At 59.1% G+C, this 55463-nt stretch carries 58 protein-coding genes and 1 pseudogene (1 of these 59 running past the window's edge); 47 read left to right on the top strand and 12 right to left on the bottom strand.

Annotated elements, in window-relative coordinates; all coding sequences use genetic code 11:
• The 3 genes from OKC41_RS12995 to OKC41_RS12985 form a co-directional block, all read left to right on the top strand.
• Nucleotides 1–1434 carry the 3' portion of an iron ABC transporter permease gene (locus OKC41_RS12995; protein ID WP_201895048.1) on the top strand. 192 nt of this gene lie to the left of the window's left edge, so only the last 1434 of its 1626 coding nucleotides appear in the window; its start codon lies off the left edge, out of view; its stop codon occupies nucleotides 1432–1434.
• Between the two features lie 40 nt (nucleotides 1435–1474).
• A complete protein-coding gene (locus tag OKC41_RS12990; RefSeq protein WP_270672069.1) occupies nucleotides 1475–2509 on the top strand; it encodes an ABC transporter ATP-binding protein in 1035 nt (344 codons plus the stop codon).
• 89 nt (nucleotides 2510–2598) lie between these two features.
• Nucleotides 2599–3504: a Dyp-type peroxidase gene (locus OKC41_RS12985; protein WP_270672068.1), complete on the top strand. Its 906-nt coding sequence runs from the start codon at nucleotides 2599–2601 to the stop codon at nucleotides 3502–3504.
• A 79-nt stretch (nucleotides 3505–3583) separates the two neighbouring features.
• Here the strand turns inward: OKC41_RS12985 and argR are convergent, their stop codons facing one another.
• Complete coding sequence (gene argR / locus OKC41_RS12980) at nucleotides 3584–4054, bottom strand: transcriptional regulator ArgR (protein WP_005308670.1); 471 nt, start codon at nucleotides 4052–4054, stop codon at nucleotides 3584–3586.
• A gap of 200 nt (nucleotides 4055–4254) precedes the next feature.
• On the opposite strand from argR, the gene OKC41_RS12975 reads away from it, so the two are divergent.
• From OKC41_RS12975 to OKC41_RS12950, 6 genes are all read left to right on the top strand, one after another.
• Nucleotides 4255–4995, top strand: coding sequence for an ATP-binding cassette domain-containing protein (locus OKC41_RS12975; RefSeq protein ID WP_041214472.1), 741 nt, complete (start codon nucleotides 4255–4257; stop codon nucleotides 4993–4995).
• 24 nt (nucleotides 4996–5019) lie between these two features.
• Nucleotides 5020–5757, top strand: coding sequence for an arginine ABC transporter substrate-binding protein (locus OKC41_RS12970; protein ID WP_010673073.1), 738 nt, complete (start codon nucleotides 5020–5022; stop codon nucleotides 5755–5757).
• Between the two features lie 3 nt (nucleotides 5758–5760).
• Nucleotides 5761–6411, top strand: coding sequence for an arginine ABC transporter permease ArtQ (gene artQ / locus OKC41_RS12965; RefSeq protein WP_042014905.1), 651 nt, complete (start codon nucleotides 5761–5763; stop codon nucleotides 6409–6411).
• A gap of 2 nt (nucleotides 6412–6413) precedes the next feature.
• Nucleotides 6414–7076: an arginine ABC transporter permease ArtM gene (artM, locus tag OKC41_RS12960; RefSeq protein WP_010673075.1), complete on the top strand. Its 663-nt coding sequence runs from the start codon at nucleotides 6414–6416 to the stop codon at nucleotides 7074–7076.
• A 242-nt stretch (nucleotides 7077–7318) separates the two neighbouring features.
• Nucleotides 7319–8254: a malate dehydrogenase gene (gene mdh, locus OKC41_RS12955; RefSeq protein ID WP_010673076.1), complete on the top strand. Its 936-nt coding sequence runs from the start codon at nucleotides 7319–7321 to the stop codon at nucleotides 8252–8254.
• Nucleotides 8255–8633: 379 nt separating this feature from the next.
• Nucleotides 8634–9224, top strand: a complete 591-nt coding sequence (locus tag OKC41_RS12950; protein ID WP_201895073.1) for a tetratricopeptide repeat protein — start codon at nucleotides 8634–8636, stop codon at nucleotides 9222–9224.
• A gap of 82 nt (nucleotides 9225–9306) precedes the next feature.
• Here the strand turns inward: OKC41_RS12950 and hmpA are convergent, their stop codons facing one another.
• Nucleotides 9307–10500, bottom strand: a complete 1194-nt coding sequence (gene hmpA / locus OKC41_RS12945) for an NO-inducible flavohemoprotein (RefSeq protein WP_201895045.1) — start codon at nucleotides 10498–10500, stop codon at nucleotides 9307–9309.
• Nucleotides 10501–10611: 111 nt separating this feature from the next.
• On the opposite strand from hmpA, the gene OKC41_RS12940 reads away from it, so the two are divergent.
• Nucleotides 10612–11079 (top strand): Rrf2 family transcriptional regulator, encoded by a 468-nt coding sequence (locus tag OKC41_RS12940; protein WP_039039978.1) that lies wholly within the window; start codon nucleotides 10612–10614, stop codon nucleotides 11077–11079.
• Between the two features lie 30 nt (nucleotides 11080–11109).
• Here the strand turns inward: OKC41_RS12940 and OKC41_RS12935 are convergent, their stop codons facing one another.
• Together OKC41_RS12935 and OKC41_RS12930 are read right to left on the bottom strand one after the other, a co-directional pair.
• Nucleotides 11110–12390, bottom strand: a complete 1281-nt coding sequence (locus OKC41_RS12935) for an HlyC/CorC family transporter (protein ID WP_010673081.1) — start codon at nucleotides 12388–12390, stop codon at nucleotides 11110–11112.
• 39 nt (nucleotides 12391–12429) lie between these two features.
• Nucleotides 12430–13221 (bottom strand): inner membrane protein YpjD, encoded by a 792-nt coding sequence (locus OKC41_RS12930; RefSeq protein WP_039040017.1) that lies wholly within the window; start codon nucleotides 13219–13221, stop codon nucleotides 12430–12432.
• A 285-nt stretch (nucleotides 13222–13506) separates the two neighbouring features.
• Between OKC41_RS12930 and ffh the strand changes: the two genes are divergently transcribed.
• From ffh to rplS, 5 genes are all read left to right on the top strand, one after another.
• A complete protein-coding gene (gene ffh / locus OKC41_RS12925) occupies nucleotides 13507–14886 on the top strand; it encodes a signal recognition particle protein (RefSeq protein WP_201895044.1) in 1380 nt (459 codons plus the stop codon).
• Between the two features lie 179 nt (nucleotides 14887–15065).
• Nucleotides 15066–15314, top strand: a complete 249-nt coding sequence (gene rpsP / locus OKC41_RS12920; RefSeq protein WP_010673084.1) for a 30S ribosomal protein S16 — start codon at nucleotides 15066–15068, stop codon at nucleotides 15312–15314.
• Between the two features lie 24 nt (nucleotides 15315–15338).
• On the top strand, nucleotides 15339–15860 hold the full coding sequence (gene rimM, locus OKC41_RS12915) for a ribosome maturation factor RimM (protein WP_039039979.1): 522 nt from the start codon (nucleotides 15339–15341) through the stop codon (nucleotides 15858–15860).
• A gap of 34 nt (nucleotides 15861–15894) precedes the next feature.
• A complete protein-coding gene (gene trmD, locus OKC41_RS12910) occupies nucleotides 15895–16644 on the top strand; it encodes a tRNA (guanosine(37)-N1)-methyltransferase TrmD (RefSeq protein ID WP_010673086.1) in 750 nt (249 codons plus the stop codon).
• 32 nt (nucleotides 16645–16676) lie between these two features.
• Nucleotides 16677–17024, top strand: coding sequence for a 50S ribosomal protein L19 (rplS, locus tag OKC41_RS12905; protein WP_005313505.1), 348 nt, complete (start codon nucleotides 16677–16679; stop codon nucleotides 17022–17024).
• A gap of 103 nt (nucleotides 17025–17127) precedes the next feature.
• Here the strand turns inward: rplS and OKC41_RS12900 are convergent, their stop codons facing one another.
• A complete protein-coding gene (locus OKC41_RS12900) occupies nucleotides 17128–17457 on the bottom strand; it encodes an isoamylase early set domain-containing protein (RefSeq protein ID WP_010673087.1) in 330 nt (109 codons plus the stop codon).
• 83 nt (nucleotides 17458–17540) lie between these two features.
• Complete coding sequence (gene mutH, locus OKC41_RS12895) at nucleotides 17541–18215, bottom strand: DNA mismatch repair endonuclease MutH (protein ID WP_161470798.1); 675 nt, start codon at nucleotides 18213–18215, stop codon at nucleotides 17541–17543.
• Between the two features lie 731 nt (nucleotides 18216–18946).
• On the opposite strand from mutH, the gene rppH reads away from it, so the two are divergent.
• The 8 genes from rppH to OKC41_RS12855 all read left to right on the top strand — a co-directional run bounded on the left by rppH (nucleotide 18947) and on the right by OKC41_RS12855 (nucleotide 26593).
• Complete coding sequence (gene rppH / locus OKC41_RS12890; protein ID WP_041210952.1) at nucleotides 18947–19474, top strand: RNA pyrophosphohydrolase; 528 nt, start codon at nucleotides 18947–18949, stop codon at nucleotides 19472–19474.
• 13 nt (nucleotides 19475–19487) lie between these two features.
• Nucleotides 19488–21767: a phosphoenolpyruvate--protein phosphotransferase gene (gene ptsP, locus OKC41_RS12885; RefSeq protein ID WP_041214477.1), complete on the top strand. Its 2280-nt coding sequence runs from the start codon at nucleotides 19488–19490 to the stop codon at nucleotides 21765–21767.
• 66 nt (nucleotides 21768–21833) lie between these two features.
• Nucleotides 21834–22658, top strand: a complete 825-nt coding sequence (lgt, locus tag OKC41_RS12880; protein ID WP_039039982.1) for a prolipoprotein diacylglyceryl transferase — start codon at nucleotides 21834–21836, stop codon at nucleotides 22656–22658.
• Nucleotides 22658–23452 carry a thymidylate synthase gene (gene thyA, locus OKC41_RS12875; protein WP_201895042.1) on the top strand — a complete coding sequence of 265 codons (795 nt, stop codon included), beginning with the start codon at nucleotides 22658–22660 and terminating at the stop codon, nucleotides 23450–23452. Before lgt ends, thyA begins: the two co-directional genes overlap by 1 nt.
• 279 nt (nucleotides 23453–23731) lie before the next feature.
• A complete protein-coding gene (nhaA, locus tag OKC41_RS12870; protein WP_010673093.1) occupies nucleotides 23732–24922 on the top strand; it encodes a Na+/H+ antiporter NhaA in 1191 nt (396 codons plus the stop codon).
• Complete coding sequence (locus OKC41_RS12865; RefSeq protein ID WP_041201435.1) at nucleotides 24919–25323, top strand: hypothetical protein; 405 nt, start codon at nucleotides 24919–24921, stop codon at nucleotides 25321–25323. Before nhaA ends, OKC41_RS12865 begins: the two co-directional genes overlap by 4 nt.
• Nucleotides 25310–26242, top strand: coding sequence for a transcriptional activator NhaR (gene nhaR, locus OKC41_RS12860; RefSeq protein WP_010673095.1), 933 nt, complete (start codon nucleotides 25310–25312; stop codon nucleotides 26240–26242). Before OKC41_RS12865 ends, nhaR begins: the two co-directional genes overlap by 14 nt.
• A gap of 48 nt (nucleotides 26243–26290) precedes the next feature.
• A complete protein-coding gene (locus tag OKC41_RS12855; protein WP_029313781.1) occupies nucleotides 26291–26593 on the top strand; it encodes a metalloregulator ArsR/SmtB family transcription factor in 303 nt (100 codons plus the stop codon).
• 48 nt (nucleotides 26594–26641) lie between these two features.
• Here the strand turns inward: OKC41_RS12855 and rpsT are convergent, their stop codons facing one another.
• Nucleotides 26642–26905, bottom strand: coding sequence for a 30S ribosomal protein S20 (gene rpsT, locus OKC41_RS12850; protein ID WP_005308808.1), 264 nt, complete (start codon nucleotides 26903–26905; stop codon nucleotides 26642–26644).
• 191 nt (nucleotides 26906–27096) lie between these two features.
• On the opposite strand from rpsT, the gene murJ reads away from it, so the two are divergent.
• From murJ to OKC41_RS12790, 12 genes are all read left to right on the top strand, one after another.
• Nucleotides 27097–28659: a murein biosynthesis integral membrane protein MurJ gene (gene murJ / locus OKC41_RS12845; RefSeq protein ID WP_029313784.1), complete on the top strand. Its 1563-nt coding sequence runs from the start codon at nucleotides 27097–27099 to the stop codon at nucleotides 28657–28659.
• A 210-nt stretch (nucleotides 28660–28869) separates the two neighbouring features.
• Nucleotides 28870–29844 (top strand): bifunctional riboflavin kinase/FAD synthetase, encoded by a 975-nt coding sequence (gene ribF, locus OKC41_RS12840; protein ID WP_201895072.1) that lies wholly within the window; start codon nucleotides 28870–28872, stop codon nucleotides 29842–29844.
• A complete protein-coding gene (gene ileS / locus OKC41_RS12835) occupies nucleotides 29844–32705 on the top strand; it encodes an isoleucine--tRNA ligase (RefSeq protein ID WP_270672067.1) in 2862 nt (953 codons plus the stop codon). Before ribF ends, ileS begins: the two co-directional genes overlap by 1 nt.
• Complete coding sequence (gene lspA, locus OKC41_RS12830; RefSeq protein WP_010673100.1) at nucleotides 32705–33208, top strand: signal peptidase II; 504 nt, start codon at nucleotides 32705–32707, stop codon at nucleotides 33206–33208. Before ileS ends, lspA begins: the two co-directional genes overlap by 1 nt.
• Nucleotides 33205–33657, top strand: a complete 453-nt coding sequence (fkpB, locus tag OKC41_RS12825) for an FKBP-type peptidyl-prolyl cis-trans isomerase (RefSeq protein ID WP_010673101.1) — start codon at nucleotides 33205–33207, stop codon at nucleotides 33655–33657. Before lspA ends, fkpB begins: the two co-directional genes overlap by 4 nt.
• Entirely contained in the window at nucleotides 33657–34592 is a 936-nt protein-coding gene (gene ispH, locus OKC41_RS12820) for a 4-hydroxy-3-methylbut-2-enyl diphosphate reductase (RefSeq protein ID WP_039039990.1), read from the top strand. The genes fkpB and ispH overlap by 1 nt, the downstream gene beginning before the upstream one ends.
• 110 nt (nucleotides 34593–34702) lie before the next feature.
• The gene (gene tppA / locus OKC41_RS12815; RefSeq protein WP_039039991.1) at nucleotides 34703–35110 is read left to right on the top strand and encodes a type IVa pilus pseudopilin TppA; all 408 of its coding nucleotides are present in this window, start codon (nucleotides 34703–34705) and stop codon (nucleotides 35108–35110) included.
• A gap of 3 nt (nucleotides 35111–35113) precedes the next feature.
• A complete protein-coding gene (gene pilV, locus OKC41_RS12810; protein WP_134997696.1) occupies nucleotides 35114–35677 on the top strand; it encodes a type IV pilus modification protein PilV in 564 nt (187 codons plus the stop codon).
• Complete coding sequence (locus OKC41_RS12805; RefSeq protein ID WP_134997697.1) at nucleotides 35674–36672, top strand: PilW family protein; 999 nt, start codon at nucleotides 35674–35676, stop codon at nucleotides 36670–36672. Before pilV ends, OKC41_RS12805 begins: the two co-directional genes overlap by 4 nt.
• A complete protein-coding gene (tppD, locus tag OKC41_RS12800; RefSeq protein WP_134997698.1) occupies nucleotides 36669–37112 on the top strand; it encodes a type IVa pilus pseudopilin TppD in 444 nt (147 codons plus the stop codon). Before OKC41_RS12805 ends, tppD begins: the two co-directional genes overlap by 4 nt.
• Nucleotides 37113–37123: 11 nt before the next feature.
• Nucleotides 37124–40720 (top strand): pilus assembly protein, encoded by a 3597-nt coding sequence (locus tag OKC41_RS12795; protein WP_232092845.1) that lies wholly within the window; start codon nucleotides 37124–37126, stop codon nucleotides 40718–40720.
• Nucleotides 40717–41001 carry a TapY2 family type IVa secretion system protein gene (locus tag OKC41_RS12790; RefSeq protein ID WP_039039995.1) on the top strand — a complete coding sequence of 95 codons (285 nt, stop codon included), beginning with the start codon at nucleotides 40717–40719 and terminating at the stop codon, nucleotides 40999–41001. The genes OKC41_RS12795 and OKC41_RS12790 overlap by 4 nt, the downstream gene beginning before the upstream one ends.
• A gap of 13 nt (nucleotides 41002–41014) precedes the next feature.
• On the opposite strand, the gene OKC41_RS12785 is transcribed toward OKC41_RS12790, so the two are convergent.
• Nucleotides 41015–41518, bottom strand: coding sequence for a GspH/FimT family pseudopilin (locus OKC41_RS12785; protein ID WP_010673109.1), 504 nt, complete (start codon nucleotides 41516–41518; stop codon nucleotides 41015–41017).
• A 137-nt stretch (nucleotides 41519–41655) separates the two neighbouring features.
• On the opposite strand from OKC41_RS12785, the gene OKC41_RS12780 reads away from it, so the two are divergent.
• The 4 genes from OKC41_RS12780 to luxS are packed head-to-tail and all read left to right on the top strand — an operon-like array spanning nucleotide 41656 to nucleotide 44803.
• On the top strand, nucleotides 41656–43278 hold the full coding sequence (locus OKC41_RS12780) for an NAD+ synthase (RefSeq protein ID WP_223952868.1): 1623 nt from the start codon (nucleotides 41656–41658) through the stop codon (nucleotides 43276–43278).
• A 9-nt stretch (nucleotides 43279–43287) separates the two neighbouring features.
• Nucleotides 43288–43626 (top strand): nitrogen regulatory protein P-II, encoded by a 339-nt coding sequence (gene glnB / locus OKC41_RS12775; RefSeq protein WP_005308848.1) that lies wholly within the window; start codon nucleotides 43288–43290, stop codon nucleotides 43624–43626.
• A 46-nt stretch (nucleotides 43627–43672) separates the two neighbouring features.
• Entirely contained in the window at nucleotides 43673–44275 is a 603-nt protein-coding gene (locus tag OKC41_RS12770; protein WP_042014883.1) for a transglycosylase SLT domain-containing protein, read from the top strand.
• Nucleotides 44276–44293: 18 nt separating this feature from the next.
• The gene (gene luxS / locus OKC41_RS12765; protein WP_010673112.1) at nucleotides 44294–44803 is read left to right on the top strand and encodes an S-ribosylhomocysteine lyase; all 510 of its coding nucleotides are present in this window, start codon (nucleotides 44294–44296) and stop codon (nucleotides 44801–44803) included.
• Between the two features lie 61 nt (nucleotides 44804–44864).
• Here luxS and OKC41_RS12760 read toward each other — a convergent pair whose 3' ends face one another.
• Nucleotides 44865–45887 carry a GGDEF domain-containing protein gene (locus OKC41_RS12760; RefSeq protein ID WP_041214487.1) on the bottom strand — a complete coding sequence of 341 codons (1023 nt, stop codon included), beginning with the start codon at nucleotides 45885–45887 and terminating at the stop codon, nucleotides 44865–44867.
• A 133-nt stretch (nucleotides 45888–46020) separates the two neighbouring features.
• Here OKC41_RS12760 and rnr point away from each other — a divergent pair, with 133 nt between their 5' ends.
• The 4 genes from rnr (at nucleotide 46021) to OKC41_RS12740 (ending at nucleotide 50344) form a co-directional block, all read left to right on the top strand.
• Nucleotides 46021–48414 (top strand): ribonuclease R, encoded by a 2394-nt coding sequence (gene rnr / locus OKC41_RS12755; protein WP_201895038.1) that lies wholly within the window; start codon nucleotides 46021–46023, stop codon nucleotides 48412–48414.
• Nucleotides 48411–49160, top strand: coding sequence for a 23S rRNA (guanosine(2251)-2'-O)-methyltransferase RlmB (gene rlmB / locus OKC41_RS12750; RefSeq protein WP_041214488.1), 750 nt, complete (start codon nucleotides 48411–48413; stop codon nucleotides 49158–49160). The genes rnr and rlmB overlap by 4 nt, the downstream gene beginning before the upstream one ends.
• Before the next feature lie 7 nt (nucleotides 49161–49167).
• The gene (locus OKC41_RS12745) at nucleotides 49168–49737 is read left to right on the top strand and encodes a Crp/Fnr family transcriptional regulator (protein WP_270672066.1); all 570 of its coding nucleotides are present in this window, start codon (nucleotides 49168–49170) and stop codon (nucleotides 49735–49737) included.
• Between the two features lie 151 nt (nucleotides 49738–49888).
• On the top strand, nucleotides 49889–50344 hold the full coding sequence (locus tag OKC41_RS12740; RefSeq protein WP_049636452.1) for a GNAT family N-acetyltransferase: 456 nt from the start codon (nucleotides 49889–49891) through the stop codon (nucleotides 50342–50344).
• A gap of 187 nt (nucleotides 50345–50531) precedes the next feature.
• Here OKC41_RS12740 and OKC41_RS12735 read toward each other — a convergent pair whose 3' ends face one another.
• Both OKC41_RS12735 and OKC41_RS12730 read right to left on the bottom strand, forming a co-directional pair.
• Nucleotides 50532–51380, bottom strand: coding sequence for a hypothetical protein (locus OKC41_RS12735; RefSeq protein WP_201890522.1), 849 nt, complete (start codon nucleotides 51378–51380; stop codon nucleotides 50532–50534).
• 99 nt (nucleotides 51381–51479) lie between these two features.
• Nucleotides 51480–52703, bottom strand: coding sequence for an Nramp family divalent metal transporter (locus OKC41_RS12730; RefSeq protein ID WP_042014875.1), 1224 nt, complete (start codon nucleotides 52701–52703; stop codon nucleotides 51480–51482).
• Between the two features lie 236 nt (nucleotides 52704–52939).
• Between OKC41_RS12730 and rpsF the strand changes: the two genes are divergently transcribed.
• The 4 genes from rpsF to OKC41_RS12710 all read left to right on the top strand — a co-directional run bounded on the left by rpsF (nucleotide 52940) and on the right by OKC41_RS12710 (nucleotide 54933).
• Nucleotides 52940–53326, top strand: coding sequence for a 30S ribosomal protein S6 (rpsF, locus tag OKC41_RS12725; RefSeq protein WP_005331771.1), 387 nt, complete (start codon nucleotides 52940–52942; stop codon nucleotides 53324–53326).
• A 32-nt stretch (nucleotides 53327–53358) separates the two neighbouring features.
• On the top strand, nucleotides 53359–53589 hold the full coding sequence (gene rpsR / locus OKC41_RS12720; RefSeq protein ID WP_005313392.1) for a 30S ribosomal protein S18: 231 nt from the start codon (nucleotides 53359–53361) through the stop codon (nucleotides 53587–53589).
• A 52-nt stretch (nucleotides 53590–53641) separates the two neighbouring features.
• On the top strand, nucleotides 53642–54088 hold the full coding sequence (gene rplI / locus OKC41_RS12715; RefSeq protein ID WP_010673120.1) for a 50S ribosomal protein L9: 447 nt from the start codon (nucleotides 53642–53644) through the stop codon (nucleotides 54086–54088).
• A gap of 101 nt (nucleotides 54089–54189) precedes the next feature.
• Nucleotides 54190–54933, top strand: coding sequence for a ferredoxin--NADP reductase (locus OKC41_RS12710; RefSeq protein ID WP_270672065.1), 744 nt, complete (start codon nucleotides 54190–54192; stop codon nucleotides 54931–54933).
• A gap of 54 nt (nucleotides 54934–54987) precedes the next feature.
• Here the strand turns inward: OKC41_RS12710 and OKC41_RS12705 are convergent.
• Nucleotides 54988–55316, bottom strand: a pseudogene (locus OKC41_RS12705) (hypothetical protein).
• Nucleotides 55317–55463 lie beyond the last annotated feature (147 nt).

Raw genomic sequence — 55463 nt, 5'->3', positions numbered from 1 at the left:
TTCGGGGTGCCCACCGCCTGGCTGGTGGCCATGTGCGAGGTGCCGGGGCGCCGCGCCCTGCAATGGGCGCTGATGCTGCCCATGGCGATGCCCTCCTATATCGTGGCCTACGTCTATACCGACCTGCTCGACTACTCGGGCCCGCTGCAGGCGGGGCTGCGTGCCCTGTTTGGCTGGCAGGGTCCGGCCGACTACTGGTTCCCGGCCATTCGCTCCCTCGGTGGCGCCGCCTGGGTGCTGGCGCTGGTGCTCTTCCCCTATGTCTATCTGCTGGCACGGGCCTCCTTCCTGGAGCAGTCGGTCAGCCTCATTCACTCCAGCCGTCTGCTCGGCTGCACCCCCTGGCAGAGCTTTCGCCGCCTGAGCCTCCCCCTGGCCCGCCCGGCCATCATGGTGGGGGCATCTCTGGTCGCGATGGAAACGCTGGCGGACTTTGCCACCGTCCACTTCTTTGCCATCAACACCCTGACCACTGCCATCTACGACACCTGGCTCGGCTACGGCAGCCTGGCGACCGCCGCCAAGCTCTCCTGTCTGATGCTGCTGGCGGTGGTGCTGCTCATCGCGCTGGAGCGCCGCTCCCGCCAGCGCCAGCAGGTGTTCCAGAAGTCCATGGGCTTCGAGCAGCCCCTGCGTTACCCCCTCGGTGGCCTGAGGGGCGTGCTGGCCGGGCTCTGGTGCTGGGGCCTGGTGCTGGCGGGGTTCGCCCTGCCGTTCGTCATCCTGCTCGATTACGGGGGGCGTTACTTCGCGCTGTCGTGGACGCCCGAATTCGTGCGCTTTGCGGGCAACAGCCTCGCCATCTCGGCCCTGACCGCCCTGCTGGCCATGGCCATTGCCCTGCTGCTCGGCTTCTTCCGTCGTCTCGATGGGGGGACTCGCAGCCTGCTGCCCCTGCGCTTCGCCGCCATGGGCTATGCCATGCCGGGGACCGTGCTGGCCATCGGCGTGCTGGTGCCGCTCACGGCCCTGGATTTTGGCATCAACGATCTGGCCGAGTGGCTCGGGATGCCGGGCCCCGGTCTGCTCCTGACCGGCACCCTCACCGCCATCGTGTTCGGCTATCTGGTGCGCTTCGTGGCCATCGCCATCGGGTCGGTGGAGAGCAGCATGAGCAAGATCTCCCCCAGCCTCGACATGGCTGCCCGCTCTCTGGGGCAGGGGGCGGGCGGCATGCTGCGTCGCATTCACCTGCCGCTGGTACGCCGCGGCCTCTTTGCCGGCGCCATGCTGGTGTTCATCGAATCCATGAAGGAGCTGCCCGCCGCCCTGCTGCTGCGGCCGTTCAACTTCGAAACCCTGGCGACCCACGTCTATCAGTTCGTCTCGGACGAGATGCTGGAGCGGGGGGCGCTCGGTGCCATCGTCATCGTGCTGGTGGGGCTGATTCCCCTGCTGTGGATCAACCGTACCCTGGATGGTCCAGGCCATTGAGCGGCCCCGTCCGGCATCACTACGCGAGAGGAAAAGAACCTTGTCCTGCCTGAATATCGAGAAGGTCAGCTGTCACTACAATGGCCGCCCCGTGCTGGAGCAGCTCTCCCTGCAGGTGGCCGACAACGAGATCGTCTGTCTGCTGGGGGCCAGCGGCTGTGGCAAGACCACGCTGCTCAAGGCGGTGGCCGGTCTGCTGCCCCTGGCCCAGGGGGAGATCCGGCTGGGAGAGACCCTGCTCGATGCCCCCGGCGTGAGTGTGCCGCCGGAGGCCCGCCATATCGGCATGATCTTCCAGGATTACGCTCTCTTTCCTCACCTGACGGTGGCCGAGAACGTCGGCTTCGGCCTGACGGGGCAGGATCGCGGCAGCCGCCAGCAGCAGGTGCAAGAGGCGCTGGCGCTGGTCAACCTGCAGGGGCTGGGGGAGCGCTATCCCCACCAGCTCTCCGGCGGCCAGCAGCAGCGGGTGGCCATCGCCCGCGCCCTGGTGTGCAAGCCGCGCCTGATGCTGCTGGACGAGCCCTTCTCCAACATCGACACCCAGGTGCGAATGAAACTGATCCTCGAGATCCGCGCGCTGCTCAAACAGCAGGGCATTGGTGCCATCTTCGTCAGCCACAGCAAGGAAGAGGCCTTCGCCTTCGCCGACCGGCTGGCCCTGTTTCGCGCCGGTCGCATCGAGCAGGTGGGGGAGCCGGAGCAGCTCTATCGCCGCCCCGGGAACCGCTTCGTGGCGGAGTTTCTCGGCGGGGTCAATTATCTGGCGGCCGAGGTGGTGGACAGCCACTGCGTGCAGACCCTCCTTGGAACCATCTGCGGTCAGGAGCCCCATGGCCGCGCGGTGGGGGAGCGGTTGCAGCTCATGCTCAGACCCCAGCAGCTGGCGCTGACGGTGGCGGATGACGGTGAGCTCCGGGTGCGTGAGCAACAGTTCCTGGGCCATCACTGCCGGGTACTGGTGGAGTGTGGCGGCCAGCAACTGGAAGCCAGCATCGGTGAGCCCCTGGAAGGGGAGCGCGCGCGGGTGACCGTGGCGCCTCATGCCCTGGTGTTGTTTGACCCCTTGCCCTGAGTGCGTGGTATTGTCGTGAAATCAATGAACTGGAAGCGCGCTGGTTTATAATCGCGCCACGCCCATAGCCAACGCACTTGGAGAGAGACATGAAAGCCCAAGCCGGGATCTGCGCAGAGCCGAATCTGCACGCCCTCTATCTGATGTTCAATCGCACCGGTGACGCCGCTGCCCTGACCTCCCGCCTGGCCAACCTGCCAGCACTCTGGGAGGCGGTGAGCGCCGACTTCCCCGATGCGGCCTTCAGCGGTCTGGTCGCCGTCGGGGCCGACGCCTGGGATGATCTCTATCCTGCCGCCCGGCCGCCCCAGTTCCGCGGTTTCATGGCGCAATCCGCCAACGGTCAGGAGGCCCCCAATACCCCGTTCGATCTCTTCGTACAATTGCGTGCCGATCGGGTGGACGTGCTGCATCATGCCGGTCATCGCGTCATGGCCCTGCTGGCCGGGCTTGTTGAATTGGCCGAGGAAGTCCGCGGTTTTCGCAACCAGGATTGCCGGGATCTGACCGGTTTCGTCGACGGCACCGAGAACCCGCAGGATGAGCACCGCGCCGAGGTGGCATTGCTGGACGGCGGCGAGTTCGCCGGTGGCTCCTACATCCACGTGCAGCGCTGGGTCCACGCCATGAGCGACTGGGAGAAGCTGGCCCTGAAGGAGCAGGAAGACATCATAGGCCGCACCAAGGTCGACAACATCGAATACGAGTCCGCCGACAAGCCGCTCACTTCCCACATCAAGCGGGTCAACCTCAAGACCCCGAAGGGGGAGTCCATGGAGATCCTGCGCCAGAGCATGCCCTGGGGCACCATGAGCGAGCAGGGGCTCTACTTCATCTCCTGCTGCCGCACGCCGCTGCACTTCAACGCCATGCTGGCCAGCATGTACAAAGGGGAAGGCAGCCACTTCGACCACCTGCTGCGCTTCACCCGGGCGGTGACCGGCGCGGCCTTCTTCGCCCCTTCCGTCGATTTTCTGGTGGCCGAGGGCAAATAAATCCGGCCTGCCGACCGCTCAAAACAAAAAATCCCGGCCAAGGCCGGGATTTTTGTGCGGATCGCCCAAGGCGACCGGATCAGGGCGTCTGCTCGAACAGCTCGAGGGCGGAGAGGTAGAGCTCCTCGATGTCGGTATCGCTGGTCGGGGTGATGAAGATGGTGTCATCACCGGCGATGGTGCCGAGGATCCCTTCGGCCTTGCCGAGGGAGTCAAGCAGGCGGGCGATCAGCTGGGCTGCGCCGGGGCTGGTGTGGATCACCACCAGAGCGCCGTTGTGGTCGACATCCAGCACCAGGTTCTTGAGGGGGCTGGAGGTGGTGGGCACGCCCAGTTCCACCGGCAGACAGTAGACCATCTCCATCTTGGCATTGCGGGTGCGAACGGCGCCGAAGCGACTCAGCATGCGCGAGACCTTGGACTGGTTGATGTTCTCGAAGCCCATCTCTTGCAGGGCAGTCACTATCTCTGCCTGGGAGCCGAAACGCTCCTCTTTCAGCAAGGCTTTAAAGGCCTTGGCCAGTTTTTCTTGCTTGTCGTTATGTTTCATCTTGGACTCACGAATGAGGGGAGTGACCGCCTGTCACGCTCAGGCGGCAGATACGAACAGCGCTGCTATTTTGCATTCATATGCCTGTTTTGGCAAGGAAGCGGCGCTTGTTCTGCATATTGATTCAAATATAGCTTGCATCAACTTATGCTGGCGCTAGAATCAGGACGAAATTTTGAAAACTTATTCAATTGGGCTGTATGGGTATCGAATTAATCGGCATCGAAAAATCCTGGCACAAGGTGCCGGTACTGCAGCAGGTGAGCTTTCGGACTGCTCCCGGCGAGACCTTGGTATTGCTGGGCCCGAGCGGGGCAGGCAAGAGCTCTCTGCTGCGCATGATGAACTTGCTGGACACGCCGGATGCCGGTGTGTTGCGCATCGCAGACAGTGAATTTTCTTTCCCGTCCAGCCTCTCTACTGCCGAATTCAACCGTCAGGCACAGGCGCTGCGCCGCAAGGTGGGCATGGTGTTCCAGCAGTACAATCTGTGGCCGCACCTCACCGTGATGGAGAATCTGATTGAAGCGCCCGTCAAGGTGCTCGGCATGAGCCGCGAGGCGGCCATCGAGAAAGGGGCCTATCTGCTGGCCCAGCTGCAACTGGCCGACAAACGGGACGCTTGGCCCGCACGGCTTTCCGGTGGTCAGCAGCAGCGGGTCGCCATTGCCCGGACCCTGATGATGGATCCCCAGGTGCTGCTGTTTGACGAACCGACGGCTGCCCTGGATCCCGAAATTACCAAAGAGGTGGCGGAGATCATCCGCACCCTGAGCCAGACCGGCATCACCCAGGTGGTGGTGACCCACGAGGTGGAGTTCGCCCGCAAGGTGGCCAGTCAGGTGATCTATCTGGAGAAGGGGCGGATCATCGAATCCGGCACCGCCGCCATCTTCCAGTCCCCGCAAACCAGCCGGTTTGCCGAATTCTTGATGCATTGATATTGAGTCGATAAGGAAGCTGTCATGAAAAAGAGTCTGTTGCTGATCGCCGCCATGGGTCTGCTGAGCACTTCTGTGCTGGCCAAAGAGATCAAGTTCGCCACCGAGGCAACCTATGCGCCGTTCGAATACCTGGATGACAAGAACGAGTTCCAGGGGTTTGACATCGATCTGGCCCGCGCGGTCTGCGAGCAGGCCAAGCTGGAGTGCAGCTTCCACAACCAGGCCTTCGACAGCCTGATCCCCAGCCTCAAGTTCCGTCGCTATGACGCCGTCATCGCCGCCATGGACGTGACCCCGGAGCGGGCTGCCCAGGTCGACTTCTCCGACATCTATTACGAGAACTCCGCGGTGTTCGTCGCCAAGAAAGAGACCTTCAAGGGGCCGGACGATCTGGTGGACAAGACAGTCGGCGTGCAGAACGGCACTTCTCACCAGTCCTATCTGGTGGACAACTGGGTGAGCAAGGGTCTGCTGACCGTGCCCTACGCCAGCTACCAGAGCGCCTTCCTGGACATGATGAATGGCCGCACTGACGGCGTGTTTGCCGATACGGCGGTGGCCGCGGACTGGCTCAAGCAGCACAAGGAATACGCCGTGGTCGGTACCCCGGTGACCGACGCCAAGTACTTCGGTACCGGTTTTGGCATCGCTGTGGCCAAGGGCAACCAGGAGCTGCTGACCCAGCTGAACAAGGGGCTGGCCGAGATCAAGGCCAACGGCACCTATCAGAAGATCTATGACAAGTACTTCGCGCAGTAAGCCATGTTGAGCCTGTTGTTGGATGCAGCCTGGATGACCCTCGGGCTGGCCCTGGCATCCCTGGTCGGTGGCATGGTGCTGGCACTGGCATTCAGTGCGGCTGAGTTGAGCAAGCAGCGTGCGTTGGTGTGGCCCGTGGCCACCCTGACCACCTTGATCCGTGGTCTGCCCGAGTTGCTGGTGGTGCTCTTCATCTACTTCGGCTCGACCCAGGTGCTGTTCCTCATCACCGGGGAGTATGTGGAGTTCAGCCCGTTCGCCTGCGGTGTGCTGGCGCTCTCCCTGCTGTTTGCGAGCTACGCCACCCAGACCCTGCGTGCCGCCCTCAATGCGGTGCCCCCTGGGCAGCGGCTGGCGGCGCAGGCGCTCGGCCTGGGCAAGGGGCACACCTTCTTTCGCATCGTGCTGCCCCAGGCCTGGCGTCACGCCCTGCCCGGGCTCGGCAACCAGTGGCTGGTGCTGCTGAAAGACACCGCTCTGGTCTCCCTCATCGGGGTGAACGAGATGATGCGTCAGGCACAGATGGCTTCGGCCAGCACCTATCAACCCTTCACCTGGTACGCCGCTGCCGCCCTCATCTATCTGGCTATTAGTCTGGTGAGTGAATTCGGTTTGAAGCAGGCGTCCCGCTATACCCGCCGTTACGGAGGCTGACCATGCAGGATTACCTGATGACCCTGCTGGGAGGGCTGGCGATCACCTTGCAGCTCACCGCATTCAGCTTGCTGCTGGGCGTGCTGATGGCGGCCGGCATGACCTGGGTGCTGGAGCGCCGCATTCCGGTGGCGACCCAGCTGGTGCAGCTCTGGGTACTGGTCTTTACCGGTACGCCGCTGCTCATCCAGATCTTTCTCATTTACTACGGGCCTGGCCAGTTTGAATGGCTCAAGGCGGGGCCGCTCTGGCCGCTGCTCAAGCAACCCTGGTTCTGCGCCGTGCTGGCGCTCGGTTTCAATACAGCAGCCTACTCCACCCGGTTGTTCAAGGGGGCGCTCGACGCCATCCCCGCCGGTGAAGTGGAGGCCTGCCGTGCGCTCGGCTTCTCGGCCGGACAGACCCTGTGGATGAAGACCCGCCATGCCGCCCGTCGGCTGGTCCCCGCCTATTCCAACGAGGTGATCCTGGTGCTCAAGGGGAGTTCGCTCGCCAGTACCATCACCATCATGGACATCATGGGGCTGGCCCAGCGTCTCAATGCCCAGACCTATGACACCCTGGCGGTGTTCACCGTGGCCGGAGCGCTCTATCTGACCATGAATGGATTGTTAACAATTGGTTTCCGCTGGTGTGAGCGTCGGGCACTGGCTTTCCAGTCCTGAAGCAGTCACATTTACCTCTTAATGGTGAGGGGAGCACAGGAAATCTGTGTCTTTCCTCCCATTTATCGCATATTCCTCTCCGCTTTCATCGCCGCTTGTTCCCTGGCTCACAGAACCCGTGATTACAACTGTTATCAGATTGTTTTTTAGGAGGGGATCCTTTAAGGTGAGGCGCACAATAAGAATCAGCGTTAACCCAACTAGAAACAACCTTAAACCTACGCTTAGACATGGAGTTGATCATGAAAGTTGCCGTTCTGGGTGCCGCCGGTGGCATCGGCCAAGCCCTCGCTCTGCTGTTGAAAAACCGCCTGCCTGCCGGTTCCGAACTGAGCCTGTATGACATTGCCCCGGTCACTCCGGGCGTGGCGGCGGACCTGAGCCACATCCCGACTGACGTGAAAGTAAAAGGTTTCTGCGGTGAAGATCCGAGCCCGGCTCTGGTCGGCGCCGATGTCGTGCTGATCTCTGCCGGCGTGGCGCGCAAGCCTGGTATGGACCGTTCCGACCTGTTCAACATCAACGCCGGTATCGTCAAGAACCTGGTGGAAAAGTGCGCCGCTTCCTGCCCGAAAGCACTGATCGGCATCATCACCAACCCGGTCAACACCACGGTCGCCATCGCCGCCGAAGTGCTGAAGAAAGCCGGTGTCTATGACAAGCGTCGCCTGTTCGGCGTGACCACCCTGGATGTGATCCGTGGCGAGACCTTCGTGGCCGAAGCCAAAGGCCTGAACGTTGACAAGGTACGTGTCAACGTTATCGGCGGTCACAGTGGCGTGACCATTCTGCCGCTGCTCTCCCAGGTTGAAGGCGCCAGCTTCACCGCTGAGGAAGTGGCTGCCATGACCAAGCGCATTCAGAATGCCGGTACCGAAGTGGTGGAAGCCAAGGCCGGTGGCGGTTCCGCCACTCTCTCCATGGGTCAGGCAGCCTGCCGTTTCGGTCTGTCGCTCATCAAGGGTCTGCAAGGGGAAGCCAACGTCATCGAGTGTGCCTATGTGGAAGGCAACGGTGAGCACGCCACCTTCTTCGCGCAGCCGGTGCTGCTCGGCAAGAACGGTGTCGAAACCGTGCTGGACTACGGCAAGCTGAGCGCCTTCGAGCAGGAAGCGATGGACAGCATGCTGGCCACCCTGAAGGCCGACATCCAGCTGGGCGTCGACTTCGTCAAGTAAGTCTCTACGTCGACCGCAAGGGGAGCCCAGGCTCCCCTTTGTCATTTTCGGGGTTGGGTGTGGCGGGCTAATGTGGCGGGCTAAGGAGATGGCCCTGGCTGCCGATAACAGAAGGCAGCAGGAGATCCCTATGATGAAACCAAGAACCCTCATCGCCATTATCGGTGTGTGCAGCTTCCCCTTGCAGGGGGCGGAGTCCACCTCGGCCGCCGCGCCGCCATCCGCGGCGTCTGTACCCTTGTCACCGGCCTCATCATCGGCCCAGCCAGCCCTGACGCCAGCCTCTTCTGTCACCACGCCATCCCTCCCTGTGTCAGCAGCGCCAGCCCAGGCGCCATCCGCATCCATACCTGTACCGTCCGCACCGGCAGCTGCGCCGCTGCCCAGGGCGACGACGCAGGCATCCGCTGCTACGGGAGAGTTGCAGGCCGTGCCGCTCTATCGCCAGGACGAACTGCTCAACTGGATAGAGCAGGGGCGCCATCTGGCCCGGGTGAAGCAGGACAGGTGCCAGCTCACCCAGGATATCGAGGCGCGGGCCTCGGTGATGAAGATCCCTGCCTATCAGTTCCTCTGGGGAGACATGCTGGCGTGGGGGGTTTGCACCAAGCCGGACGCCCAGATCGGAGTGCAGTACATGTGGGAGGCCGCCAACCAGGGGCTGGCGCCGGCGCTGGAACAGCTTGGCCGCTATTACTGGAAGGGGATCCTGGTTCAGAAGGATCTGGTGCGGGCCGAGACCCTGATGCGGGAAGCCGCGAGCCTCGGCTTCTTACGGGCACAGATGGAGTGGGTGGAGATGTTGCTGCAGGGCATGGGGAGTCCGCTGGATTACGAGGAGGCGTATCACTGGCTGCACGGCGCCGTCATCGGTGACAAGGCCATGCACCAGAAGGCGGCGAGCCTGCTCAGCCGGCTCGGCAACCGGATGCCCGCCAATGCCATCGCCCGTGCCAAGGCGATGCACTGAGTCCTGATAGTCCGCTTTGATATGACAAGGCCCACGAAGCTGTGCTTGTGGGCCTTGTGCATTTTCCCGGTCAGGGGAGGGATCAGAGGCCCTGATGGGGGCCGAAGACCTCGTAGTGCATCCGCTCGGCAGGCACGCCCACATTCTCCAACTGAGCTTTGACTGCCTTCATGAACGGGACAGGGCCGCAGAAATAGTAGTGGGCGTCGGCCGGAATGAGGTCGGTGACCTGCTCCAGTGCCAGAGTGCCGCTGAAGTCGTAATCCTCTCCTTTGACATCCTGCTCCCCCGGCTCCCGATACCAGATCCGGCTCTCCAGTTTCCCGTGTTGCCTGCTCTTTGCCCGGATCTCGTCCCTGAACGCGTGGTGGGCGCCATGTTCGCAGGCGTGAAGCCAGCGAATATCCATATCCGGGCCATCGGCCAGCAAGTGGTTGAGCATGCTCAGCATGGGGGTGAGGCCGACCCCGGCGGAGATCAGCACCACAGGCGTGTCTGTCACCTCTTGCAGGAAGAAGTCGCCGGCCGGCGGCATGATGTCGACCGTGTCACCGATGTGAAGATGATCATGCAACAGGTTGGAGGCCTGCCCCCTGGGTTCGCGCTTGACGCTGATGCGGTAGTCGCGGCCATTGGGGGCGTCCGAGAGGGAGTACTGGCGGATCTCCTGATGCTCGAGGGCGGGATGAACCAGCTTGATACTGAGATATTGCCCCGGTTTGAAACGCAACACGGGGTTGCCATCGAGGGGAGCCAGGACGAAAGAGGTGATGAGTTCACTCTCCTGACGCTTCTCCTTGATGATGAAAGGGCGGGTTCCCTGCCAACCACCGTCCTGGCTTGCCTTCTCCCGATAGAGCTCGCTCTCCCGGCCGATAAAGATGTCGGCCAGCACACCGTAAGCCTTGCCCCAGGCGGTAAGTACCTCCTCCGTGACAGCGTTGCCACCCATTTCTTTGAGCGTGGCCAAGAGATGACTACCCACAATGTGATATTGTTCCGGCTGGATCAGGAAACCCGTGTGTTTGTGGGCGATGCGTTCAACGGCTCCGGCCAGGGCCCCCAGATTGTCAATGTTCCTGGCATAGGCCGCCACCGCACTGAACAGTGCCAAGGGCTGTCCCCCGCTACGCTGGTGAGCCAGGTTGAAGAGATCCTTCAACTCGGGATTGTGGCTGAACATGCGCTGATAAAAGTGCCGTGTGAGGTCAGGGCCCGCCGATTCGAGCAAAGGAATGGTGCTCTTGATGACGGCGATGGTGGCTTGGTCTAACATAGGAGGTCCTTTCTAATTGAACATCTGGAATGTCACTTATTAAGTTGCATCCTAAATGTTTAATTGATCTGGATCAATCATCAATTCTTCGCGCTAGGCGCTACAGGCACTATGAGACTAACGAGCTATACCGATTTTGGATTGAGAGCCCTGCTCTATCTGGCTACCCTGCCGGAGGGGGAACTGTCGAGCGTGGCCAAGGTATCCGCCTTGTACGACGTATCCCGCAACCACATGGTGAAGGTGGTGAACCAGTTGGTAAAACTGGGCTATCTGCAGTCACAACGCGGCAAGAATGGTGGCATCCGCATGGCGCGCTCCCCCGACGAAATCAATATCGGGCAAGTGATCCGGGCGTTGGAAGGCAATCTGGACGGGATCGACTGCAGCTCCCCGGTCTGCCATATCGTCTCCGTCTGTCTGCTCAAGAGTGCCTTGAAGGAGGCGATGAACGCCTTCCTCGCGGTGATGGATGGTTATACGCTGCAGGATTTGCTGGCAAACCGTGACGAGTTGCAGCAGGTGTTCGGTGAGCTCATCCCCACTCTGGTGCTGGAGCCGGATGACGAGAGCGAGTGAAACAAAAAGGCTGCCATTGGCAGCCTTTTTTCAATCCTCGTACCCTGAATCGTCCCGGTACAGGTGCGGCATGATCCTCGCCATCTTCACCATGTTGTTCTCCACTTCGAGAATCTCGATAGGGTAGCCCGCCAGCCTGACACTGATGTTGGGTTGGGGGATCTCCTCAAGGTACTCCAGGATGGCGCCATTGAGGGTCCGTGGGCCGTCCATGGGCAGGTGCCAGTCCATCTCCTTGTTCAGCTCGCGGATGCTGGCGGAGCCTTCGACCAGGAAGGAGCCGTCCGGCTGGGGATGGATCTCGTCACTCGGGGTCGGTGTCATGGAGGTGGTGAAGTCACCGACAATCTCTTCCAGGATGTCGTCCAGGGTGATCAGCCCCTGAATATCGCCATATTCGTCGACGATAAGGCCAATTCGCTCCTTGTTGCGCTGGAACTTGGCCAACTGCACGTTGAGGGGGGTCCCCTGGGGGATGAAATAGATGGGGTCGACTTCCCGCAGCAGGCTGGACTTGCTGAACTGATCCCGGGCGACCAGTCTCAGGGCATCCCGTGAGTGCAGGAAGCCGACGACGTCATCGATGTTGTCGCGATAGAGCAGGATCTTGGTGTGGGCGCAGTGGGCCAGCTGGCGCAGTATGATCTTCCAGTCGTCATTGATGTCGATGGCGGAGATCTCGCTGCGCGGGACCATGATGTTCTCCACCGTCATCTTGTCGAGATCCAGGATGCTTATCAGCATCTCCTGGTGGTGCTTGGGAATGAGATTGCCCGCCTCGTTGACGATGGTGCGCAGCTCTTCGGAATTGAGGGAGTCATCCTTGTTGTGCTCTAGACGCAAGAGTTTCAGCAGCAGGTTCGTGATGCTGTTGATGAGCCAGACAAGGGGAGCGAACGGCACCATCAGCCCCTTGAGGATCCAGGAGGCAGGGTAGGCTATCCGCTCGGGGAACATGGCCGCCAGTGTCTTGGGGGTGACTTCCCCGAATACCAGCACCACCAGGGTCAGCCCGAAGGTGGCAATGGCGACGCCGAGATCCCCGAACAGCCGGATGCAGACGATGGTCGCGATGGCGGAGGCCAGGATGTTGACCAGATTGTTGCCGATGAGAATGAGGCCAAGCAGGCGGTCCGGCCTGGCCAGCAGCTTCTCGACCCGGCGGGCAGCCTTGTGCTTGGTCTGGGCCAGATGCCGCAGCTTGTAGCGGTTGAGCGACATCAGACCGGTTTCGGAACTGGAGAAGAAGGCTGACAAAAGGATCAAGATAACGAGAACAATCAGCAATGTACTCGTTGAGATACTGTCCAAGAAGGGCTCCTGTAAGGATGGTTGGGGAATGTGCGTGTGTCAGCTAAGCAGCACTTCCTTGACGAAGCGGCTGCCAAAATAGGCCAGTGTCAGGATGAAGCTGCCGATGAGGCTAAGCATGATGACCTTGCGGCCGCGCCAGCCACGGGTATGGTGACCCCAGAGCAGCAGAGCGTAGACGCACCAGGCCAGGATAGAGAGGATGGCCTTGTGGGACTTGCCCTGGGCAAACATGTCTTCCAGGAAGAACAGGCCGGATGCGATGGAGAGGGTCAGCAGCAGCAGACCTGCGGAAATGAGCTGAAACAGGCGCTTCTCCACCGTCATCAGGGGTGGCATGGCTGGCAGGTGGCTGATCTTTCTGGATTTTAGTTGCCTGTCCAGGCAGGCAAGCTGGAGGGCAAACAAGCAGGCGATCATCAGTACCGAATAGGCCATCAGCGCGAGGCCTATGTGCAGCAGTAACTGGGGGTGCGCTTCCAGATGGGTGATGTAGCGCCCGGGAATGAGCGCGCTGGCTGCCAGCAGCAGGGCTGAAAAACTGTAGACGACGGGCAGCAGGATCCAGCCGTTGAAGCGTCGGGTGACGCAGGTCATGAAGCAACTGATGATAAGGCTGACCAGGGACGCCACGTTCAACATGCTGAGATTCTGGCCGGAATGGGTGGCCAGCACTTCGCTGCCCACCGCCATGCCATGGGCGGTCAGGGCCAGGCCGACACAGGCGAACAGCGATACTTGCCCGACGGGCTTGGCGCTGAGCAGCAGGTGCAGTGAAGCGATGATGGCCAGCAGGTAAAACGCCAGGGCCAGAACAGAGATCACGATCATAACCAGGTCGTTGTCAAACAAGCTTTATGGATAAGAGGGGCAGTATACCTTGCACAAGATATGCTCGCCAGTTGTGCCAGAGGCTAACTGCCCACATATAAGTAGGCGTTGATGGTCACCGTGCGGCGAATAATCGTCCTCCGGCGTTGACTGGGGTATACTGCCCTTCATTTGTTGACCTGCCCGTTCGATGGCAGGCCGCCGCGGCAAGCGGCGAGTAATCGTCCCTAGAGTGCTGACCGGGGTATAATGCCCCCAGTGTCACGCCAAGAACCGGAAAGCGTCATGTTTGAGAATTTGACTGAACGACTCTCGCGCACCCTGCGCAATGTCAGCGGCCGCGGCCGCCTGACCGAAGAGAACATCAAGGATACCCTGCGCGAAGTCCGCATGGCGTTGCTCGAGGCGGACGTCGCCCTGCCGGTGGTGCGCGATTTCGTGGCGCGCGTTAAGGAACGTGCCGTGGGCCAGGAAGTGGCCAAATCCCTGAGCCCGGGCCAGGCCTTCATCAAGATCGTCCATGGCGAACTGGTCACCGTGATGGGGGAGGCCAACGAACAGCTCAACCTGGCTGCCCAGCCGCCGGCCATTATCCTGATGGCAGGTCTTCAGGGGGCCGGTAAGACCACTACGGTCGGCAAACTGGCCAAACTGCTCAAGGAGCGCAGCAAGAAAAAGGTGCTGGTGGTCAGTGCGGACGTCTACCGTCCGGCGGCGATCAAGCAGCTTGAGACCCTTGCGGGCGACATCGGTGTCGACTTCTTCCCGAGTGATGCCAGCCAGAAACCGATCGCCATTGCCACTGCCGCCATCGATCAGGCGCGCAAGAAGTTCTATGACGTGGTGATCGTCGATACTGCCGGTCGTCTGCACGTCGATGGCGAAATGATGGCGGAGATCCAGGATCTGCACGCCACCATCAAGCCGGTCGAAACCCTGTTCGTGGTGGATGCCATGACAGGCCAGGATGCTGCCAATACCGCCAAGGCCTTCAACGAAGCGCTGCCGCTCACCGGTGTGATCCTTACCAAGGCAGACGGTGATGCCCGCGGTGGTGCCGCCCTGTCGGTTCGCCATATCACCGGCAAGCCGGTCAAGTTCATCGGTATGGGTGAGAAGACCGATGCGCTGGAGCCGTTCCATCCGGATCGTCTCGCCTCCCGCATCCTCGGCATGGGGGATGTGCTCTCTCTCATCGAAGAGGTGGAGCGCAACGTCGATAAAGAGAAGGCGGCCAAGCTGGCCAGCAAGGTCAAGAGCGGCAAGGGCTTCGACCTGGAAGACTTCCGTGAGCAGCTGGCCCAGATGCGCAACATGGGTGGCATGATGGGGATGCTCGACAAGCTGCCCGGCATGTCCGGCCTGCCGGACAACATCAAGGATCAGATGGATGACAAGCTCACCGTGCGGATGGAGGCCATCATCAGCTCCATGACGCCGAAAGAGCGTGCCCATCCCGATCTCATCAAGGGCTCCCGCAAGCGCCGCATCGCTGCGGGCTCCGGCATGCAGGTCCAGGATGTGAACAAGTTGCTCAAGCAGTTCACCGAGATGCAGCGCATGATGAAGAAGATGTCCGGCAAGGGCGGCATGCGCAAGATTATGGGCCAGATGAAGAACATGCTGCCCCCCGGATTCGGTGGTGGCGGTCGCGGTCCGTTCTGATTTTCCTGCTGGTCAGGCAGAAAGGCTCACCCTGGTGAGCCTTTTTCATGCCAATCCCTGCGCAAAAAATAGCTGGCTTGGTTGCAATTATTACGAATCCAAGTAGAATTACGCGGCTTATTTTAAGCTAGGGTCTGCGTATTTGCAGGCCTTGTTCATTAGATGTTTATGAGGACGATATGGTAACCATTCGTTTACAACGTGGTGGCGCGAAAAAGCGTCCGTTCTACCAGGTAGTAGTTGCTGACAGCCGTAACGCCCGTGACGGTCGTTTCATCGAGCGCGTCGGTTTCTTCAACCCGGTTGCTGCTGGTAACGCTGAAAAGCTGAACCTGGACCTGGCTCGTATCGAGCATTGGGTTGCTACTGGTGCCGCTGTTTCTGACCGCGTTGCCAAGCTGATCAAAGACGCTGCCAAAGCTGCTTAATCAGCCAAACGGTAGGGAGTTAAGGTGGAAAAACCTGTAGTTCTGGGCACCCTGGGGACCGTTTACGGGATCAAGGGCTGGCTTAAAGTGAACTCCTTCACCGATGTTGCCGAAGCGATTTTCGATTACAACCCCTGGCTGATCAATCAGAACGGGGCGTGGCGTGAAATCCGGGTGTCATCCTGGAAGCGTCACAACAAGGGTCTGATCTGCAAACTCGATGGTATCGATGTGCGTGAGGATGCCCTGGCATTGACCAACGTCGAGATTGGCGTCCCCGCCGATCTGTTGCCTGCGTTGCCCGAAGGGGAGTTCTACTGGCGTGACCTCATTGGTTGCACCGTGGTAACCACCAAGGGATACGACCTGGGCAAGGTGACCGAATTGATGGAAACCGGCTCCAACGATGTGTTGGTGGTTGAGGCCAATGTAAAAGATGCCTTTGGTGCAAAGGAGCGGTTGATACCGTTCCTGGAAGAGCAGGTGATCAAGAATATTGATCTGACTGCTCGAACAATCGAAGTTGATTGGGATCCTGGTTTCTAGTTTCCCGCGCTAACACGGGTGCCGGAGGTTTCTTATGTGGATTGGGGTCATTAGCCTCTTCCCGGAAATGTTCCGAGCCATTACCGAGCACGGGGTAACGGGTCGGGCCGTCAAGAGTGGCCTGCTGCAGATTGAGTGCTGGAACCCTCGGGACTTCACCCACGACAAACACCGTACGGTCGATGATCGTCCTTATGGTGGTGGGCCCGGCATGTTGATGATGGTTCAGCCGCTGCGTGATGCCATTCATGCAGCCAAGCAAGCGGCGGGAGACGGGGCGAAAGTCATCTATCTCTCTCCTCAGGGACGCAAGCTGACTCAAGCGGGCGTGACCGAGTTGGCGACGAATCAGAAACTGATTCTGGTCGCCGGTCGATACGAAGGTATCGATGAGCGCGTGATACAAACCGAAGTCGACGAAGAGTGGTCTATCGGGGATTACGTGTTAAGTGGTGGCGAGTTGCCTGCCATGACCCTGATCGATGCGGTTTCGCGTCTGGTCCCGGGGGTCTTGGGTGATCAGGCCAGTGCCGAGCAGGACTCCTTCACGGATGGGCTGCTGGATCATCCCCACTATACTCGGCCGGAGGTGTTGGATGGGCTGACGGTGCCCGAGGCGCTGACAAGCGGCAATCACGAAGTGATTCGGCGCTGGCGACTCAAGCAATCGCTCGGACGAACCTGGCAGAGAAGGCCGGAACTTATTAACAACCTAGCTCTGACTGACGAGCAAGAATCACTTCTTGCCGAGTATGTCCGCGAAGTGCGTGACAGCGTTAAGTAGAGTTTTCAGTTTATCCTAGGTAAGGAAAGACAATGAGCAAGATTATTCAGCAGCTTGAACAAGAGCAACTGCGTACCGACATCCCGGCTTTTGCCCAGGGCGACACCGTACGTGTTCAAGTTCGTGTTAAAGAAGGTGGTAAAGAGCGTCTGCAGGCTTTCGAAGGCATCGTGATTGCCAAGCGTAACCGCGGTCTGCACTCTGCTTTCACCGTTCGCAAGATCTCCAACGGCGAAGGTGTTGAGCGTGTATTCCAGACTCACTCTCCGCTGATCCACAGTGTAGAACTGAAGCGTCGTGGTGATGTTCGCCGCGCCAAACTGTACTACCTGCGCAACCTGTCCGGCAAAGCTGCTCGTATCAAAGAGAAGCTCAACTAATTCGATTCGAATTGGTGTCGGTATGTCGGCGAAAAGCTCGACAGGTAGTGAAAAGGCTCGCCAATGGCGAGCCTTTTTTGTATCCGCTTTCGGGTGTTCCAGCTCAACCTGGCTGGCTGACCCGCACCACCGAGTTGTCACGCCCGAAGGGGCCAGGCACATAGTCGTCCGCCTCCCAGTCGTTGTCATAAAGGGTTTCACCATCGGGTTGCACTAGCTGATAGCAATACTCGAAATGGCTGGGGCCATCGGTCGGCAGGTTGAGTGTCGCCTTGAACTCCCCGTTTTTCATCCTCTTCAGTTCAATGGGCTGCCACTGGCTGAATTCACCCAGCAGCAAGACCTGCTCGGCATCGCCGGCGGCCTCCTTTTCGACGGCAAAGGTCACCTTGACCTCGGGACGCGATTTGAGGAATTGCTTGTTGATCGGCATATGGACTCCTTGTCACTGGCTGCGAAGAAAGTAGTGCTGGTTATTTTTATATCACTTTATGACAAGGATGTTGATAAACAGGATCAAAGGGGGAGGGCAAAATGGCGCTGTAGGAGTTGATGGGTGAACTCGATCTTGAGGTAGAAGCCCCGTGGTAGCGTCATGATGGGTTGGCCATTGCGGCCGATGGCGCGGGTCAGCGCCTTGCTGTTGGCCGCCTTGGGGCGCAGCTGCAATACCTGGCCGTGGCGGGCGCTGATCTGCTCCACTTCCCCCAGCACTATCATGTCCATCAGCTCTTCCCAGTCCTGGCGCAGCAGTCCTTCTTCCTCTTCATTCGGGCTCCATAGCAGCGGCATGCCGACGCGACGGTCGCCGACAGGGATGTCGCGGCTGCCTTCCACCGGGATCCAGAGCACCCGCGACAGCTTGTTGCGCACGTTCGACTCCTCCCAGCGCTGGCCGCTGACCCCGATGAGGGGGGCCACGCAGACAAAGGTGGTTTCCAGCGGGCGCCCTTGAGGATCGACGGGGATCGTCTTGAGCTCGATACCGAGATCCGGAAAATCCTGCTCGGGACGGCTACCTGCACTGGCCCCCAGCTGCCACTCGATCAACTGCCCTGTCCAGCCCTTGTCACGCCTGAGATCCCGCGGTACGGGGATGCCCGCCGTTGCGGCAAGCTGGGCCAGAGTGAAGCCCGCCATGGTGTAGGCTCGACTGAGCAGCTCTTGTTCTGACTGGGGATTGGCGGGCATGAGGGCTCCTCTGGAGATAATAGACATCGCAATACGGATCCTTGCATGGTGTCGCTGATTTTGTAACCGATCCTCGCCCGACTATACACAGGGAGACATGGGCGACAGAATTCAACATATCTAAATGATTTTAAAGGGTTTTACTTTATTTATCCAGTATGTTTGCCCACCGGATCCCCGCATAAACGAGTTGTCCAAGGGTTTGTGCGAGCTGTTGCACACAGTTATCCACAGAAATCTTGGATAACTGGCGTAAAGTGGTGAAAGGAAGCGTGGCACCAGAAATAAATGTGAGAGCACGCCGATTTTCAGCGCCATTTCGGTGCAGATAATGCGCCATATCTGTGGATAAATCCGTCTTGGTGGATCTTTGAGCAGTCGAACTTGTTCACAATTGACAGGCTGGATCCTCTTAGGCAAAAGACATGGATCTTGATCCAGCAATTAAACTATAACCTTATGTATTTAAATGTATATTTTGTTTTTAAGTGAATCGGGTATGATATGCTTCCGTGCAATGCCACAGTATAAAACTACTGTATATACCTGCTTGATCACAGGTTTATGCACAGTCTGGGTGGGCAACTTGCCTAGCATGACCCTTCAATTTGTTTATAACTTTGCTTGAAATGCCAAGTTATTCATGAATGGAAGATGACAGTCCCTGTTTGCCGCCACGGGGTGAATGTGGAACAATCTCGTTATAGATTCAGCCTTTATAAGGTGATCACGTGATAGATGGTGACGGATTTCGTCCCAATGTCGGCATCGTGATCTGTAACCGTGACGGACAAGTATTGTGGGCTAAGCGCTATGGGCAGCACTCCTGGCAGTTTCCGCAGGGGGGGGTTGATGATGGTGAATCGCCGGAACAGGCCATGTATCGTGAGCTGTATGAGGAGATAGGCCTCAAGCAGGACGATGTGACCATACTGGCGACCAGTCGCAACTGGCTGAAGTATCGCTTACCCAAACGACTCGTCCGCTGGGACAGTTCACCGGTCTGTATTGGCCAGAAGCAGAAATGGTTTTTGTTGCAGCTCGATCCTGGCAAAGAGGCCAGGATCCAGTTTGGCTGTCATGGTCACCCGGAATTTGATGATTGGCGTTGGGTCAGCTTCTGGTACCCGGTTCGTCAGGTCGTCTCCTTCAAGCGGGAGGTTTACCGCCGGGTGATGAAGGAGTTTGCCCCGCTGGCCATGCCAGTCCCCGTGGTGCAGGCTAACCGAAAAGATGGGCGGCGCAACCGCTCGCGTTAAGGAGCACAACTAGTTGCTGACGGAACTCAGACGCATCGTGGAAAGCATGGCCGAGGCCAACACCCTCGAACAGGCCTTGCAAGCATTGGTGAGCCAGACCCGGCTCGCCATGACGGTGGACTGCTGCTCCGTCTATGTGGCCGAGCCGGACATGCGCCGCTATCGACTGGCTGCGACCGATGGTCTGGCCGAATCGGCCGTGGGCAAGGCCACCCTGCCGTTCGAGCAGGGTATCGTCGGCCTGGTGGGTCAGCGTGAAGAGCTGATCAACCTGGCCGATGCCCCCTCTCACCCCAGTTTCAAGTTCCTGCCCGATGTGGCGGAAGAGGCGTTTCGCTCCTTCCTCGGCGCTCCCATCATGCATCAGCGTCAGGTGGTGGGGATTCTGGTCGTGCAGCAGAAGGAGAGCCGCCTCTTCGATGAGGGTGAGGAGTCCTTCATGGTCACCCTGGCGGCTCAGCTGGCTGCCCGCATCGCCCAGGCCCAGGCCAAGGGGTGGCTGCAGAAGACCGACTGGAGCAAGCCGCTGCGCGGTATTGCCGGGGCGAGTGGCATCGCCATCGCCAAGGCCTGGGTGTGGCGTCCGCGCAAGGCGCTCAATACCATCACGCCGCGCAAGGACGAGGATCATGCCAAGCAGCTTGCCCGTCTCGAGCTGGCGGTGGAGGAAGTGCGCCATGATCTGGAGAGCCTGGCACTGCGCTTTCGCGAGAGCTACAGCCAGGACTCGGTCGCTATCTTCGACATCTATCTGCACCTGCTTAACGATCCCGGCTACATCAAGCCCATCCGCAACAAGGTCAGCAAGGAACACTGGACGGCGATCTCGGCGGTCAAACTCATCAGCGATCGGCTGATAGAGCAGTTCAAGGGGATGAAGGATCCCTATCTGCGGGAGCGCTCCACCGATGTGAAAGACATCGCCCAGCGGCTCATCAGCCGGCTGGTGCAGGACGAACCCGAGCAGCTTACCATCGGCGAACCCGTGGTGCTGGTCGCCGATGAAGTGACGGCCACCATCCTTGCGGAGATCCCGAGGGAATTTCTGAGCGGTGTGGTGTCGCTCAAGGGCGGGACCAACTCCCATGCCGCCATCCTGGCCCGTGCCATGGGGGTGGCGGCCATCATGGGGGTGGATCTGCCCCTCGGTGACATCGGCGGTCGCACTCTGGTCATCGATGGCTACAGCGGCGATCTCTTCATCGAACCCAACCAGGTGATCCTGACCGAGTACCGGCAACTGCTGAGTGAGGAGCGGGCACTCGACACCCTGGTGCGTAGCGTCGACAACCAGCCCTCCGAGACTGCCGACGGCACCAAGGTCTCTCTGCTGCTCAACGCAGGGCTGAGTGCGGATACCGAGATCTCCCTCAATCATCTGGCGGACGGGGTCGGGCTCTATCGCACCGAGATCCCCTTCATGCTGCAGGACAGCTTCCCTTCAGAGTGGGAGCAGACTGCCCGCTATCGCGGGATCCTGGAAACCTATCGGGATCGCCCGGTTTGCATGCGGACTCTGGACGTGGGGGGGGACAAGCAACTGCCCTATTTCCCCATCGTGGAGGAAAATCCCTTCCTTGGTTGGCGGGGGATCCGGCTCACCCTGGATCACCCCGAACTCTTCCTAGTGCAGCTCAAGGCCATGTTGCGGGCCAGCGAAGGGCTGGACAATCTGGCCATCATGCTGCCGATGATCAGCAGCGTCAGTGAAATCAAGGCCTCCCGTCGTCTGCTGGATCAGGCGTGGCGCGAGGTGTCGGAAGAAGCGGCCAGCCGCGATGCGGTGATCCGCTACCCCAGTCTCGGGGTGATGATCGAAGTCCCCTCCGCGCTGTACATCCTGCCGGAGATGGCGCCGCTCATCGACTTCTGGTCGGTGGGCAGCAACGACCTGACCCAGTACCTGCTGGCGGTGGATCGCAACAATGCCCGTGTCGCCAGCATCTACGATGCCTTCCATCCCGCGGTGATCCGCGCTTTGCAGCTGCTGGTCGATGCCTCCCGGCGCTATCACAAGCCGGTTTCTGTCTGTGGCGAGCTGGCTGGCGATCCGGTCGGGGTGCTGCTGCTGCTGGCCATGGGCTATCGCCGTTTCAGCATGAATACCCACAACATCTCCCGCATCAAATACGTGCTGCGGCAATCCGACCTTGGCGAGTTGAAGGCGCTGATGGCGGATGGTCTCAAGCATGACAATCCTCACGTGCTGCGGGGCCTGTTTGCCCGATATCTGGAAGAGCACGGTCTGGGCGGATTGCTGCGGGCTGGGCACAAGGTCAGGCTGCCCGATTGATATTCCACCTTGTTACTGCGTAAGAATGATCGGAGAATGCGGCTTTTCTTATGATTGGGGCCGCCTATGCAGCACGACGGATATTGGGTTTTCTCGCAGATTGATCCCGTAGCATTCAGTTTGGGACCATTATCGGTACGCTGGTATGGTCTCATGTACCTGTTCGGTTTTGCCTTCGCCATGTGGCTGGCAGGTCGCCGCGCCGATGCACCCAATAGCGGCTGGACCCGCAACGAGGTATCCGACCTGCTGTTCTACGGCTTTCTCGGGGTGATCCTGGGAGGGCGCATCGGTTACGTGCTGTTCTATAACTTCGATCTCTTCCTCGCCGACCCGACCTATCTGTTCAAGATATGGACCGGTGGCATGTCGTTCCACGGTGGCCTCATCGGGGTGATCACCGCCATGATCTGGTTTGCCCACAAAACCCAGCGCCACTTCTTCACCGTGGCGGATTTCGTGGCGCCGCTGATTCCGTTCGGCCTCGGTGTTGGCCGCATCGGCAACTTCATGAACGGCGAGCTGTGGGGTCGGGTGACCGATGTCCCCTGGGCAATCATCTTCCCCGAGGCTGGCCCCGAGCCGCGTCACCCGTCCCAGCTCTATCAGTTCGCGCTGGAAGGGGTGGTGCTCTTCATCATCCTGAACCTGTTCTGGCGCAAGCACCCACCACGTGGCGCCATTTCCGGGATGTTCCTGCTCTTCTACGGTCTGTTCCGCTTCCTGGTGGAGTTTGTTCGTCAGCCTGACAGCCAGCTGGGTCTCTACTTCAACGAGATCAGCATGGGCCAGATCCTCTCTACCCCGATGATAGTGGCGGGTGCGCTCATGGTCTGGGCCGCCTACAAGCAGCCCCGTCTGTTCGGCAATGCACCCAAGGAGGCGAAGTAATGCGTGCCTATCTCGACCTGATGCAGAAAATTCTGGATGAAGGGACCGTCAAATCCGATCGCACCGGGACCGGGACCGTCTCCCTGTTCGGTCATCAGATGCGCTTCAACCTGGCCGAGGGATTCCCGCTGGTGACCACCAAGAAGTGCCACCTGCGCTCCATCATTCACGAGCTGCTCTGGTTCCTCAACGGCGATACCAACACCGCCTATCTGAAAGAGCACGGTGTCAGCATCTGGGACGAGTGGGCCGACGAGCACGGTGATCTGGGGCCTGTCTATGGTGCCCAGTGGCGCTCCTGGCCGGCGGCCGATGGGTCTGTCATCGACCAGATCCAGAAGGCGGTGGACGATATCAAGCACAACCCGGATTCCCGCCGCATCATCGTCTCCGCCTGGAACGTGGGCGAGCTGGACAAAATGGCGTTGGCACCCTGCCACGCCTTCTTCCAGTTCTATGTGGCGGATGGCAAGCTCTCCTGCCAGCTCTACCAGCGTAGTTGTGATGTTTTCCTTGGCCTGCCGTTCAACATTGCCAGCTATGCGCTGCTGACCCACATGATGGCGCAGCAGTGCGATCTGGAAGTGGGTGACTTTGTCTGGACCGGTGGCGACGTGCACCTCTATTCCAACCACATGGAGCAGACGGCACTGCAACTCACCCGCGAGCCGTGCCCCCTGCCGCAACTGGTGATCAAGCGCAAACCTGACTCCATCTTCGATTACAGATTCGAGGATTTCGAGATCCAGGGCTATGATCCCCATCCTGGGATCAAGGCGCCTGTCGCTATTTGAGTAGGTAATGAGCCTGGGGCGAGTATCGTCTCCCAGGTGACGATGAATCGACACTCAGCTGTTAGAGGCACCTTCGGGTGCCTTTTTGCATTTTCTGTGAATTAATATGCAACATTCCGGGTGGAGAGATGGCTCCTGAAAAGGGGAAATAACCTGCTTATAGCAGGCATTATCTGTTTTGCTTTCGGTTTTTTCGTTGTTATCAGCCGTAAGAAACGATTTTTCATTGAGCTACTCGAGCCCTAGACTGAAAAGATGCAATTTTATGGGTAGTTAGATATGAGCGATGTATTCAAGCGTTTTCTCAAACTGGAGTCCGCTTCCGGGATCATTCTGATCCTGGCCGCCCTGCTTGCCATCGGCCTGGCCAATTCGGCGCTGGCGCAACACTATCAGAGCTTCCTCAATACCGAGGTGCAGGTTCGCATCGCGGCCCTCGACATCAACAAGCCGCTGCTGCTCTGGATCAATGATGGCTTCATGGCGATCTTCTTCCTGCTGGTGGGTCTCGAGGTGAAGCGAGAGATGCTGGAGGGAGCGCTTTCCTCCCGGGTGCAGGCAACCTTCCCGGCCATTGCTGCCGTGGGGGGCATGTTGGCACCGGCACTCATCTATAGCTTCTTCAACTACGGGGACGAGGCGACCCGTGCTGGCTGGGCGATTCCGGCCGCAACCGACATCGCCTTCGCTCTCGGGGTCATGGCGCTGCTGGGCAAGCGGGTACCGACCAGCCTCAAGGTCTTCTTGCTGGCGCTGGCTATCATGGACGATCTGGGGGTCATCATCATCATTGCCCTCTTCTACACCCAGCAACTGTCGCTGACTGCGCTGGCGATAGGTGTGGTGGCCACCCTGGCCTTGCTCTGGATGAATCGCCGTGGTGAGGACAGGATTGGACTCTATATGCTGGTCGGCCTGGTGCTCTGGGTTGCCGTGCTCAAGTCCGGTGTCCATGCGACCCTGGCGGGGGTCATCGTGGGCTTCATGATCCCCCTCAACGGCAAGCGTTACGCATCGCCACTCAAGCATCTGGAGCATGTGCTGCACCCCTGGAGCGCCTTCCTGATCCTGCCACTTTTCGCTTTCGCCAACGCCGGGGTATCGCTGGAGGGGATCTACTTCTCGGCTCTGCTCAATCCGCTCCCCATGGGGATCATCCTGGGGCTCTTCGTCGGCAAGCCGCTCGGGATTTTCACCATCAGCTGGCTGGCAGTGAAATCAGGCATTGCCCAACTGCCGCAAGGAGTGAACTTCAGACAGATCTTTGCCGTCAGCATTCTGTGTGGCATCGGCTTTACCATGTCGATGTTTATCGCATCGCTGGCATTCGAGCATGGCGGACTGGACTACGGCAGCTACTCGCGCCTCGGGATCCTGGCAGGTTCCACACTCGCGGCTGTGATCGGTTACATCGCACTGCGGATATCGCTGCCCAATCGGGAGGCGAATCAAAGTACGGAGGGGTTATGAGAAAACTAGGATGGTTAGTCATGCTGGCGAGCCCTGCAATCTGGGCAAATGGCCTGGTCGATTGTCAGCGGGATGCCACCTCGGCAAGTTGCTCTGCCTATCTCAACGGGGTGGTCGACAGCGCACTCATGCTGGGGGACTCTCAGGTAAAAGCCCGGTTCGGAGAGACCTTCGCCGAACGGGCACTGAGCAGTCGTGCCGGCGAGCGAGTCAAGCTGTCCAACAAGCGCTATTGCACCGAGCGAATGCCGGATGCCGGTCGTCTCAAGGCCCATCTGCAGGCACAGTTCGACGCGAACAAGGTTGACTCGATCAGCGACATGTATGACATTCTGGCGGTTGAACTCAGCTGCTACCGGAGCCCGCCTGGCGCGGGAACCCCATCGGATGTCACACCTTAACTACAACCATCTCTACTATTTTTGGATGACTCAGAAGAAGGGCTCCGTCACGCAGGCGGCGGAAGCCCTCTTTTTGACCCCACAGACCGTGACCGGTCAGATCAAGCTGCTTGAGCAGCGTCTTGGCGGCAAGTTGCTGATCAGAAAGGGGCGCTCCCTTGAGGCCACCGAGCTTGGCCAACTGGTATTTCGCTATGCGGACAAGATGTTCAGCCTCTCCTACGAGATGCTGGATATCGTCAACTACCGCAAGGAGAGCCAGATCCTGTTCGATGTGGGCATCGCCGATGCTCTCTCCAAGCGTCTCGCCAGCCGGGTACTGCTCTCCGTGATCCCCAATGACGGTTCCATTCACCTGCGCTGCTTCGAGTCGACCCATGAACTGCTCCTGGAGCAGTTGAGCGAGCACAAGCTCGACATGATCCTCTCTGATTGCCCGGTGGACTCCAGCCAGCATGCCGGGTTGCTGTCCAAGCGTCTGGGGGGATGTGGCGTCAGTTTCTTCTGCAAGGCGCCTCTGCCCTCCCAGCCTTTCCCTGCTTGCCTGGAAGAGCGCAAGCTGCTCATCCCGGGCCGCCGTACCGCCATGGGTCGTCAACTGACCCAGTGGTTCGAGCAGCAGGGGATTTCCCCCAGTATTCTGGGAGAATTCGATGATGCGGCGCTGATGAAGGCGTTCGGCTTCTTCAACCAGGGTATCTTCATGGCTCCGACCATCTATCGGGAAGAGATCCTGGAGGGGGAGGAGGTGATGCTGCTGGGTGAAACCCAGGATCTGATGGAGGAGTATTATGTCATCTTTGCCGAGCGGATGATCCAACATCCTGCGGTCAAGCGAGTATGCGAGAGTGATTTCTCCTTCCTCTTTGCCGGGCAGGAGGATTTCACGGCCATTCAGCCGGCAAGCCTCTCGTTTTAAATCGACGGTGACGGCGCTATGATGCCTGTCTTGGAAGAGGAGGGTGAGATGCAATTGGAAGAGATGGAAGCGAATGCCGGGCGTGCCGTCACCCTGCTCAAGGCATTGGCCAATGAGCGACGGCTGTTTATCTTGTGCCAGTTACTGGATAGGGAGCTGTCGGTCGGCGAGCTGAACGAGGTCTTGGGATTGAGCCAGTCAGCCATGTCGCAGCATCTGGCGGTGTTGCGCCGGGATGAGCTGGTGGCGACGAGGAAGGAAGCCCAGACGGTCTATTACTCCCTGCGCAGCCATGAGGTGCGCGAGATGATCGGATTGTTGCACAGACTGTACTGTAGCGACCCCAAATAAAAAACCGGCACTAGGCCGGTTTTTTCAGCTTTCATCAGCGGATGCTGATTAAGCCATGGCTTTGATCTGGGCAGACAGGCGGCTCTTGTGACGAGCAGCTTTGTTCTTGTGGATCAGGCCTTTGGTCGCCATACGATCCATGATCGGCTGAGCAACAGCGAAAGCGGCAGTGGCAGCAGCCTTGTCACCAGAGGCGATGGCAGCGATCACTTTCTTCAGGTAGGTACGGGTCATGGAACGACGGCTGGCGTTGTGCTGACGACGTTTCTCTGACTGAAGAGCACGCTTCTTAGCAGATTTGATGTTAGCCAAGGTAAAACTCCTAAAACTGTCTTAGCGAGTGTATTGAAAAGGCCCGGAAATATGCCTTCCCAACCACATATTGTCAAATGATTTGTGCAAATAAACACCGCCCCCCGGTGGTGTGTCAGATGGGAGACGGTTAAACTGTCGGCCGATTCTAACAGCATTCTTTTCTTTCCGACAGTTCCAGAGGCCTCGTCTTGAGTAAGAAATTGATCAAATCCGGCATGATAGTGTCCGGAATGACGCTGGCATCCCGTGTGATGGGCTTGGTGCGCGATGTGGTCATCGCCAATTTGCTCGGTGCCGGGGTGGCCGCAGACGTCTTCTTCTTCGCCAATCGCATTCCCAACTTCTTGCGCCGGCTCTTTGCCGAAGGGGCATTCAACCAGGCCTTCGTGCCCGTGATGACGGAGTACAAGAAAAATGGTGACGAGCAGGCGGTTCGGGAGCTGCTGGCGGCGGTGGCGGGCACCCTGGGTGGCATCGTCACCGTGGTCACCCTGCTCGGGGTGCTGGGTTCCGGTGTCCTGACGGCTCTCTTTGGCTGGGGCTGGTTCTGGGATTGGCTGCATGGCGGACCGGCGGCGGAGAAGTTCGAGCTGGCCAGTCTGATGCTCAAGATCACCTTCCCCTACCTCTGGTTCATCACCTTCACCGCCATGGCGGGGGCCATTCTCAATACCTTTGGCCGTTTTGCCGTGTCCTCCTTTACGCCGGTATTCCTCAACATCACCATGATTGCGGCGGCCTGGTGGATCGCGCCCTTGATGGAGCGCCCCGAAATCTCCCTGGCGATCGGTGTCTTCCTCGGCGGTCTGGTCCAGTTTTTGTTCCAGTATCCTTTTCTGCGCCAGCTCAACATGCTGGTCTGGCCCAAGTGGGGTTGGCACCATCCCGGGGTGGTTAAGATCCGTACCCTGATGATCCCGGCCCTGTTCGGCGTCTCGGTCAGCCAGATCAACCTGCTGATCAATACCATGCTGGCGTCGTTCCTGGCTACCGGTGCCATCAGCTATCTCTATTACTCGGACAGGTTGCTGGAGTTTCCCCTCGGTCTCTTTGCGGTGGCCATCAGCACGGTGATCCTGCCTGCCCTGGCCAGAAAACACGTGGATGCGGATCCGGCTGATTTCTCTCGCACCATGGATTGGGGGGTACGCATGGTGATGTTGCTCGGCTTGCCAGCCATGGTCGGCATCGCCGTACTGCGCGAGCCCATACTGCGGGTACTTTTCATGCGCGGTGAGTTCGGTCTGCACGAGGTGAGCATGTCCAGTGCGAGCCTGCTGGCCTCCACCACGGGGCTGCTCTCCTTGATGCTCATCAAGGTGCTGGCCCCCGGTTATTACGCCCGCCAGGACACCAGGACGCCGGTGCGTATCGGCATCATGGCCATGGTAGCCAACATGGTGTGCAACCTTATTTTCATCTATCCGCTCGGCTACGTCGGGCTGGCGCTGGCGACCGCCTGCTCCGGCACGCTGAACGCCGTACTGCTGTTCAAGGGGCTCTATCAGCAGGATGTCTATCGCCCTTCCCGCAACACCGGGCTGTTCTGCCTCAAGCTGCTGGCGGCAACGGTCTTGATGGGGGGGCTTCTGGCCTATCTGTCACCGGATCTCGCCCAATGGGGTGCCTGGAGCATGGGCAAGGCCAGCCTGGAGTTGACCCTGCTGCTCTGCCTGGGCGGAGCGTTGTATGGCATTGTCCTCTTGGCATTGGGGATCCGGCCACGGCACCTGAGAGCCGGTCAGCAATAAGGAGTCAGCTGCAAGGGAGGGGGACAGTACAGGGGAGATGGGGGAGCGGCCTCAGGGGCTGTCGGGTTGGCCCGCCAACGAGGTGCGATGCTCCTGGCCGAGTCCGAGAAGCGGGCGTGATGGCTAAATCGGGTCAACGGCAGGGCTGACCCTGCCTGCTGCCTGATATATAATCCGCCGATTTCCATGGCAGCAACGCACAAGGCACTGATGGAGCTTATTCGCGGCATTCACAATATCAAGCCCCGTCACCGGGGCTGTGTATTGACCATAGGCAACTTCGATGGGGTTCATCAGGGGCACCATGCGGTGTTGGCCCGTTTGCAGGAGAAGGCCGCCCAACTTGGCCTGCCGGCCTGCGTCATGTTGTTCGAACCCCAGCCGCTGGAGCTGTTTGCGGGCAGTGCCGCGCCCGCCCGCCTCAGCCGCTGGCGGGAGAAGTACGAAGCCCTCAAGGGAATGCAGATCGATCGCATGCTCTGCGTGCGTTTCACCCATCGTTTTGCCGAGCAGGCAGCCAGCACCTTCATCGAGCAACTGCTGGTGGAGAAACTCGGCGTGCACTATCTGGTGGTCGGCGACGATTTTCGCTTCGGCAAGGGGCGGGAAGGGGACTTCCACCTGCTGGAGGAGGCCGGTCGGCGCTTCGGGTTCGAGGTGATCAGCACCCAGAGTTTCCAGCTTTCCCGCCAGCGGGTCAGCAGCACCCTGGTGCGCGAGGCCCTCAAAGCGGGCCGCATGGCGGAGGTGGAGCTGATGCTCGGTCGCCCCTATGCCATCAGCGGCCGGGTGGCCCATGGCGACAAGCTGGGGCGCACCATAGGTTTTCCCACCGCGAATCTGGCCCTCAAACGCCAGGTTGTCCCGGTCGGTGGCGTGTTTGCGGTGGAAGTGATATGTTCCGGCAAGACTTTCCCCGGTGTCGCCAATGTGGGTGTACGTCCGACCTTGAGCGGTACACGAGCCAGATTGGAAGTACATCTATTTGATTTTTCTGGTGATCTATATGGTCAGCAGGTCAAGGTGCTGCTTCGCCACAAGCTGCGCGAAGAGCAGAAATTTGACTCTTTCACCGCCTTGAAAGAGCAGATCGAACGAGATGCCCTGGCGGCCCGAGCCTGGTTCGGGCTGCCACAATTTCATTTACCCAGCACTCTTTTAGAAAAGAAGGGAACCCAGGACTGATGAGCGACTATAAACACACCCTGAATCTGCCGGAAACCGAGTTTCCGATGCGTGGCGATCTGGCCAAACGCGAACCCAACATGTTGAAACGTTGGTACGATCAGGATCTTTACGGCGCCATTCGCCGCGCCAAAGCGGGTAAGCCTTCTTTCATTCTGCACGATGGCCCCCCCTATGCGAACGGCAGCATTCACATCGGTCATTCGGTCAACAAGATCCTCAAAGACATCATCATCAAGTCCAAGGGCCTCTCTGGCTTCGATTCCCCCTATGTGCCGGGCTGGGATTGCCACGGTCTGCCCATCGAGCTGAAAGTGGAAGGCATGGTCGGCAAGCCGGGCGAGAAGGTTTCCGCCGCCGAGTTCCGCGCCGAGTGCCGCAAATACGCCAAGACCCAGATCGAAGCGCAGAAGACCGACTTCATCCGTCTGGGCGTGCTGGGTGACTGGGAACACCCCTACCTGACCATGGATTTTGGGACCGAAGCCAACATCATCCGTTCCATGGCCAAGATCGTTGAAAACGGCCACCTGCATAAAGGCTCCAAGCCGGTGCACTGGTGTACCGATTGCGGCTCCGCGCTGGCTGAAGCAGAAGTGGAGTACTACGACAAGAACTCCCCCTCCATCGACGTGCGCTTCAAGGCCGTCGACGAGGCTGCCGTTGCCGCCAAGTTTGATTGCGCCGAAGGCCACACCGGCAAGGGCGCGCTCTCTGCCGTGATCTGGACCACTACCCCGTGGACCCTGCCGGCCAACCGCGCCATCGCCATGCATGCCGATCTCGACTACGCGCTGGTGCAGGTTGAGGGCGACAATCCCGAGCGTCTGATCTTGGCCGCTGAGCTGGTGAAGGATGTGATGGATCGCGCCGGCATCGAGCACTTCCACAACCTGGGCTACGCCAAGGGTGCCGCACTCGAGCTGCTGCGCTTCAACCACCCCTTCTACAGCTTCGACGTGCCTGTGGTGCTGGGTGACCACGTCACTCTGGACGCCGGTACCGGCGCGGTACACACCGCCCCTGGTCACGGTCAGGAAGACTTTGTGGTCGGTCAGAAGTACGGTCTGGAAGTGGCCAACCCGGTTGGCAGCAACGGCGTCTATCTGCCGGATACCGAACTGTTTGCCGGCCAGCACGTGTTCAAGGCCAATACGGCCGTGGTCGAGGTGCTGACCGAGCGTGGCGCCCTGCTGCACCACAAGGTGTTCAACCACTCCTACCCGCACTGCTGGCGTCACAAGACCCCGATCATCTTCCGTGCTACCCCCCAGTGGTTCATCAGCATGGAGCAGAAGGGTCTTCGGCAGCGTGCCCTGGAAGAGATCGAGCGTATCGAGACTCAGGGCATTGCCGAACACGGCCAGAGCGGCTGGGTCCCGGCCTGGGGCAAGAATCGCATCCAGGCGATGGTCGAGAACCGTCCCGATTGGTGCATCTCCCGTCAGCGTACCTGGGGCGTGCCCATCTCCCTGTTCGTTCACAAGGATACCCAGGCGCTGCACCCGGATTCCGTGCGCCTGATGGAAGAGGTGGCCAAGCGGGTCGAGCAGTCCGGCATCCAGGCCTGGTGGGATCTGGACAAGGCCGAGCTGCTGGGCGCCGATGCCGACAACTACGAGAAAGTGCCTGACACTCTCGACGTCTGGTTTGACTCCGGTTCTACCCATGCCTCCGTGGTCGATGCCCGTCCCGAGTTCAACGGCAAGCCGGCCGACATGTATCTGGAAGGCTCTGACCAGCACCGTGGCTGGTTCATGTCCTCCCTGATGATCGGCGTGGCGATGAAAGACAAGGCTCCCTACAACCAGGTGCTGACTCACGGCTTCACCGTTGATGGTCAGGGTCGCAAGATGTCCAAGTCCATCGGCAACGTGGTGAGCCCTCAGGACGTGATGAACAAGCTGGGTGCCGACATCCTGCGTCTGTGGGTAGCGAGCACTGACTACACCGGCGAGATGACCGTCTCCGACGAGATCCTCAAGCGCTCCGCCGACGCCTATCGTCGTATCCGCAATACTGCCCGTTTCCTCTTGGCCAACCTGAACGGCTTCAATCCGGCGACCGACATGGTGGCGCCTGCCGACATGGTCGTGGTGGATCGCTGGGCCGTAGGCCGTGCCAAAGCGGTACAAACCGAGATCGTGACCGCGTTCGATGAGTACAACTTCCACGGCGTGACCCAGAAGCTGATGCAGTTCTGCTCCATAGAGATGGGTTCCTTCTATCTGGACGTCATCAAGGATCGTCAGTACACCGCCAAGGCCGACAGCCTGGCCCGTCGCTCCTGCCAGACCGCCCTCTATCACATTGCCGAAGCCATGGTGCGCTGGATGGCGCCGATCATGAGCTTCACCGCCGACGAGATCTGGGCCCTGCTGCCGGGTGAGCGCGGTGAGTTCGTGTTCACCGAGGAATGGTACGACGGCCTGTTCGGGCTTGAAGCGGGCGAAGTGCTGAACGACGAGTTCTGGGCCGAGATCCTCACCGTGCGCGGTGAAGTGAACAAGGCGCTGGAAGTGGCCCGTGGCGAGAAGCGCATCGGCGGTTCTCTGCAGGCCGAGCTGACCCTGTTCGCCAAGCCTGAGCTGGCCGCGCGTCTGAACGCATTGGCCGATGAGCTGCGCTTCGTTTTGCTCACCTCCAAGGCCAAGGTCGTCAGCGTCGATGTCGCACCGGCAGAGGCCGTGGCGACCGAGCGCGATGACCTGTGGCTCTGCGTGGCCCAGTCAGCTGCAGCCAAGTGCGACCGCTGCTGGCACCATGTAGAGGACGTGGGTACCATCGCGGGTCACGAAGAGATCTGTGGCCGCTGCGTCACCAACGTCGAGGGTGACGGCGAAACGCGTCAATTTGCCTGATGAACATGACTCAACATAAAAGCGGCCTGCGTTGGCTGTGGCTGGCAGTGCTGGCCTTTGTTCTGGACCAGGCGAGCAAGCTCGCCGTGGTCAAACTGCTGCCATTTGGCTACCCGGGGGTGGAGATCACCCCCTTCTTCAACCTGGTCCATGTCTACAACAAGGGAGCGGCTTTCAGCTTCCTGGCGGATCAGGGAGGCTGGCAGCGCTGGTTCTTCGCCGTGCTGGCGTTCGCCATCTGTGGCCTGCTGATCCACTGGCTGCGCAAGCAGTCGGTCACCCAGCGCTGGAGCGGTATCGCCTACAGCCTGATCATCGGCGGGGCGCTCGGCAACGTGTTTGACCGGCTGGTGCTGGGCCATGTGGTCGACTTCCTCGACTTCTATTGGCAGCGCGCCCACTGGCCGGCGTTCAATCTGGCCGACAGCTTCATCTTCATCGGTGCCGCCATGATCGTGCTGGACGGCTTCCGTGGCGAGAAAAAACAGGACGCGACCTCATGAGCCAGCTGATTGTTGCGGACAGCAGCGTGCTGTTCCATTTCTCTATCAAACTGGAAGATGGCTCGGTGGCCGACAGCACGGCGCTGCACGGCAAGCCTGCCCGTCTGCGGATGGGAGACGGCAGCCTGACGCCGAGCTTCGAGCAATGCCTGCTGGGGCTGCGCGAAGGGGAGAGCAAGAGCTTTACCCTGGCGCCGGAAGAGGCATTCGGCCTTTCCAATCCTGACAACATCTACCATCTCGATCGCGCCAAATTCGGTAACGAAGTTGAGCCCAAGGTGGGTACCATCATTCTGTTTGACCAGCCCAACGGCAGCGAACTGCCCGGGATCATCCGGGCGGTGGAAGGGATGTCGGTCACGGTCGATTTCAACCACCCCCTGGCTGGTCACACCGTCACCTTCGAGGTGGAGATCCTGGGGGTTGATGACGAGGAGAAGGTGCACTGATGGATATTCTGCTGGCTAACCCCCGTGGCTTCTGTGCCGGTGTCGACCGGGCCATCAGCATCGTCGAGAGCGCGCTGGAGAAGTTCGGTGCCCCCATCTATGTCCGCCATGAGGTGGTGCACAACCGCTACGTGGTGAACAAGCTCAAGGAGGCGGGCGCCGTCTTTGTGGAGGAGCTGGATGAGGTGCCGGATGACAGCATCGTCATCTTCTCTGCCCACGGTGTCGCCAAGGTCGTGCGCGAGATGGCCAAATCCCGCGCCCTCAAGGTGTTCGATGCCACCTGTCCGCTGGTGACCAAGGTGCACATGGAGGTCCATCGCGCCAGTCGCAAGGGCTCCGAAGCCGTGCTCATCGGCCATGCCGGCCACCCCGAGGTGATCGGCACCATGGGACAGTACGAGAACAGTGAGGGGGGCATGTATCTGGTGGAGACGCCGGAAGATGTGGCCAAACTCAAAGTGAAGAACCCGGACGATCTCTGTTTCGTCACCCAGACCACCCTGAGCGTGGACGAGACCTCGGATGTCATCGATGCCTTGCGTGCGCACTTCCCCAAGATCCAGGGGCCGCGCAAGGATGACATCTGCTATGCCACCCAGAACCGCCAGGATGCCGTGCGGGAGATGGCCGGACTGGTGGACGCCATGCTGGTGGTGGGGTCGCGCAACTCTTCCAACTCCAACCGTCTGCGGGAGCTGGCCGAGAAGGTGGGTGCCAAGGCCTACCTCATCGACGATGCCTCCATGATTGAGCCGCAATGGCTGGACGGGGTTGCCCGTATCGGTGTCACGGCGGGTGCGTCAGCCCCCGATGTGCTGGTTCAGAATGTCATTGCTCGTCTGCGCGAGCTGGGAGGCAAGATAGTGACCGAGCATCCTGGCCGGGAAGAGAATGTGGTGTTTGAAGTGCCGCCCGAGCTTAGAATTATTTGAATGTGGCCAGGATGGCCTGAGAATAAAGAGTTATGTTCCTGATGCCGGATTTGTCGTTGCGACCTATCCGGCATTAGACTATGTGAACCGCCAGTCACCAAGGATGGGTTATGATTGGGTTCTATCGAGGCTTTTCTCTCATTGAATTGATGATTGTCGTCGCAATCGTGGCGATTCTTGGCACTATTGCCTATCCCTCCTATCAGCGTTACCTGCTGTCCAGCCACCGAATTGATGCCAAAAAAATGCTGTTGGACGCCGCCAACAGACAAGAAACCTATTTTATGGACTTCAATCGGTATACCTCATCCGCAGCCGATTTGAATATCTCGGAGAACTCCGAATCCGGCTTCTATCACCTGGTCATCTCAGCCGGGGTCAATACATACATCCTGTTTGCCACGGCCTCTGGTGCGCAGGGGTCAGACAGCGACTGCATCATTTTCTCCATCGACCAGGATGGCACCCGGAGTGCCACCCGGCTCGGGGATACCGTCAACAATGCTTGCTGGGACTAGGCGATGAAACCACTGCGCCATCGACACACGAGGGGATTCAGCCTGCTGGAGGTGATGATTGCGGCCGTGGTGCTCTCCTTCGGCTTGCTGGGATTGGTTGCCATGCAGGTTACCGCCAAGTTTTCCAGCTACGAAGCGCGTCAGCGCACCATCGCCAACTGGCTAGCCAATGATCTGGTGGAACGCGCCAGGATCAACAAAGACAGCTGGGCTGGTCAGGGAACGACAGTGGTATCCGGCAACGCGATCCTGGATATGCCGAGCTGTGCCAACAACAATGGCACCATGTCGGATTGCAGCAGGACAGAGCGGCAGGCACTGGACCTCTTCTACTGGCAGCAGTCCCTGCTGGGAACCGCGGTATCCGGTGCCGCGTCACCTCTGCAATCTCCGGTAGGCTGCGTGATTCGTGGCGCCAACAACAGTTTGACCATAGGGATCTTCTGGCAGGGGCGGGAGTCTTTGTCCGATGGTGCCGGTGCAGTGGCCGCGGTGCGCAACAGTTGTGGGCTGGGCAATGCGGCAGACAGACAGAGGCGTCAGTTCGTACTGACGACCACACTATGAATGCCCGCGGCTTCACCCTGATTGAATGGTTGATTGCCATGTTGATCGGCGTATTTCTGGTCGGTGGCGGCTTGAGCATCTTCGTGGCTTCCCGTGCCACAACGGAGGATGCTTTCGATCAGAGCGAGTTGCAGGAGAATGGGCGTATTGCGATGCGTCTGGTGACCCAGGACCTGAAGTGGGCGGGCTTCTGGGGGGACTACACCGGTTCCCCCATGGCAACGGGGCAGGGTGTGACGCTTTTAGGCGGTATTACAAGTACTTGTGGGAGTCTGCCTTCAAATACTGGTGTTCGTGCATTGTTAGTCATGAGAGTTAATGACTCAGGAGGTTTGACTGGAGGAGATGCAAGCTGTATTCCTACGGATAGTTCGAAATGGTCATTTATAAAAAACACAGATGTAATTAGTATTAAGAGATTAGTCGGCCGCCCGCAGACTATAGATTCAGAGTTAGATGGTAATCGTTATTATTTGGCGACTACTACTCAGCTAGCTAACTTATTCGCCATGGTTGATGAATCTGACCCAATTCCAAGTGAGGTAATCGAAATGCCTGATCCTCAACTATGGGAGTATCAGCATTTCATGTATTACACTGTGCTCAATAAATCAAATAATATTCCAGAGTTAAGGAAGCGTATTCTTACTCCAAATGGCGGGTCACTACTTATTAGTGGTCCTATTGCTGAAGGAATTCAAGGATTAACTGTGTTGCTTGGCATTGATGAGAGTACGATCCCTGATGGTGTGATAGAGCGCTATACCAATACCAATAATGTGACCGAACAAGAATGGAGCGAAGGACGCGTCGTAGCGGCCCGTGTCTTTATCTTGGTGCGTTCGCTGCAAGCGTCCAGTAGTTATGTAAATAACAATATCTATCAAGTTGGTGATGTACCAGTTTTTGGAAACGGCGATGGTTATCGCCGTCTGCTATTGGAATCGAGTGTCTCATTACGTAATCCAACGGTAATAGCAGGAGGGGGGAAATGAGATCCCAGCGCGGTGTGGCTCTGATTGTCGCCCTGATCATCCTGGTACCCCTGACCCTGATTGCGGTGGTGGTGATGCAATCTTCGGGGCAAGACCTCAAGATGGCAGGCTCGTCCGCCAGCTTCCGTCAGGCGGAACACCGCCTCGAAGGCATCATCGAAGCCGCGATGCAGAGCAACAACATATCGACTGTGATTGCTGGCATGGGCTCCACTCTGGGGGCCAGTGCGGCGATCAGCGTCAATAGCAGCAATGCTTCGGCGGCTGTCGATCTTACCAATCGCACCGAAACCGTCTGCAAGCGCAAGGTTGACGCCAGCAGCAGCAATGTGATCCCTGCGTGCAAATATGTCGAACTGCAGGCCAATGTGAATTATGGAAAATATGTTCGTCCGCTGACTTGGACCGCGGGCGTAGAACAGCCACTGCTCACAGAATAGGAGCGAAGGATATGTGGTTACGACAACTGGGAGTAATTTTATGCTGGTGTAGCCTTGTATTGTCGGTGACATCGACAAGGGCTGATGACACCGAGCTGTTTATTTATGACTTCAACAAGGCGGGGGATTTTCGCCCCAAAGTGCTGCTGATATTTGATAACTCGGGCAGCATGAGAGACACCATGGAGCAGATCAAAGAGGCCTATAATCCGGCTACGGTATATCCGGCCCTGAGTAATGACCCAGATTCCAGTAATAGCAAAAAATATATCTATTTTTCAACGGATGGAAGTGTTCCTACAATCAACACCAACAGGCGATTCTCCGACAAGCTGAATGCCTGTGCGACGTCAAAAATGCCATTGTCGAATATTGGTTATTTTCAGTCGCAAATGTGGAGTTATGAGGTTACGAGTGGTAACCCTCCAGGAGACGGTCGGGGTGAATGGAATTCGCTCAGCGGTGATCAAGAGAACGATATCAATCTGGTCGATTGCAAGCAGGATATTACGGCAAGCAACCCGGATAACCCTTATACAGGGAATTGGTCGGTAGGAGCTGGCTATCCGGTAGACAAGACAAGGCGCAATAGGGGGGAATGGTTTTATACGACGAACAAGAGCAATGCAGTAAATGCCAGCAATACGGCTGTGACCATTTATTCCGCCAATTATATTCGCTGGTATCATGGCCCAACTGGATACTCAGTGGAGTCTCGACTCCGTATTGCCAAAGATGCAGTGAAAGGCTTGATTTCATCCACGCCAGGGGTGGACTTCGGTCTGGCTATCTTTAATAGAAATGATGATGGCGATAATAATGGTGGACGCATTGTCAGGGATATATTAGGCAGTGAGATTACCTTGGCAAATGGCAAGACGGGGGAGCAGGACCTGCTGGACCGGGTTGAAGGTTTGACCGCCAGTACCAATACACCGCTATGCGAGACGTTGAGTGAGGCGTATCGATTCTTCGGGGGACGAAGCGTTGTTTATGGCTTGCAAGGAGGTACGAGAGACACGACCGCCGAAAGCCCGGCTGGTACCTATCAAGCACCCTATGACAACTGCTCAAACAACGGCTACGTCATATACATCACCGATGGGGAGCCAACTCAGGACGGGGATGCCAATACCTTTGTCCAGGGATTGATAAATACATTGTCCAGCGATGAAAAAGCGGCTTATGGCACTACCGTTACTTATGGGTCAGGGAACAGGTCCAGCAGCTATCTGGCCGCATTGGCGGGTTATATGAAACACAAGGATGTGAATGCCGCTTCCCCTGGTACCCAGACAGTCACGACCTTTACCGTCGGGTTTGGTGACGAGGCGATAAGCGGGGCCGGTAATTTGCTTGCTGAAACTGCCCGTCGTGGTGGTGGCGTTTATTATCCGGCAACCAACGCCTCTGCCTTGAGTGATGCGTTGAAGGCATCGCTGCTAGCGATCCTGCGGATCAATACCTCGCTGGTGTCCCCCGCCATTGCCAGCAACAACTTTGACCGGACACGCAGTCTCAACAACATCTATTACGCCATGTTTGAGCCAGATGATGGTCCCAGATGGCGGGGCAATCTGAAAAAACTGATCTTTTCTCCTGACGGTTATGTGGCTGACAGCCGGGGACTGCCTGCTATCAAGTTTGATGGCACCATCATCGACAGTGCCCAGACGTTCTGGTCATCCGGCCGTGACGGGAACGTTGTGGCCGAAGGTGGGGCGCAAGAGATGTTGGCGGGGAAAAGCAACCGCAGCCTCTATGTCATCAACAATGCCCAGAACCGTCTCGATCAGCTGACCAAGGCAAATCTGGTAACGCAGGCTGGCAGTGAAGCCGCGCTCATGACCTTCATGCAGGCAGTTACGACGACTGAACTCGATTCCCTGATCAACTGGACCAAGGGGCTGGATGTCGACGATGAGGACTTTGATACGTCGACCCTGATCCGCAGCCACATCATGGGAGACCCTCTGCACTCCCGACCCCTGGTGCTGAATTATGGCCCTCAATCCGGCAACCCGACGGATGCGCCCGACTTGCGGATCTTGTTTGGGACTAATGCGGGCTTCCTTCATATGTTTAAGGATATGGGGAACACCATAGACGAAAGCTGGGCTGCGATACCTTATGAGTTCATGGCCAATCAGAGGGCATTGCGTATCAACGCCGAATCTGCGGACCATATTTATGGTGTTGACTCCTCTCCTGTCGCCCTTGTCAAAGATGCCAATCGCAATGGGGTGTTGAAATCTTCCGAGAATGACTTCGTTTGGGTATTCACCGGCTTGAGGAGCGGTGGCAAAGCCTATTACGCCTTCGATATCTCCAGCCCCAATACGCCGACGCTGAAATGGCACCTGAACTCCCAGACGACGGGCTTCGGCGAACTGGGTTTGACCTGGTCGGTGCCTGAGGTCGCGTTTGTGCCTGGAGTTAATGATGGAGAAGGCAATCCCATTCCTGTTCTGATTTTTGCGGGAGGCTATGACACCAACAAGAGTGTCGAGGGGCTGGGGACGAATGACAGCATGGGCAGAGGTATTTACATCGTCAATGCCGACACGGGTGCCTTGATATTTAGCGCAACGCCAGCGAACACCCCGACCTCAGATCATTTACAGGTCAGCGGCATGACAGACAGCATGCCGGGCTCCGTCGCAACGCTGGATAGTGATGGTGATGGCAAGACTGACCGCATCTATGCGGGGGATACCGGAGGCAATATCTGGCGCATGGATCTCCCTGGCACCAACAAATCTGACTGGCGCGTCTTCAAATTTGCCAGCCTGGGGTCGGATGTCACTCAAGCCGATGATCGCCGTTTCTTCACCCAGCCTATCGTGGTGCGTACCATCAACAAGCAGGTCACCCGTACCGTTGTGGGAGGGAATGTGGTCTACTCCTATCAGGATCGTCCCTTTGATGCCGTGCTGATTGGGAGTGGAGACCGCAATCGCCCCTCATCGGAAGCGACCGTCCGCAATGGCTATTTCATGTTGCGTGATTATGATGTCGTGCCGCGTGCCGCCAATGCGCAGGCGAGAAGCCCCATCTTGATTACTGACCTTTATGATGTGACCTCTGACCCTTTGTCTGCCCAGACAAACACGGATGGAATATTGGCGACCAAGGCGGGAATTACCACTGCCAAAGGGTGGGTCAATTGGTTGAACGAACCGGGTGAGAAATCCATGGGGGCCGGGGTCGTACTTCAGGGCAAGCTTTACTTCACCTCGTTCCTGCCGCAAGTGCAGTCGTTCCAGCAATGCACCATTCAATCCATCGGGGCTGCACGCCAATACATGGTAGACATGCATTATGGCAGTTCCTTCCGTTATGTGGTTGATCTTGAAGGCAACCAGACACCTGAGCGTTATGTCGAAGTACAGAACAAGGTTGCCGACGATTTGGTGGTGCATGCAGGAGACGATGCCAAGATCCGCATTATTGGAGGCGGTGTCGGGGAAGAGGTCATCCTGAAAGATGAAGGGGATGGTGAGCCTGAGCGTTGTACCGGAGCGGGAGAGTGCAACCAGGGGGCAGAGGAGGCTGAGATGGATATGTCGCCCAAGAAAATTTACCTCTACGAAGGAGAGGCACAATGAAAACACGCAGCGGGGTGTTGGGTTTGTGCCTCTTGTTATCCGGGTCCGTCTTGGCAGATGACATAAAATGTTATGTCGAGTTGGTTAACGGCCAGAAGGTTGTCCTGCACGGTACTGTGGCAGACAGCACGCCAAAGGCGGTGCAGGATAAATTCAAACAAAGAGGATACGAGGTGGATGGTGCGGTACAGCCTGTGAAGAAAATCCTGGAATGCCGCACTGCGGAGGAAAATTTCCAGTCAAAAGAGGGTCAGCAACAGGATGCCCGTCAACTGCGATAGCGAAGGACTTCATTCAGAGGCAGATATTTGCCTGGGTAGATTGGGTGGTGCGGCCGGAGGGAGAGATGACCAGATTTATCTGGGCATTTCCTGAACGACACAGCGTGATGGTGGCATTGGTACCCAGGCTGGTGCCATCAGGGCTGAAGGTAGTGGAAGTTCGATTGTTTGCAGCAGTCAGCGAGTCAGATAGCTGAGGGCTTCTTGCCAGAATCTGCTCACCGTTATTGAAAATGTCATTGCCATTACCGTCGACGAACACAAGGAATTGGGTCGGATTGGCGGTGACACAATTGTCACTGGCATTGGCAAGGCACACAGTGACAGATTGCTGGTTGTCGATGGCTTGGCTACGAGCAAAACGCAGATATTTCAAGAGTGTGCGAGATTCAAATTTCAAGGCATTCTCATTGAGCAGGCTCGACATGGCCGGTGCACCAATACCAAGCAAGATGACCCCCAGACTGACGGCGATCATCAGTTCCAGCAGGGTGAATCCTTTCTCGTCCTTGATCATGGCAATATCTCCCTCGATTAGTTACATCTTATCTCCAGACAGCCAGAACACCAGCGCAAAGCCCAAGTGTTGAGCTGGCACAGCCAGCGCCTTTTCTTTATCATTCCCCATCATTTTCGAATTCAAGATGCATCGCCATGGCAAAAGCCCTCTCTCTGATGCTTGCCCAGTTAAATCTGACGGTAGGCGCCATCGAAGATAACTGTGACAAGGTACTGGCGGCAGCAGCCCAGGCCGATCAGCAAGGGGCCGATCTGCTGGTTTGCTCCGAGCTGGCCCTGACAGGATACCCGCCTGAGGATCTGCTGCTGCGCGCCGACCTGATGGTCCGGGTCGAGGCCGCCCTGGCCCGCATCGCGGCATGGCAGGGACAATGTGCCATTCTGGTGGGCCATCCCTGGCGCGAAGAGGGGGCGCTTTTCAATACGGCGTCTCTTTATGAGCGCGGTCAACTGCGGGCACGTTATTTCAAACAGGACTTGCCCAACTACGGGGTGTTCGACGAGAAGCGCTACTTCACTGCGGCGACCGATACCTGTGTGGTGCCGTTCCGTGGCCATCAGCTGGGTTTGCTCATCTGCGAAGATCTCTGGCAGCCGGGTCCGGCGCTGGCCGCCAAGGCGGCGGGGGCCGAGCTGCTGCTCACCATCAATGCCTCTCCTTATGATCAGGAAAAACCCTGGATCCGCCGCGAGCTGATGGCGGAACGCTGCGATCAGACCGGCCTGCCGCTCATCTACCTCAACCAGGTATGCGGCCAGGACGAGCTGATCTTCGACGGCTGCTCCAAAGTGTTCAACAGCCAGGGCGAGCTGACCCACAAGCTTGCTCCGTTTGCCGAAGAGCTGGCGCTGGTGCGCTTTGCCGATGGTCAGCCGGTGAAGGAGCGGGAACCCGCCGCGCCGCTGGAGCCGTTGGCCGAGACCTATCAGGCCCTGGTGCTGGCGGTGCGCGACTATGTCACCAAGAACGGTTTTCAGGGCGCTGTGCTGGGCCTCTCCGGCGGCATCGACTCGGCGCTGACCCTGGCCATTGCGGCCGACGCCATCGGGGCGGACAAGGTGCAGGCGGTGATGATGCCGTTCCGCTACACCGCCCAGATGAGCGTGGAGGATGCCAAGGAGCAGGCCGAGCGGATGGGGGTGGAGTTCAACATCATCTCCATCGAACCCATGTTCGAAGGCTTCATGACCCAGCTGGCACCTCTGTTTGAAGGGACCGCCCGCGACACCACCGAAGAGAACCTGCAGGCCCGCTGCCGCGGTGTACTCTTGATGGCGCTCTCCAACAAGCGCCGCCGTATCGTGCTGACCACTGGCAACAAGAGCGAGATGGCTGTGGGATACGCCACGCTGTATGGCGACATGGCGGGTGGCTTTGATGTGCTCAAGGATGTCCCCAAGACCCTGGTCTTCAAGCTGTGCGAATATCGCAACAGCGTGGAGTACGTGATCCCGCAGCGGGTCATCGATCGTCCCCCGTCGGCCGAGCTGGCACCGGATCAGGTGGACCAGGATAGCCTGCCCCCCTATGACATCTTGGATGCCATCCTCAAGCGCTACGTGGAAGAGGATGCGTCTGTCGCCGACATGGTGGCGGAAGGTTTCGAAGAGGCGGTGGTACGCAAGGTGATCCGCCTGGTGGATCTCAACGAATACAAGCGCCGTCAGGCCGCCGTCGGCCCCCGCATCACGGCTCGCAACTTTGGTAAGGACCGCCGCTACCCCATCACGTCCGGGTTCGGCAAACAGAACTGGTAAGGAGTCACCATGAAGAAGATTGAAGCCATCATCAAACCGTTCAAGCTGGACGATGTACGCGAGGCCCTGGCCGAGATCGGCATCAACGGCATGACAGTGTCCGAGGTCAAGGGGTTCGGCCGCCAGAAGGGGCATACCGAGCTCTATCGCGGTGCCGAGTACATGGTCGACTTCCTGCCCAAGGTCAAGGTGGAGCTGGTGGTGCAGGACGAGGATCTCGATGCCTGCCTGGAAGCCATCCAGAACACAGCGCGTACGGGCAAGATCGGTGATGGCAAGATCTTCGTCTGCGAGGTGGAGCGCGTCATTCGTATTCGTACTGGTGAAGAGAACGAAGACGCGATCTGATGTGGTGGATGTGCCCTGTGATGAACAGCAAGAGTCTGTCGCTCTGATGTCGTTTTACCGTATCGGGGTCGTAGCGGCGTGCCTGATGGCGCTCACCGCGTGCAGTACCCGGCCGCCGGCCCAGCCGGAAAACCTGTGCCAGATCTTTCGGGAGAAACCCGAGTGGCACGAGGCGGCGCTCAAGATGAACGAGAAGTGGGGGACACCTGTCCAGGTAGTGATGGCCATGATGTACCAGGAGTCCTCCTTCGTGCATGATGCCCAGCCGCCGATGCAGTATTTCCTCTTCATCCCCACCGGGCGGGCCAGTTCAGCCTACGGCTATGCCCAGGTGAAAGACGAAACCTGGGCCGACTATCAGCGGGAAACCGGCAACGGCTGGAGCGATCGCGACGACTTTGCCGACGCCATCGATTTCATGGGCTGGTACACTCACAAGGCACAGCGGCTCAACGGCACGTCCAAGTGGGATGCCTATGGCCAGTATCTCAATTATCACGAAGGCTGGGGGGGCTACCGACGTGGCAGCTACCGCAGCAAGGGATGGCTGATGAAGGTCTCCCGCAAGGTGGAGGCCCGTGCCCAGCGCTACGGTGCCCAGTATCGACAATGCAAGGATCAGCTCTCCAGCGGGGGCTGGTTCTGGTAACCAAATCAGGAGTCAGAAATGCCGTTATTGGACAGTTTTACCGTCGACCATACCCGCATGGCCGCCCCGGCAGTGCGGGTGGCGAAGACCATGCAGACCCCGAACAAGGACACCATCACCGTGTTCGACCTGCGTTTCTGCGTGCCGAACGAGGAGATCCTCTCCGAGCGCGGCATCCATACCCTGGAGCATCTGTTTGCCGGCTTCATGCGTGATCATCTCAATGGGAATGGGGTGGAGATCATCGACATCTCTCCCATGGGTTGCCGCACCGGCTTCTACATGAGCCTGATCGGTGCGCCGGATGAAGCCCGTGTTGGCGCTGCCTGGCAGGCCGCCATGAGCGACGTGCTGACCGTGCAGGATCAGGGCAAGATCCCCGAGCTGAACGAATACCAGTGCGGTACTTACAGCATGCATTCGCTGGAAGAGGCCCATGCCATCGCCCGCCATGTGCTGGAGCGCGGTATCGGTGTCAACCACAATGACGAGCTGGCCCTGCCGGAAGAGAAGCTGAAAAGCCTCTGATCCCGAGAAGGGAAGCATGAAAAAGGCCGGTCAATGACCGGCCTTTTTGCATCTGGTGGGATCAGGAGGGCAGTGGCATCACCCGATTGCGTCCCAGCTCCTTGGCCTTGTAGAGCAGCTTGTCGGTACGCTCGATCAGGGTGTCTGCCGTCTCCTGAGGGATGTATTCCCCCACGCCGAACGAGGCGGTGATGTGATCGATGCGTCGCCCGGATTTGCGATCCAGAATCGACATCCGCTCGATGACGCGACGCAGGCTCTCGGCCATCTGGCGGGTCAGCGCCAGAGCGCGGTTTGGCACCAAGAGGGCAAACTCCTCACCCCCCAGGCGATAGGCGGTTATGCCCTCCTTGCTGGCCTCTCGCAGCCGCTTGCCGACGATGCGCAGCACCTGGTCCCCCAGCAGATGTCCGTATTCGTCGTTGAAGTTCTTGAAGCGATCGATATCGGTCAGGATCAGGGAGAAGGGCTGCTTGCTGCGAATGAGGCTGTCCATCTCGAGATCGAAGGCGCGTCGATTGAGCAGAGACGTGAGCGGGTCCTCGGTGGCCAGCTTCCTCGTCTCGTTCAGGGCCTGTTTCAGCTCCTTTATCTCTTTCTCGGCGCTGCTGAGCTGGTTGCGAAAGTGGAGGGTGGACATGCGTACGTCACGCGACTCGCGCACGAGATCCCGCAGGATCCCCATGGTGTCTTCCAGGCTGAGTCCCTCGTCGTCTATCTTGCTCAGCTTGTCGAAACTCTTGTCGAGCATCTCCTGAAACAGCCCGGTATCGGAGATGGCATCCTGCATCGAGTGACTCAGCTCGCTGGCCATGGCCGCCAGGTTGAGTTTCATCGCCTCCATCTGCTGCTCGTCCTGAGCCGCAAGGTGCTGGTGGTAGAGACGCTCACAGGTGGTCAGGGAGAAGGTTCCCTGCTGTTTTATCGCCTGATCGACGGCATGGTTGAGTTCGGGCATGTCGCCGGAGACATAGCTGTACCAAAGGTGATAGTTGTTCGGCGTGGTGGGAATTTGATACTTGATCATCAGGGGAACCGCCTGTTTCAAATAGGCGGCAGATTGGGCGAACGAGTCCTTGCTCATGAGTTCCGAGTCTCACATACCTGCAAACTGTGTCCAGTATGACAGAGAGAATGGCCAAAAGGCAGTCGATGGATGCCATTAGCTCCCCCCTCCGATATAATGTCTGCGTTATTACCTACCCTAAGGCCTGCTTATGTCTCAAAAAGATCCTTTCCTCCAACGCGAGGCCGAAAAATACGAAAACCCCATCGCCAGTCGCGAGATGCTGCTGGAGCTCATCAAGGGCCATGAGAAACCCATGTCCCGGGAAGAGCTGGCCAAGGTCCTCAAACTGACCGATGAAGAGCCGTTGGAAGCCTTGCGACGTCGTCTGCGCGCCATGGAGCGCGACGGGCAGCTCGTGTTCACCCGCAACCAATGTTACGCCCTGCCGGATCGCCTGAATCTGGTCAAAGGCTATGTGCTTGGCCACAAAGATGGATTCGGTTTTCTGCGCCCCGAGGGTGGTGGAGCGGATCTCTTCCTGAACAACCGCGAGATGCAGCGCCTGATGCATGGCGACTATGCCCTGGTGCAGCCGACCGAGATCGATCGCAAGGGTCGTCAGGAAGCGCGTCTGGTGCGCCTGCTCAAATCCCGGGAGGCGGACATCGTCGGTCGTTACTTCGTCGAGAACGGCGTCGGTTTCGTGGTACCCGATGACAGCCGCATCGGCCAGGACATCATCATCCCGGAAGGGGAGAACAAGGGGGCTCGCCAGAGCCAGGTCGTAGTCGTGCGCATCAACCAGCGCGCCACTGCCCGCTTCAATGCGGTCGGTACCGTCTTGGAAGTCCTGGGTGAGAACATGGCGCCCGGCATGGAGATCGAGATCGCCCTGCGTACCCACGGCATTCCGCACACTTGGCCGGAAGAGGTGACCAAAGAGGTCGCCGGTCTCGGTGAGCAGGTGCCGGAGAAGGCCAAAGAGGGTCGCATCGACCTGCGCGCCCTGCCGCTGGTGACCATCGACGGGGAAGACGCCCGCGACTTCGATGACGCTGTCTTTTGTGAAGCCAAGCGCGGTGGCGGCTGGCGCCTGTGGGTCGCTATTGCCGACGTTTCTGCCTATGTGAAACCGGGCACGGCCCTCGACACCGAAGCCTATCAGCGCGGCAACTCGGTCTACTTTCCCGAGTTCGTGGTGCCCATGCTGCCGGAGGTGCTCTCCAACGGTCTGTGTTCCCTGAACCCGCAGGTCGACCGGCTCTGCATGGTGTGCGAGATGACCATCTCCGCCGCCGGCCGCATGTCCGGCTACAAGTTCTACGAAGCGGTAATGAACTCCCACGCTCGCCTGACCTACACCAAGGTAGCGGCGATCCTGGACGGGGATCCCAAGCTGCGTCAGCAGTATGATCCGCTGGTGGGCCACATCGAGGAGCTGAACAACCTCTACAAGGCGCTCAAGCATGCCCGTCACCAGCGCGGCGCGGTGGAGTTCGAGAGCGAGGAGACCCGCTTCATCTTCAACGCCCAGCGCAAGATCGACCGTATCGTACCGCTGGTGCGCAATGACGCCCACAAGATCATCGAAGAGTGCATGATCCAGGCGAACGTGGCGGCCGCCCGCTACATCGAGAAGAACGAGGCCGCCGCCCTGTTCCGGGTGCACGACCGCCCGGGCGAGGAGCGTCTCACCGGCTTCCGTGACTTCCTGGCCGAACTGGGTCTGGAGCTCAAGGGGGGCCTGGAGCCCGAGCCGAAGGACTTTGCCGACCTGGCCGCCAAATTCGAAGGGCGCCCGGATGCGGAACTGCTCTCCACCATGCTGCTGCGCTCCATGCGTCAGGCCATCTATCAGGCCGACAACATCGGTCACTTCGGTTTGGCCCTGAAGTCCTACGCGCACTTCACCTCGCCGATCCGTCGCTACCCGGATCTCATCCTGCACCGGGCGATCAAGTACCAGACCGCCAAGGAGCAGCAGGGCAACCTGCGCCACAAGTGGACCCCGAGCGGTGGCTACCACTACCAGCTGGAAGAAGTGGACCCCATGGGCGAGCACTGCTCCATGACGGAGCGCCGTGCTGATGACGCCACTCGCGACGTGGCAGACTGGCTCAAGTGCGAGTACATGCTGGATCACGTGGGTGACGAGTTTGACGGCGTCATCGCCAGCGTCACCGGTTTTGGTTTCTTCGTGCGTCTGGCGGAGATCCACATCGACGGTCTGGTGCACGTCAGCACCCTCACCAACGACTACTACCAGTTCGACCCCCTGCACCAGCAGCTGATCGGCGAGAACTTCCGCCGTCGCTACCGTTTAGGTGACAAGGTGCGGGTCAAGGTGATGGGCGTGAACCTGGACGATCGCAAGATCGACTTCGTGATGGTGGAAGAGCCCCTCAAGGCCACCGGCAAGAACGCCAAGGAGATGGCGCGCAAGCAGGCCGAGATCAAGAAAGAGAAGGCCAAGAGCGCCCAGCGCCACGAGAAACGCAAAGAGGGCAAGGAGAGCGGTAAATCCGACAAGGGTGGCCGTGCCAAGCCCAGCAACAGACGACCGAGCAAAAAGGCTCGCGACAAGGCCAAGAGCACTAAATGAGTACTGAACTGATCTACGGCATTCACGCCGTCTCCGCGCTGCTGGAGCGCACCCCCGAGCGCTTCATCGAGGTGTGGGCTCTCAAGGGTCGCGATGACGAGCGGCTGCATCCCCTGCTGGCCGAGCTGGAGTCCCTCGGTATCAGGGTGCAGAGCGTGAACCGCAAGACGCTGGATGACAAGGCGGAAGGCAACAATCACCAGGGCATCATGGCCAAGGTGATTGAAGCGCCCAAGCTGGCCGAGCACGATCTGGCCAGCCTGCTGGACGGTCTGGCGGCGCAAGAGACAGCGCCCTTCCTGCTGGTACTGGACGGGGTGACCGACCCGCACAATCTCGGCGCCTGTCTGCGCAGTGCCGATGCGGCCGGGGTACATGCGGTGATCGTGCCGCGGGACAAGGCCACCGGCCTCACGTCCGTGGTGCGCAAGGTCGCCTGTGGCGCCGCCGAAGTGGTGCCGCTCATCCAGGTCACCAACCTGGCCCGCAGCCTGCGCGAGCTGCAGGAGCGCGGCGTCTGGATCGTGGGTACCGCCGGCGAGGCGGATCACGATCTTTATCAGGCCAAACTCACCGGCCCCATGGCGCTGGTGATGGGGGCCGAAGGCAAGGGGATGCGCCGCCTGACCCGCGAACATTGCGACGAGCTGGTGAGCATCCCCATGGCGGGGGCGGTATCCAGCCTCAACGTCTCGGTGGCGAGCGGTGTCTGCCTGTTCGAAGCCGTGCGCCAGCGCCGCGTCTGACAAGACGATGACCGACAGACCCCCCTTTGTCTGGGAACGGGTTGCAGATGAGCAGGAGGCCGAGCGCCTCCTCTCTTTTGTCCGCTCCCTGACCTTGCCCCCTCGCTCCTGCCTCTGGCATGCCGGTGACAGTCCGGCGCTGCTGGTCAGGGTGGAGGAGGGGTTGCTGCGGGCCAAGGTGGTGCTGGCGGATGGCCGCGAGTACATCAAGGAGTTCTATTGGGAGGGGGACGAGTTTATCGACTTCCACCACCTGCTCAGCGGTGAGCCCGCCCGCTACAGCGTGGAGGCGCTGGAGCCTTGCCGACTGCAGCTTCTTCCGCTGGTGGATCTGCGCCGACTCCCTTGCTGGCCCGCCTGGTATCACCATCTCCTTGAAGTGCAACTGCGCATCAAGGAGGAGAAAGAGCTGTTGCTGCTGACCGGGGGCCCAGAGGCGCGCTATCAGCATTTTCTGCGAAGCTTCCCCGCGCTGGATGCCAGGGTTCCGGATCACCAGATTGCCGCCTATCTGGGGATCACCCCCATCAGCCTGAGCCGCATCCGCAGGCGGCTGAAAACGCGCGATCAGGGTTGAGCCAGAAGGGATTGCCGATGAACCTGGGCAGAGATCGGCTCTTTGTCGGCCATGTCCACATTGGATGAGAAGGGGGGCAACTTAACCAAGGTTAATGCCCCTCGTCGGGAGCAAGATTATGCTGTCAGACCCCATTAAACAGGAGTCATTCATGAACTGGAGTATGAAATCCTGGTCCGAGCTGACCACGGATGAATTGTATGAGCTGCTTGCCCTGCGCGCTGAGGTGTTCGTGGTGGAGCAGACCTGTCCCTTCCAGGATCTGGACGGGCTGGATCGCCGTGACGGCGTGCTGCATCTGCTCGGTCGTGAGGGGGATCACCTGGCGGCCTATGCCCGCATCATGGCACCCGGCATTGGTGATGACAGCGGCGCTGCCATCGGCCGCGTGGTCACCTCTCCCACGTCGCGGGGGGGCGGACTGGGTCACCGCCTGCTGGCGCAAGCGGTCAGAGAGTGCGAGGCACGCTGGCCTGCACACAGCATCTGGCTCGGTGCACAGGCCCACCTGCAAGGTTTTTACGGCCAGCATGGTTTCGTGGCCGAAGGGGAAGGGTATCTGGAAGATGACATCCCTCACATGGGGATGCGAAGGGAGCCTGCCTGACATCGTCAGGCGCCAGGAAAGGGGCAAGTGGCCCCTCATACGTGGTGCATCTCATGGTTTTTTGCTACCCCGTGGCCATGTGGTCGTCAGACCGGGGTGAGATACCGCCGTGCTGATCTGCCTGCGGTCTCTCTGTCGGGACACCGCCCCGGTCAGGGCGGTGCGGCATCAGGAGGGCTGGGGTGGTTCAGGGGGTGACCCGGGTGGTGAGGGTAAACCCCTCTTCACTGGAGGCCAGCGTCACCTGAACCTGGCCCAACTCGGTCAGAGTGCCCACATGGGTGCCGCCACAGGGAATGGTGATCTCCCGACCGTCCAGCATGCCATGCCAGTAGCGGGAATCGATGATGGCATCACCGGCCCGGCTGCGGCGGATCTCGCCTCCCTCTTTGAGCCAGCGCATCAGCTGCTCGTTGACCTGGAGCGCTATCCTGTCGAGGTCGGCCAGCAGTGCCTCGCTGTTGATTCCCTTTTTCCGAAGGCTCTTGCCGATCCGGTACTGCTCCTTTGATCCTCTGGGCTCGACCCGGGAGTGCTGGATGGCGAGGCGGTCGAAATCCGGCTGCCCGAGAGCGTCAAGCTCGCTCGTCTCCTTTCGCCAATAGGGCGTGAGCGCCCGATTGAGGGCCAGTGCCACCAGGTGGCAGGCGCTGTGGCCCAGGCTCAGGGCATGGCGTGCCTCGGCATCCACTGTCAGTTCCACAGGCGAGCCAATGGCAAGGTGATGGGAACCGGCGAGGGGATGCACCACCACGAAAGCCCACCCATCCGCCCCCCGCTTGACCGGAATCTCCGTATCCACGAACAGCTCGCCCTCGGGACTGATGGCGCCCATGCGGCAGGGGCCCACGGCCGCTTCCCCCCCTTCCCAGCGCACAGTGCCCACGTCACCGGGTTGATCGGGCCAGAGGTGGCTCTGGGGATGAAAGGGGGTGAGATCGGTGACCAGCAGGGTCGGATCCCCCTGTTTGCAACAGACGACGCTGGCCTGTTCCTGATGGTGGCCCAGTACGAAGCTGGCTCGGGTATGTTCCATGGCGGGCTCCCGCAACGAGATGATGAGAAGGGAAAGGGGCAGCATACGCGAAAGTGCGAAAAGGCTCATCAACCCGGGTCAATGAGCCTCAAGATGGCGTTAGAGGGTGGTGACCAGCAGATAGGCATTGAGGCCGATCACCAGGGCGACGATGAGACGCCCCACGGCCTGGGTGACGGGGTGATTGCGATGTGCCCCCATCAGGGCGCGATCACCGGTCAGGATCAGCAGCGGAATAAGGGCGAGGGCGATGCCGAAGCTCAGCACTACCTGGCTCAGCACCAGAATTTCCGTGGTGTTGAGACCCATGGCGATCACCACGAAGGCGGGAGCCATGGTGATGGCTCGGCGCAGCCAGAGCGGAATGGTGAAGCGCACGAAGCCCTGCATCACCACTTGCCCCGCCAGCGTCCCCACCACGGTGGAGGAGATGCCGGAGGCGACCAGGGAGAGGCCGAACAGGGTGGCGGCTGCCGGGCCCAGCAGGGGCGTGAGGGTCTGGTAGGCCGATTCCAGCTCGGCCACCTGCTGGTTGCCGGAGCTGTGGAAGGCGGCAGCCGCCATGGCCATCATGGCCAGGTTGACGAAGCCGGCGATGGTCATGGCGATGGCCACGTCGACCCGGGTGCTGTGCAGTCGCTGGGTCACCGTGCCCTGCTCCTGGGTATGCTGGGTCAGGGCCGAGTGGAGATAGATGACATGGGGCATCACGGTGGCACCAAGCACGCCGGCGGCAAGATAGACAGCATCACCATTGGGGAGGCCGGGGAAGAGTGCCCCTTCCAGCAGACTCGGCAGGTGGGGGCGCGAGAAGATCAGCTCGACGATGTAGGCGGCGGCCACGAACAGCAGCAGGCCCCCCACCACGAACTCCAGCGGCTTCTGGCCGCGGGATTGCAACATCAGGATCCCCCAGGTGACCACGGCGGTGATACAGGCCCCTTCCAGCAGGGTGATGCCGAGCAGCAGTTTGAAGCCGACCGCAGCGCCGATGAACTCGGCGAGATCGGTGGCCATGGCGATGATCTCGGCCTGCACCCAATAGGCCCAGACTGCGGGCCTGGGCAGACGATCACGAATGTGTTCCGCCAGGTTCTTGCCTGTGACGATACCGAGCTTGGCCGAGAGGGTCTGCACCAGCATGGCCATCAGGTTGGCCCACACCACTACCCACAGCAGTTGATAGCCGAAGGTGGAGCCGGCCTGGATGTTGGTCGCAAAATTGCCCGGGTCGATATAACCGATGGCGGCGATGAAGGCGGGGCCGAGCAGGGTCAGCTTGAATTTGCGGGCCGGGATGGCCGTGGTGAGCGCAGGTTGCATACTGTCATCCTCCGTGGGGATATGAGGAGAGTATGGATCTAAATGATAATTGTTATCAATTAAAGTTTTGTATCGGGCTCATCGAGAAAAACATCTTGCTTCGCCAGTTGCAGTGGGAGAGGTGATTTCGTACAATACGCCGCCCTAGAAAGCAGCGTCTAAACATCACTATGTTCCTTGCCTCCGAGGTCTGGCTGCACCTGGGCGGAGGCTGAATTAATCCGTAAGGAGCTAAAATGCGTCATTACGAAATCGTCTTCATGGTTCATCCGGACCAGAGCGAGCAAGTACCTGGCATGATCGAGCGTTACACCGGCGCTATCACCACCGCTGGTGGTACCATTCATCGCCTGGAAGATTGGGGCCGTCGTCAACTGGCTTACCCGATCGACAAGCTGCACAAGGCTCACTACGTTCTGATGAACGTAGAAGCTGAACAGGCCGTTATCGATGAGCTGGAAACCAACTTCCGCTTCAACGATGCCGTTATCCGCAACATGATCATGCGCACCAAGCACGCCGTGACTGAAGTTTCTCCGATGGCCAAGGCCAAGGAAGAGCGCTTCACCCGTCGTGACGACGAGCGTCGCGAAGATGCTGTTGAAGCGTCTTCCGAAGAGTAATTCTTAGATCACCGCATTAGAGGATAAAGGCCATGGCACGTTATTTCCGTCGTCGTAAGTTCTGCCGCTTCACCGCCGAGAACGTTACCGAGATCGACTACAAAGATATCGTTACTCTGAAAAACTACGTCACTGAATCTGGCAAGATCGTACCGAGCCGTATCACCGGTACCCGCGCCAAGTATCAGCGTCAGCTGGCACGCGCCATCAAGCGTGCTCGTTACCTGGCTCTGCTGCCGTACACCGATCTGCACAACAAGTAAGAATCGGCCCGGCGCTTACGCCTAACTCAACGAAATTTATAGAGGAAAGGTAATGCAAGTTATCCTGCTCGATAAGATCGCCAAACTGGGCGGTCTGGGTGACCAAGTTTCCGTAAAAGCTGGTTATGCCCGTAACTACCTGATCCCGCAAGGCAAAGCTGTTATGGCCACCAAGGCCAACATCGAAGCCTTCGGTGCTCGTCGCGCTGAGCTGGAAGCCAAACTGGCTGCCAACAAGGCTGCTGCCGAAGAGCGCGCTGCCAAGCTGGGTGAGCTGGCTGCCGTTGTCATCGCCTCCAAGTCTGGCGACGAAGGCAAGCTGTTCGGTTCCATCGGTACCCGTGACGTGGCTGAAGCCATCACTGCTGCCGGCGTAGCCGTTGCCAAGAGCGAAGTCCGCATGGGCAACGTTCTGCGTAACACCGGTGAGTACGAAGTTGTTGTTCAGCTGCACGCTGACGTCAAAGCAACCGTACAAATCCAGGTTGTTGCTCTGTAATAGCGTTCCGCTCTTGCAGAAAAACCCGCGCACATGCGCGGGTTTTTTATTTTCAGATCAAGGGGTAAAGTGAAGGTCTGTTCCTCTGGAGGAGAACCTTTATGGCTGCCTGGGTTGAAGGTCGGGTCATCGAGCGCATCGAGTGGACACCCACCCTGCTCTCCCTGCGTGTGGAGGCGGAACTTGCCCCCTACAAGGCGGGTCAATTCACCAAGCTGGCCCTGGAGCAGGGCGAGCGTCGCGTCCAGCGTGCCTATTCCTTCGTCAATCCTCCCGGCACGCCCTATCACGAATTCTATCTGGTGGAGATCCCCGGCGGTGAGCTGAGTCCCTCTCTCGGTTCCCTGCAGGTGGGCGACAGCCTGCTGGTGCAGTCCCAGGCCACCGGTTTTCTGACCCTGGATGAGATTCCCCCGGGACGGGACCTCTGGCTGCTCTCAACCGGCACCGCCATCGGCCCCTTCCTCGCCATGCTGGCCGAGGGACAGGTCTTCGACCGCTTCGAGCATCTGGTGCTGGTACACGGGGTGAGAAAAGGGGAAGAGCTCAGCTATCAGCCGCTTATCGCCAGTTTTGCCGAGCAGCATGGCGAGCGTTTTCGCTATGTTCCCTTCGTCAGTCGTGAGACCTGGCCGGGGGCGATGGCAGGACGCATCCCGGCAGCCATCGTCGATGGCAGCTTGCAGGCGAGGGTGGGGCTGAACTTCTCCCCCGAGTTGAGCCAGGTGATGATCTGCGGCAACCCCGCCATGGTGAAAGAGACTCAGCAGACCCTGCTCGGGCTGGGGCTTGTCAAGAACCTGCGTCGCGCCCCCGGCAATATCAGCATGGAAAACTACTGGTAGGGGACATGACTCCAGGGGCCACAGGCCCCTCAACCATGTCCATGGGCATGCTGGTCAGTGTTTTTGGTGGCCGTTGCCGCCGTGCTTGTTCCTGGGCTTGTCATGGCCCTGACCCGGGTTGTTGCCACTGTGAATGCTGCGGTTGTAATGGTCGCGGTATTTGCCATCCATGTTGTCGCAGTTGAGCTGGATGCGGCTGGTCCGGGTGCTGACATCCAGGCAGTTGTGCTGCCACCACTCGTACTCCTTGTCGTCCCAATCCAGGTTTACCCGGCCCTGGTCGGTGGAGATCCGGATGTCGTCTTCGTGTTTGGAAGGGGGGCAGCAAAGGCCATTCCCTGAACCAGAAGCAGGGAGAGCAGCAGTGCGCCGCGGGAAGTCATGGTCATGTGGGCCATCGCATCAAGGCTCCTGTCAGGGGGATCATTGATCCGGTTGCGTGCTGATCTGGTTCTCAGAGATCCCCTCATTTTTAGAGACTCAAATAATTCCAAGTGTGCGGGTATATAAGCGGTGTTGCTTCAGGTAGT

Origin of the sequence: Aeromonas sp. QDB17, from assembly GCF_027705305.1 — a bacterium.
Classification (GTDB): Bacteria; Pseudomonadota; Gammaproteobacteria; order Enterobacterales; family Aeromonadaceae; genus Aeromonas; species Aeromonas caviae.
The sequence above is the reverse complement of the archived record's forward strand: the minus strand, read 5'-3'. Positions and strand labels throughout refer to the sequence as shown.

Coding starts and splice junctions, on each gene's coding strand:
- OKC41_RS12985 (WP_270672068.1), top strand. CDS start 2,599: ATGAAAGCCCAAGCCGGGATCTGCGCAGAGCCGAATCTGCACGCCCTC.
- argR (WP_005308670.1), bottom strand. CDS start 4,054: ATGAAACATAACGACAAGCAAGAAAAACTGGCCAAGGCCTTTAAAGCC.
- OKC41_RS12975 (WP_041214472.1), top strand. CDS start 4,255: ATGGGTATCGAATTAATCGGCATCGAAAAATCCTGGCACAAGGTGCCG.
- OKC41_RS12970 (WP_010673073.1), top strand. CDS start 5,020: ATGAAAAAGAGTCTGTTGCTGATCGCCGCCATGGGTCTGCTGAGCACT.
- artQ (WP_042014905.1), top strand. CDS start 5,761: ATGTTGAGCCTGTTGTTGGATGCAGCCTGGATGACCCTCGGGCTGGCC.
- artM (WP_010673075.1), top strand. CDS start 6,414: ATGCAGGATTACCTGATGACCCTGCTGGGAGGGCTGGCGATCACCTTG.
- mdh (WP_010673076.1), top strand. CDS start 7,319: ATGAAAGTTGCCGTTCTGGGTGCCGCCGGTGGCATCGGCCAAGCCCTC.
- hmpA (WP_201895045.1), bottom strand. CDS start 10,500: ATGTTAGACCAAGCCACCATCGCCGTCATCAAGAGCACCATTCCTTTG.
- OKC41_RS12940 (WP_039039978.1), top strand. CDS start 10,612: ATGAGACTAACGAGCTATACCGATTTTGGATTGAGAGCCCTGCTCTAT.
- OKC41_RS12930 (WP_039040017.1), bottom strand. CDS start 13,221: ATGATCGTGATCTCTGTTCTGGCCCTGGCGTTTTACCTGCTGGCCATC.
- ffh (WP_201895044.1), top strand. CDS start 13,507: ATGTTTGAGAATTTGACTGAACGACTCTCGCGCACCCTGCGCAATGTC.
- rpsP (WP_010673084.1), top strand. CDS start 15,066: ATGGTAACCATTCGTTTACAACGTGGTGGCGCGAAAAAGCGTCCGTTC.
- trmD (WP_010673086.1), top strand. CDS start 15,895: ATGTGGATTGGGGTCATTAGCCTCTTCCCGGAAATGTTCCGAGCCATT.
- rplS (WP_005313505.1), top strand. CDS start 16,677: ATGAGCAAGATTATTCAGCAGCTTGAACAAGAGCAACTGCGTACCGAC.
- OKC41_RS12900 (WP_010673087.1), bottom strand. CDS start 17,457: ATGCCGATCAACAAGCAATTCCTCAAATCGCGTCCCGAGGTCAAGGTG.
- mutH (WP_161470798.1), bottom strand. CDS start 18,215: ATGCCCGCCAATCCCCAGTCAGAACAAGAGCTGCTCAGTCGAGCCTAC.
- lgt (WP_039039982.1), top strand. CDS start 21,834: ATGCAGCACGACGGATATTGGGTTTTCTCGCAGATTGATCCCGTAGCA.
- thyA (WP_201895042.1), top strand. CDS start 22,658: ATGCGTGCCTATCTCGACCTGATGCAGAAAATTCTGGATGAAGGGACC.
- nhaA (WP_010673093.1), top strand. CDS start 23,732: ATGAGCGATGTATTCAAGCGTTTTCTCAAACTGGAGTCCGCTTCCGGG.
- OKC41_RS12865 (WP_041201435.1), top strand. CDS start 24,919: ATGAGAAAACTAGGATGGTTAGTCATGCTGGCGAGCCCTGCAATCTGG.
- nhaR (WP_010673095.1), top strand. CDS start 25,310: ATGTCACACCTTAACTACAACCATCTCTACTATTTTTGGATGACTCAG.
- OKC41_RS12855 (WP_029313781.1), top strand. CDS start 26,291: ATGCAATTGGAAGAGATGGAAGCGAATGCCGGGCGTGCCGTCACCCTG.
- ribF (WP_201895072.1), top strand. CDS start 28,870: ATGGAGCTTATTCGCGGCATTCACAATATCAAGCCCCGTCACCGGGGC.
- ileS (WP_270672067.1), top strand. CDS start 29,844: ATGAGCGACTATAAACACACCCTGAATCTGCCGGAAACCGAGTTTCCG.
- lspA (WP_010673100.1), top strand. CDS start 32,705: ATGAACATGACTCAACATAAAAGCGGCCTGCGTTGGCTGTGGCTGGCA.
- fkpB (WP_010673101.1), top strand. CDS start 33,205: ATGAGCCAGCTGATTGTTGCGGACAGCAGCGTGCTGTTCCATTTCTCT.
- ispH (WP_039039990.1), top strand. CDS start 33,657: ATGGATATTCTGCTGGCTAACCCCCGTGGCTTCTGTGCCGGTGTCGAC.
- tppA (WP_039039991.1), top strand. CDS start 34,703: ATGATTGGGTTCTATCGAGGCTTTTCTCTCATTGAATTGATGATTGTC.
- pilV (WP_134997696.1), top strand. CDS start 35,114: ATGAAACCACTGCGCCATCGACACACGAGGGGATTCAGCCTGCTGGAG.
- OKC41_RS12805 (WP_134997697.1), top strand. CDS start 35,674: ATGAATGCCCGCGGCTTCACCCTGATTGAATGGTTGATTGCCATGTTG.
- tppD (WP_134997698.1), top strand. CDS start 36,669: ATGAGATCCCAGCGCGGTGTGGCTCTGATTGTCGCCCTGATCATCCTG.
- OKC41_RS12795 (WP_232092845.1), top strand. CDS start 37,124: ATGTGGTTACGACAACTGGGAGTAATTTTATGCTGGTGTAGCCTTGTA.
- OKC41_RS12790 (WP_039039995.1), top strand. CDS start 40,717: ATGAAAACACGCAGCGGGGTGTTGGGTTTGTGCCTCTTGTTATCCGGG.
- OKC41_RS12785 (WP_010673109.1), bottom strand. CDS start 41,518: ATGATCAAGGACGAGAAAGGATTCACCCTGCTGGAACTGATGATCGCC.
- OKC41_RS12780 (WP_223952868.1), top strand. CDS start 41,656: ATGGCAAAAGCCCTCTCTCTGATGCTTGCCCAGTTAAATCTGACGGTA.
- glnB (WP_005308848.1), top strand. CDS start 43,288: ATGAAGAAGATTGAAGCCATCATCAAACCGTTCAAGCTGGACGATGTA.
- OKC41_RS12770 (WP_042014883.1), top strand. CDS start 43,673: ATGTCGTTTTACCGTATCGGGGTCGTAGCGGCGTGCCTGATGGCGCTC.
- luxS (WP_010673112.1), top strand. CDS start 44,294: ATGCCGTTATTGGACAGTTTTACCGTCGACCATACCCGCATGGCCGCC.
- OKC41_RS12760 (WP_041214487.1), bottom strand. CDS start 45,887: ATGAGCAAGGACTCGTTCGCCCAATCTGCCGCCTATTTGAAACAGGCG.
- rnr (WP_201895038.1), top strand. CDS start 46,021: ATGTCTCAAAAAGATCCTTTCCTCCAACGCGAGGCCGAAAAATACGAA.
- rlmB (WP_041214488.1), top strand. CDS start 48,411: ATGAGTACTGAACTGATCTACGGCATTCACGCCGTCTCCGCGCTGCTG.
- OKC41_RS12745 (WP_270672066.1), top strand. CDS start 49,168: ATGACCGACAGACCCCCCTTTGTCTGGGAACGGGTTGCAGATGAGCAG.
- OKC41_RS12740 (WP_049636452.1), top strand. CDS start 49,889: ATGAACTGGAGTATGAAATCCTGGTCCGAGCTGACCACGGATGAATTG.
- OKC41_RS12735 (WP_201890522.1), bottom strand. CDS start 51,380: ATGGAACATACCCGAGCCAGCTTCGTACTGGGCCACCATCAGGAACAG.
- OKC41_RS12730 (WP_042014875.1), bottom strand. CDS start 52,703: ATGCAACCTGCGCTCACCACGGCCATCCCGGCCCGCAAATTCAAGCTG.
- rpsF (WP_005331771.1), top strand. CDS start 52,940: ATGCGTCATTACGAAATCGTCTTCATGGTTCATCCGGACCAGAGCGAG.
- rpsR (WP_005313392.1), top strand. CDS start 53,359: ATGGCACGTTATTTCCGTCGTCGTAAGTTCTGCCGCTTCACCGCCGAG.
- rplI (WP_010673120.1), top strand. CDS start 53,642: ATGCAAGTTATCCTGCTCGATAAGATCGCCAAACTGGGCGGTCTGGGT.
- OKC41_RS12710 (WP_270672065.1), top strand. CDS start 54,190: ATGGCTGCCTGGGTTGAAGGTCGGGTCATCGAGCGCATCGAGTGGACA.